This window comes from Agrobacterium tumefaciens (assembly GCF_005221385.1).
Classification (GTDB): Bacteria; Pseudomonadota; Alphaproteobacteria; order Rhizobiales; family Rhizobiaceae; genus Agrobacterium; species Agrobacterium tomkonis.
In genome coordinates, this window is record NZ_CP039904.1 from 1,568,187 (window position 1) to 1,623,580 (window position 55,394).

Consider the following 55,394-nt stretch of genomic DNA (forward strand, 5'->3'; position numbering starts at 1 on the left):
GCATATCGAGAGCGGTGAACTCGTCGAGATCATGCCTGCCTATCAGGCCGAACCGATGCCGATGACGCTGCTTTATCCGCACCGCCGGCATCTGTCGCGGCGATTGCAGGTCTTTGCGGACTGGCTGGAAGCTCTGTTGCGGCAACGGCTTCTTTAGCCTGCCGGCACCATATTATTTGCGCGAGATTGTGCTGAAACAGTTGATTGATTTCCATCAGGAAGACGATAGTCGTTATAGCCGTGCGGGCGAAAATAATGAACACACAGGCAGGCGATGCGGAGGAGCTTGGGGATGGTGTCGAAACGGCAGGGCAGGCGTGTCACGATCACGGATGTTGCCGAACGGGCAGGGGTCGGCACGGCAAGCGTCGACCGGGTCCTCAATGATCGCGGCAATGTCAGCGAGGCGGTCAGCAAACGGGTCCTCCAGGCGGCGAAGGAACTTGGCCTGCGCCGCATGTTGCCGCAGGCGCATCGCAGGCTTATCCGGATCGACGTCATCCTTGCCCGGCCGGAACTGCCGCTCATCGCCCGCATGGGTTTCGAGTTCCGGCGGATCGCAACCTCGCTCGACAGATCGATCGTCATTCACCGGACGGTGCTGGAGGATGAGCGGCCGGAAACCCTGGCGAAGGCGCTGGCAAAGACCGGCTGCGATGCGGTGGTTTCCTATATGCAGGATCATCCGCTCGTTCATGCGGCGGTGGAGGAGTTGAGCGCGCGGGGCATTCCCGTCGTCACCGTCATCTCCGATGTTCCCGGCTCGGCACGGATCGGTTATGCCGGAACGGATCACTATCGCGCCGGCCGCTCGGCCGGTTATTTCATCAGCAGGATGGCGCGCAAACCGGGGCCGGTCATCCTGTTGTGCAATCATCTCGGCTTCCAGTCACATGCCGACCGCGTGCGCGGTGTCACGCAGTTTCTGGCGGAAAAGGCGCCGGGCTGGCATGTGGCGCGTATCGTCGAAGGGGGCGACGACCGCGCTCGCTCGGAGCTTCATCTGCGCGAGGCCTTTCATGCCGAACCCGATACTGTCGCCGTCTATAATGTGGGGGCGGCCAATATCGGCGTGGCGCGGGCCATCCGCGCCGATATTCTCCCGGATCGCCCCGTCTTTGTCGGGCACGAACTGACGCGCAATACCGCCGCTTTTCTGCGGGAAGGACTGATGTCGCTCACGATCGACCAAAGCCCGGAACTGCAGGTGCGGCTGGCGGTGAACATCCTGCTTCGCCATTTCGAATTCTTCGATGCCGGGCAGGGATCCTTTCCGCCTGAAACGGAGGTGCCTGTCGTCCTTTACGGGCCGGAAAACCTCCCGAATCCGCTGCCTTTCTGAGAAGCCGCACGGCTGATGGTTTTCCATCAGCATGGCATTTGCCGGGCATGAAGCGCCGGGGCATGTTTGCCGCGTCGGAGGGCTTGGTCGGCCGATCAAAGGCGGGCGTCCCTCCAGGGAGGATACATTATGAACGACACCATCGCCCCCGTTCGGTGGGGCATACTCGGCGCTGCGCGTATTGCGGACGGTGCCATCATTCCGGGTCTGGTCAAAAGCACCACCTGCGAGCCGCTCGCCATCGGCGCGCGCAGCCTGGAACGGGCAAGAACCATGGCGGACCGGCACGGCATTCAGCGTGCCTATGGCAGCTATGAAGAGGTGCTTGCCGATCCGGATGTTGAGGCGGTCTATATCGCCCTGCCGAACCATCTGCATGTGGAATGGACTCGCAAGGCGGCAGATGCCGGCAAACATGTTCTGTGTGAAAAACCGGCAGCCATGACGGCTGCGGAACTCGATCAGCTCAGGGATATCGATCCGGCGTTGAAGATTTCCGAGGCCTTCATGGTTCGCCAGCAGCCCCGCTGGATCAGGCTACGGCAAATCTTTCAGGCGGAGGATTATGGCAGACCGCTTTCCTTCTCCTCGCTCCTGTCCTTCATGATGACCAATGAGGCGGATTTCCGCCAGAAACCGGAATTCGGCGGCGGGGCCTATTACGATCTTGGCTGCTACACCGCCATGGCGGCGCGTTATGTCTTTGGCTCCGAACCGAAACGCGCTTTCGCCGCCGCCACCCATAATGCTGGCGGCATCGACATGTTCACCTCGGTCATCCTCGATTTTGGCGACGGCAGACACGCGACTTTCATGGTTTCGATGGCGCAGGCCTCCTCGCAATCGATCCAGATCGTCTGCGAAAGGGCCTTCATATCGTTGCCGCAGGCCTATGTGCCCTCACGCGTCAGCCCCAACATCATCGCCATCGACACCTCGGCCGATCATGCGAATTCGGACATCCACACGCTCGAATTTCCGCCACTCGACCAATACGAGGAAGAGGTGACGAATTTTTCCCGGGCAATTCGCGGCGAGGCGGTGCCCTATTTCGACATGCGGGATGCGCGAGCCAATGCGGCCGTGGCCGACGCGGTTTTCGCCTCGGCAAAAAGCGGCGCATGGGTTGATGTGAAAGGATATTGAAATGACGATCAAACTTGCCCTCATTGGCGCAGGACGTATCGCAAAGGTGCATGCGCAGGCGATTGCCGGCAGTGCCGATGCCGAACTTGCAGCAGTTTCGGACGCTCTGCCGGCCGCAGCGGAAGCTCTGGCGCGGGCCTCGGGCGCGAGGGCGGCGGATGTGGATGCCATTGCGGCGGATCAATCCATCGACGCCGTGCTGATCTGCACGCCGACCGACACCCATGCCGACCTTATTGAAAAATTCGCGAAAGCCGGCAAGCACGTCTTTTGCGAAAAGCCTGTCGATCTCGATCTTGCCCGGGCCGAAGAGGTGGTCTCGATTGCCAGGGCGGCGGGTGTGACGCTGATGCTCGGCTTCAACCGCCGTTACGACCCGAATTTTGCCGGTGTGCGCGCCGCGATTGATGCCGGGCGCATTGGCGATGTTGAAATGGTGACGATCACTTCGCGTGATCCGGGTGCACCGGATTTGTCCTATGCTGCGCGTTCGGGCGGCATTTTCCGCGACATGACGATCCATGATCTCGACATGGCTCGCTTCCTGCTCGGCGAAGAGCCGGTTGTGGTGTCGGCCCATGCTTCGGTTCTCGTGAAACCGGAGCTGAAGGGCATAGGCGATTTCGACAGCGCCACCGTCATTCTCGAAACGGCGTCGGGCCGCCAGGCGGTCATTACCAATTCGCGCCGCGCCACCTATGGTTATGACCAGCGGGTGGAAGTGCACGGTTCGCTTGGTGTTGCCCGTGCGGAAAACCACCATGAGAACACGGTCGTCATCGGCAATGCGGATGGTTATCGTAGCGCGCCCCTGCAGAACTTCTTCATGACGCGTTACACCGCGTCTTATGCCGGTGAAATTGCCGAGTTTATCGCGGCCCTCAAGCAAGGCAGGCAACCGGCCACCACCGGTGAAGACGGCGTGGTGGCCCTCAAACTTGCCAATGCCTGCGTTCAATCGGTGGAAACCGGAAAGCGCGTTACCGTTTAAGGCAAAACGCAGCAATTGCATGACGCGTCCCGACCCGGCGCGCCGTGCTTCAGATTTGCAGGCCGGAGGAGCGCCGGATAATCAGTTCCGGCGCTATGACGAGGTTGCGGATCGGTGCTGATGGGTCGGCGAGCCGCGTTGTCAGCGTTTCGACGGCAGCGGCAACCATGTCCGGCACCTTCTGGCGGATGGTGGTGAGTGAAATCGGTTCGGAGGCGGCCATGGGTATGTCGTCGAAGCCGACGACCGCCACCTCATCCGGCACCCGGAAGCCGTGCCCGGCAAGCCGGCTGATGACGCCAAGCGCAATAAGGTCGTTGGCCGCAAAGATTGCGGTCGGGCGGTCCTTTCGGGCCATCAGCGCATCGGTTGCCGCGCTGCCGGCGTCAACGTCATACCGGCCCTCGGCGATGATGGGTTTCAGGCCCTGCCGTTGCATCGTGTCGCGATAGGCGTTTGCGCGGCTGTTGGCGCCGGCGCCGCTGCCGCCGGTAATATGGGCGATGGCGCGATGACCGAGCCCCAGCAGGAACTCCGTTGCCAGCCGGGCGCCTAGCGCATCATCCGAGCTTACGCTTTCCACCGTCTCCGTTGCCAGATTGCGGCCGATATAAACCGTCGGTAGCAGCTTCGAAACGGCAGCGATCTCTTCACGCTCCCCCGGTGCGCCGATGAGGACGAGGCCGGCAATGCGCTGGTCGATGAAGGCGCGCAGCGTGGCGGCCGTGCCGGAAACGGCCAGCATGGCGAAATAACCGGCATCCCGCAAAGCTTTATCGCATTCGCGCGCCAGCATTGCCTCGTAAGGGTTGAGCACATCGCCGACAACAAGGCCTATCGTGCGGCTCTGGCGGCTTGCCAGCGTCTGGGCGGCAAGGTTCGGCGTATAATTGAGGCTGGCGGCAGTGGCGAGGATATGCGCTTTCGTGTCGCCACGGACTCCGGGGTCGTTTCGCAGCGCGCGCGATGCCTGCGAGCGTGAAACACCCGCCGCCTTGGCGACATCTTCAAGCGTTACTCCGGGACGGGCGGGAAAGTTGCTCATGCTTTCCTATAAAGAAGGCTGATGGAAACTGGCAAGCGCCGGCGCTTTAATTTCGCGGTGCGACCCCAGCAGGCGTCATTTGACGCCTGCTGATTGTTCTATGCAGAAGCGCAGGGTGGTTGCCGATGTGGCGACGGCTTCGAGCGGCGGCATGGAGTAGTCCTCGTTCTCGATGCTGATGACGTCATCATAACCGGCCTTGCGCAACGCCCTGATAATATCGAGCCAGCCATGCACGGCGGTGCCGTGGCCGAGCGAGACGAAATTCCATGAGCGGCCTTCGACTGGCATCACATGTTTCGTGTCGAGCAGGCCATCGATCCGCGCGCGCAGTTCGATGCGTGAATCCTTGCCATGGACATGGTAGATACACTCACCCAGCGCCTCGATGGCGGAGATCGGATCGCCGCCCATCCAGATCAGGTGGCTGGGGTCGAAATTGACACCGACGGTCGGCCCGACTGCGTCGCGCAGGCGGAAGAAACTCTCGCTATTATAAACGCACTGGCGTCCGTGCTGCTCGACGCAGATCTTCAGGCCCTTTTCGGCCGCGGCTGCTGCGAATTTTCTCCAGAAGGGCAGAACCCTTTCGCTCCATTGCCATTCCAGCATTTCCATGGCCTCGAGCGGCCAGGAAGAGGTGATCCAGTTCGGGTTCCGGTCCTCTGCCCCGCCGGCGGGAAGGCCGGACATCATGACGATCCGTTCGACGCCGAGCAGGGCGGCCAGCTCCAGCGTGTCATAGGCAAGTTTGCCGTCGTCGATCCCGATCTTTCCCGGATGCAGCGGATTGCCCGAGCAATTGAGCGCCGATATTTGGAGGTTACGTTCCTTCAGCATGCCCTTCAGGCGATCTCGCGAGGCCGTATGGGCAAGCAGATCAGCGATATCCACATGCGGTGCGCTCGACCAGCCGCCAAGCCCGAATTCGACATGGGTAAGGCCAAGCTCCGCGATCTGGTCGAGGCAGGCGGCAAGCGGCAGCGCGCCGAAGCCGTCGGTATTGAGACCAATTTTCATCATTTGCTCCTTTGGCATCAGACGGAGATGTGTCTGACCTTAACGGGCTGGTTGGTATCCGCGCTTTGCTGGATCGCATCGAGGATTTCGCTGGCGCGCAGCCCATCGAGGATGGAGCCATTCGTCATCGGCCCGCCCTTGGCGATGGCGTCGAGGAATTCATGGATCATGAAACCGAAGACCTCGGCATAACCGATGGCGACGCCGTCATGCGGCACCGGCAGCAGCGCGGCGAAAGGCAGGGCCGGATGGTTGGCGACGATGGTGAAGGGCGACTGGCCTGAACCGTCGAAACGGGCGATCTCGTAATGCGCCGGCGTACGGGAGTTGTAGCGAACCGTACCTTTCGTGCCGGTGATCGCAACGGTCAGGCTGTTGCCCATGCCCACGGCAACGCGGCTGGCAAGAAAAGTGCCTTGGCAACCATTTTCGAAGCGTAGCAGGGCGGACATGACATCGTCATTGTCGACCAGTCGGCTTTCCGTGCTCAACGCTACATGGTTGTGGCCGATGCTGGCGCCGGCCGGCAGGAAACGCTGCTTGATGGAAATGGTCGCGATTGCACCGGCGATCTCTTCGACTTCACCGCACAGGAAACGGGCTAAGTCGACGGCATGGGTGCCGATGTCGAGTAGTGCGCCCGGTCCGGCCCGGTCGCGCTCGTAACGCCAGCTATGGGGCAGCTGCGCATCGGCGGCATATTCGCTTTCATACTGGACGAGCGCGTTGACCGGTTCGCCGATCTCGCCGTTCTGGATCAATTGCCGGATTGCCGCGATGGCGGGAATGCGGCGATAGTTGAAGACGGTTGCGGAAACGGTGGGGGTCGCTCTCGAGGCCTCATAGATGCGGGCCGCCGTTTCCGCATCAAGCGCCAGCGGCTTTTCGCAGATGACGTGTTTGCCGGCCGCGAGTGCGGCCAGCGTGACTTCCGCATGCAGGAAATTCGGCAGGCAGATGCTGACAATGCCGATTTCCGGATCTGCAAGCACGTCTTTCCAGTCCGAAGCGATGGTTTCGAAACCCCAGTTTGCCGCCATCGAGGCGGCAAGCTCACCATTGGCGTCGCAGATGGTCTTCAGGCGCAGGCCGGGGAGCCGGCCCGAGATCCGATCGATATTGACCTTGTAGCCGAAGGCATGCGCAGCGCCGATCATGCCGGCGCCGATGACCGCGATTGCCGATCCTGTCATATGTTCCTCCCAGAGACGGATATGTAATCTGCAATTTTGATATGAGAGCGCTCCCATATTGTCAATATCGCTGTGAGTTCCATCGAGGATGGGCTGGTTGTCGTTAGATTGTCCGGATTCTGCAGGGTTTTGATATCCAGCGCCAAGGTCGCTATTTTGTTTTGGAATATGGATGCTCGAGAAATAATTGTGATGGGATTCAATCAAGCGCTGCGGTGCAGGCCCTTCGCCAAGATTATCGAGGTTGACAGACTGAGAGCGCTCCCATTATTGCTGGCGGCGAGGGTTGAGGAGCCCTTGGTCAACATGGCGCCGCACGCCGGCGTATTGAGGAGGAACCGATGAAATCCCTACTGTCCGCACTGCTTTTGTCGTCCGCGCTTTTTACGACGGCGAATGCCGCCAATATCGGCGTTGCAATGTCGAGTTTCGATGACAACTTCCTGACGATCCTGCGGCTTGCCATGCAGAGTTCGGCCGAAGGCAAGCCGGATATTCAGCTGCAATTCGAGGATGCCCAGACCGATATCGGCAGGCAGCTTGATCAGGTTAATAATTTCGTCGCCCAGGGGCTGGATGCGATCATCGTCAACCCGGTGGATGCCTCCGCGACCCAGCCGATCACGGCTGCTGCTGCGGCCGCCGGCATTCCGCTGATTTATGTGAACCGTCAGCCGGTCGAAAAACTGCCGGAAAGCGGCGTCAGCTTCGTTGGCAGCGATGAATATCAGGCCGGCACCCTGCAGATGACCGAAGTGTGCCGGTTGCTCGGCGGCAAGGGCAAGGTCAATATCATCATGGGCGATCTTGCCTATGAGGCTGCCCGCGTTCGCACCAAGGCGGCCGAGGATGTGCTGAAGAAACCGGAATGCGCCGGCATCACGGTTGCCGACAAGCAGGCCGGCAAGTGGACCCGTATTTCCGGTGCAGACCTCGTCACCAACTGGCTGAGCGCCGGCCTCGACGTCAACGCGATCATCGCCAATAATGACGAGATGGCGCTCGGCGCGATACAGGCGCTGAAGGGTGTAAAAAAGCCGCTTGGCGCCGGCGAAGGCAAGATCGTGGTCGGCGGCATAGATGCGACGCAGGATGCGATGAAGGCCATGAAGGCGGACGAGCTTGCCGTCACCGTGTTTCAGGATGCGGCGGGGCAGGGTAAGGGCGCATTGGAAACCGCCCTCAAGATGATCGCCAAGGAGCCGGTCGAGCAGAATGTCTGGATTCCGTTCGAACTGGTCACCCCCGCAAATCTGGCCACCTACGACAGCCGCAACTGACGCTCTGGCAGAATAGATGCATGGCGGCGGGCGCGCCGCCATGCGGTGCCGTTTTGGTCAGATGTAGTGCAGCTGACGTTCGGCGACGCTAAGAGTGACATGTTGGCCGGGTGGCGGGTAAAGCGCATCCTGAGCGCTTGCATGTTCGACCTTGAGCGCCACGCCGGATGCATCAAGTTGATAACGGACCGTGGGGCCGACGATGCTGATGTCTTTCACCTCGGCGGTGAAAGCCACGCCATTCCCGTCTGCCGCGTTGCCGATCGTGAAGGCATGTGGCGGGATGATGCAGGTCCGTTCGAAGTGGTTGCCGGTGATGCGTGACATGTCTTCGGCGGTGATGATATTGGCGTCACCGATAAAACCGGCCACGAACAGGTCGGCCGGCCGATAATAGAGCTCCTGCGGCGACGCTGTCTGGGCGATGCGGCCGGCATTCATCACCGATATGCGGTCGCCCAGCGACAGGGCCTCGTCCTGATCATGGGTGACGAAGATGCTGGTGAGGCCGCTTTCGCGCTGGATGCGTTTCAACTCATCGCGCAGGCGCTTGCGGATCTGGGCATCGAGTGCGGAAAGCGGTTCGTCCAGCAGAAGCAGCTTGGGTTCGAGCACCAGCGCGCGGGCAAGTGCCACACGCTGTTTCTGGCCGCCGGAGAGCTGATGCGGCCGCCGGTCGGCGCGATCGCTGAGGGAAACGGTTTCGAGCGCGGAGGAGACTTTGTCGTCGATGGTCTTTTTCGCGAGCCGGCGCTGTTCCAGACCGAAAGCGAGGTTCTGCCGCACCGTCATATTGGGAAAAAGCGCATAATGCTGGAACACCATGCCGATACCACGATCCTTCGGCGGCAAGGTGTCGATGCGCCGGCCATCCAGTGTGATCGAGCCGGATGAGGGCGAAACGAGCCCGGCAATGGAGCGCAGCAATGTCGTCTTGCCGCAGCCGGACGGCCCCAGCAGAACATGCATCTCACCCGTGTCGATGCCAAGCTCGATAGCGTCGAGAACGGTGGCGTTGCCATAAATGGCGCTGATATTATGGATCGCGAGATGGGTCATGATGCACGCTCCGTTTCCCGGACCATCCGAAAGGCAATCAGGGTAAAGGCAAGAATGAGCAGGAAATAGAGAATGACGATGACGCTGGTGATGCGGCCGCTGAGGCTGCGCTGGGCGAACATGTACATTTGCAGGGTTTCGAAATTGCCGCCGACCAGCATCTTGGCGTAGACGAATTCGCTGAACAGCGTCGCGAAATTCAGCACGATGGCGACTGCGATGGACGGCAGGATGCTGGGCAGGACGACGCGCCGTAAAATGGCGAGGTCGCTGGCGCCGATCAGCCGGCCGGCATCCAGAAGCTCGTTGATGTCGAGGTTGCGCAGGCCATTCTTCACGGCGATGTAAAACATCGAAAAGCAGAGCGGCACATAGGTCAGCACCAGTACCAGCGGCGAACCGCCGATCTGCAGCGGCGGGGCGGAAAATATCCTGAGATAACCGACCACGAGAATGATGCCGGGTGCGGCATAGGGCAATATCACCAGACGTGCGAACCAGCGGTCAAGTGCTGGCCAGTAGATGTGGGCGGAAACGACGGCCGGGACGATGATGATCGTCGCGATCGTCAGGGCGGCTGCGGCAACCAGCGTGGAACGCAACAGTGCCGCATGGAAACGTGGGTCCGACAGGATGGTGACGAAATTATCCCCCGTCAGCCCGGCCGGCAGCAGGGTTCCGGACCAGTCGGTCGCCACCGCATTCATCATCGTCGCCAGCAGCGGCGATATCATGATGAGCGCCATCAGCCACAGAAACAGGCTTGTGCCTTTGAAACCATGCCTTGTCATCGGTGCTTTTCTCCCGCCAATATCTGGCTTGCGGTGATGGGCACGAGAAGCACGACCAGAAGGCATATGGCGATGGCATTGGCGAGATTGGGATCGGAGAAAATGTCGCCGGATACCAGTTCGCTGATGCGGATGGTGACGACATTGATGCTCGTGCCTGTCAGAGCGAAGGTGGTCGCGAAAGTGCCCATGGCATTGGCGAAGAGCAGAATGGCGATCGCCACCAGTTGCCGGGCGACGGTGGGCAGGCCGACCCTTAGCCAGAACCGCAGCTTGCCGACGCCGATCAGCGCTGCCGCCTCTTCGATGTCCTGTCCAACGGCGGCAAGTGCCGGCGTAATAAGCAGCGTGGCCAGCGCCACCTGAAAATAACAATAGGCGATGATGAGCCCGGTAAATGAATAGACGTTGAAATCGTCGATCAGCCCCAGTTCCTTCAGCAAAAGCGTGAACATGCCGTTCAGCCCGAAAAGGAAGATGAGCGCCATGGCGAGCGGCACGCCGGCGAAGTTGGCGCCAATATTGGCGAAGGCCATGACGGTGCGGCGGGCGGCGCTAGACCTTGCGCGGAGTGCTACCGCCACCAGAAAGCCGAAAACGAGGCCCGTTGCCGTGCTGATGAGCGAGATGACCGTCGTAGTCGCAAAGGACTGGAGGTAAAAGGCATCCGTGAGAATGGTCCGGTAATTCGCAAGCGACAGCGCACCGGCGGCGAAAAAGCTGTCACTGATGACGCTCGCCAGCGGCCAGATGACGAGAATGGCGATCACGCCCAGAAACGGCGCTGCCAGCAGCCGCATTTTGCGGTTCTGCACGCTCATGCGGACAACAGCCCTGGCGGTACCGGCAGGCCATGATCGAGAATGGCGAGAAGCGCGCAGAGCAGCCCGGCAATATCCGTCTGCGCCAGCTTTGCATCCGCAGCCGGCGTAAAGGCCTCACCGAATGTATAGAACGGCACCAGAGCCTCGGTCTCATGCGGCCCGCCGTGATTGCCGTCATCGCTCATGCCGTGATCGCTGGTAACGATGATGCTGTAACCCGCAGCGTGCCAGGCCGGCAGATAACGCGCCAGCAGGTCACCGGCGTTACGGGCGGTATTGCGATATTCTCGCGAGCTGCCGCCATGCCTGTGGCCTTCATTGTCGATATTCATCGGGTGGATCAGCAGGAAATCCGGGCTGTGCCGGCGCAGCAGAACATCCGCATCGGCAAAGACATGGTCGTCCGGATAATGATCGGCCCAATAAAACGAGCCGTGATGAATGCCGCCATCGAAATTCTCGATATGGCGGAATTCCGGGCAGAAGGGAGCCTGATTGTAAAGTTCGAAATACCAGTGATAGGCGGAGGCAGCGGTGGTGCGGCCGGCAGCAGTTGCCAGCGAGAAGACATTGGGAAAACGGGAGCGGCGAACAACGCCGTTGCTGGTGACACCATGAACCACCGGCGGCAGCCCGGTCATCAGCGTTTCGTAAAGCGGCCGCGAAATCGACGGCAATTCGCTGCGCACGGCGTGGATACCGGCCTTTCCGGCCGTAACCAGCCCTTCCATATATCCGAGGCAATCCCTTGCTGTCGCATATCGGAGGCCATCCAGCAGGATGAAGATCGTCTTGTGCATCACTTTCGTCTCGTCTGTTTGTGGTTCGGTTTGCCCGAGCACTTTTTAGCACGTTCCGCGGGCTCGTTGCCCGCGGAACAGTCATTTGGTTTTCAGGCCGTTGCCTGATTACATCTTCGGGGCGACGCTGGCGCGCCAGAGGTTGACCAGCTTGCCGGCGGCCTGGGTCCAGACGGCGGCATTGATCGGGCGGGCCTTGGCATATTGTTCCGACGGCAGCAGGCGTTCCTTCGCCTCGGCCGGCAGAGTGATGCGGTCAACGCGGATCGGACGGGCGTAACCATTGGCCAGGTTGATCTGGCCGGCATCGCTGAGGATATATTCGCGTGCCAGCTTGGCGGCGTTGGGTTGCTTGGAGAATTTGTTGATGATGGTGGCGTAACCGCTGGTCACCGAACCATCAGAAGGAATGACGACCTTGAACTTCTCGCGGCCAACCACGTCGCGGTAGTTGAGGGCGTTGAAGTCCCACATCGGCGCGACCTGTATTTCGCCCTTTTCCATCGTGGCGGGGTTTGCACCATTGGCCAGCAGGCGGCCTTTTTCCGCAAGCTTGGCGAAGAGATCGACGCCCGGCTGGAGGTTTTCCTCACCGCCGCCCATGGCGATGGCGGCGGCCAATACGGCGGCGTTGTCCTGTGCGCCGGAACCGACATTGCCGAGCGAGACCTTGTAGTCGCCCTTCAGCAGATCGGCCCAGGACGCGGGTGGGTTCTTGACATCGGCGGAGATCAGGAAGGCGATGGTACCGGTGTAACCGATGACCCAATGGCCGTCCTTGTCCTTGGCCCAGTCGGGGATCTGGTCCCAGGTCGTGGTCTTGTAAGGCTGGGTGACACCGCGGGCGACAGCAATCGGGCCGAATTCGAGACCGACATCGCCGATATCTGCCGTCGCATTGGCGCCTTCATTGGCGAACTTGGCGATCTCCTCGCCGCTGCTCATGTCCGTATCGGCGTGTTTCAGGCCGTATTTTTCGGTCAGCTGGTTCCAGGTGTCCTTCCAGTTCGCCCAGCCGTCCGGCATGCCGACGCTGTAGATGGCGCCTTCTTTGCGGGCGGCCGCTTCGAGGGCCGGAACGTCCTGCGCCTGAGCGGTGAGGGGAAGGGAAAAAACGGTGAGAAGGGAGAGGGAGAGAATGGAATTTTTCACGGGGCTTGCTCCTTGGTCTAGACCAGTTGCATGCTCATTATCGGTTCGCTATGACAGGCCAATGACGTTTTCGGCGCGGACATAACGCGCCCGTTATTTTTTGACGGCCATGGAATGAGGGCGGCGATGCCAGCCAGAGAAACGATAGGCAGCAACCGCGATATCGAAGCTGGCCGGCGCGGCGGGCTGGAGCGGCAATTGCGCCGGGCCATTGCTGCAGGCGAGGTGGTGAAGGATGGTCGGCTTTTTTCCGAGCGGCAATTGATTGCGAAATATGCCACCACGCGCATCACCCTGCGCGAGGCGCTTTTCCATCTCGAGATCGACGGGCTGATCTTTCGCGAAAGCCGGCGCGGCTGGTTCGTTTCCGGACCACGCCTTGTCTACAGCCCGCTGCACCGCTCCCACTTCCATCGCATGGCCGCCGAACAGGGACGCTCTGCCGAAACCCTTCTGGTGGAAGCGGAGGCCACAGCGCTGCCCGAGGAGCTTGCGCCCCTCATGCGCTGTGCGCCGGGAACGCCGTTCTGGCGCATCCGCAGAAAGCGCAGCATCGACGGACGGCTGGTGCTTTTTGTCGAGCACTATCTTTCCATGGAGATTTTCCCCGATATCGTGCAGCACGACCTCACCAAGTCACTGACTACGATTTACCAGGACAGTTACGCCGTCACCTATGGTCCGGCCTATTTCGAAATTAATCCGGTCGCGTTGCGGGGATATCCGGCTCATCATCTCGGTTGCAGCGAAGGGGCTTACGGCCTGAAAATCACGCGCGTCAATCAGGACCAGCATGGCCGCATCATCGATTGTGATCTCGAATATTGGCGCCATGACGCCATATCGGTACGGGTCGAGACCGGCCAGCCGGATCAGCCTGCTGGTTGAAGCTCCGGCGGTTGGAATATCTTCAGGATTGCGGCAGCAGCACGCCGACGGCGAATTCCTCATCCGTCGCTATGTGGCCGATCTGCGTCTTGCGATATTCACTGGGGCTGAAACCGCGCTCGGCCCGCAAGGTGCGAGAAAGATGCGGCGCGTCGCAAAACCCGGTGGCAAGCGCGATCTGGGTGACCGTGTCTTCGGTCTTGCGAAGCAGGGACAGGGCGCGGTCCAGCCGCAGTTCGAGATAGACCTTTGATGGCGTTGCCTTCAGGTCGCTGAGAAAACGCCGTTCGAGGCTGCGGCGACCGAGGCCAAGGTCGCGGGCAAGTTCAAGCACGGTTCTCGGCACTTCAATATTCTGCTGCATGCGCAGGATCGCCTTTTTGACCAGCGGGTCCGTGGCTCTGCGTGCGCTCTGCTGGCCGGGTTGGGGTTTTTCGCCGCTCAACGCGCTGTCGATCATCATGATGTTGAGGCTCTTGATGGCGGCGGACTGACCGACATGACGCTCCACCAGGAAGGCCGCCAGATGCGCGGAGCCGTGGCCGCCCGAACAGGTCAGCCGGTCGCGGTCGATGACGAAAATCTGGTCGGAGACCATCTGCACCGTGTCGAAACGGTCGAGAAAATCCTGATGGTGGAACCAGCTCACACAGCAGCGATAACCATCGAGCAGACCCGCCTCGTGCAGAATGAAAACGCCGGTGCAGAGCCCGATAATGGGAGTGCCGGTCGCCGCACGCTGTTTGAGGAACCGCAGCGCTTCCGGCGGCAGGGCGCTGTGATCGCTGATCAACCCACCGGCAACGACGATATAGTCGTAATGCCCGGCGTCGATCAGCCGCGTATCGGGCTGCACCTTCACACCGCAGCTCGATTGAACGCTGCCCATGGTCGCCGACAGCACCGACCATTCGCAGAGAATTGGCCGCGAGCGGTCGGCCTCGTCGGCGGCAAGGCGCAGCACATCGACGAAATTCGCAAAGGCCGACAGCGTGAATCGATCGGCAAGCAGGAAAGCGACGCTGAGGCGTTTCTTGGCGCGGTGAGAGGTCATGGCGCAAATATTCATGCAAAGAGACGCGATTGTCCAGCCGTCGCAACGCAAATCTTCATAGCTTTTGCGACACGAGATTTTCCAACCATCGGGTCCGCTCATGACGCGTTTTAATGCTTTCAATCTTTTGAAGAACGCCCTGACCGGCCATAAGAACTGGGATGAGCAATGGCCCGACAGCCAGCCGAAGGCCGAATATGACGTGGTCATCGTCGGCGCCGGCGGCCATGGTCTGGGGGCTGCCTATTATCTCGCCAGCCAACACGGCATCACCAATGTCGCCGTTATCGACAAGGGCTGGCTCGGCGGCGGCAATACCGGCCGCAACACGACCATCATCCGCTCCAACTATCTCTATGATGAAAGCGCCCGTCTTTACGATCACGCCGTCGACCTGTGGGAGAACTTGAGCCAGGAACTGAACTACAACGTCATGTATTCAAAGCGCGGCGTGCTGATGCTCGCCCATAACGTTCACGACGTGCAGAGTTTCAAGCGCCATATCCATTCCAACCGCTTGAACGGCGTCGACAATCGCTGGCTCACGACTGAGGAATGCAAGGAATATTGCCCGCCGCTCAGCATTTCCCCCAATGCCCGTTATCCGGTCATGGGTGGTGCGTTGCAGGAACGGGCCGGCACGGCGCGCCATGATGCGGTCGCCTGGGGGTATGCGCGCGGTGCCGCCGCCCGCGGTGTCGATATCATCCAGAACTGCCCTGTTACCGCTATTCGCCGCAATGCCGATGGTTCCGTCGCCGGTGTCGAGACGGCGCGAGGCTTCATCAAGGCGAAAAAGGTTGCGGTTTCCGCCGCCGGCCACACATCCGTCGTCATGGATACCGCAGGCGTTCGCCTGCCGCTGGAAAGCTATCCGCTGCAGGCGCTGGTGTCGGAGCCGATCAAGCCGATTTTCCCCTGCGTAGTCATGTCCAACGCGGTTCATGCCTATATCAGCCAGTCCGACAAGGGCGAGCTGGTGATCGGTTCGGGTACGGACCAGTACACCTCCTATTCGCAGCGCGGTGGCCTGCCGCTGATCGAACATACGATTGCGGCGATCGTCGAAATCTTCCCGATCTTCAACCGCATGCGGATGTTGCGCAAATGGGGTGGCATCGTCGATGTCACGCCGGATCGTTCGGCCATTCTCGGCAAGACGCCGGTCGCAGGGCTTTACGTCAATTGCGGTTGGGGCACGGGCGGTTTCAAGGCGACGCCGGGCGCTGCCCACACCTTTGCCTGGACTATCGCCAAAAACGAACCGCACCCGATCAACGCGCCGTTTACGCTGGAACGTTTCCGTTCCGGCCGCCTGATCGACGAGGCCGCCGCCGCCGCCGTGGCGCATTAATTTCACGCATTTTCCGGACGTAAAACCGCTTCGCACTTTTACTGGAAATGCTCCGAGGACAAGACCATGCTTTTGATCCGCTGCCCCTATTGCAACGAAACATTGCCTGAAGCCGAATTCACCTATGCCGGACAGGCCCATGTTGTCCGTGCCGCCGATCCCTCGTCGCAGACGGATGAACAGTGGGAAGAATTCCTGTTCATCCGCGAAAACGTGAAAGGTCCGCATTTCGAGCGCTGGCGGCACCTGCATGGCTGCGGGCGCTTCTTCAACGCCGTGCGCGACACGGTCAGCGACCGGTTCCTCACGACCTATCGGGCGGGCGAGCCGCGTCCGGAGCTTTCTTCCCTGACCCGCGCAGCAACCAGTTCCGAGGTGTCGAAATGAATTCCTATCGCGTTTCCGGCCGTGGCCGTGTGGATGCCGCCCGCTCGGTAAGCTTTACCTTTGACGGCAAGACCTATCGCGGCGTGAAGGGCGATACGGTCGCCTCGGCACTTCTGGCCAATGGCGTGCATCTTATGGGCCGCTCGTTCAAATACCACCGCCCGCGCGGCCCGGTGGCGGCGGGTTCCGAGGAGCCGAATGCGCTGATCGGCACCCGCCGTGGCACCGGTCAGTTCGAGCCGAACACCCGCGCCACCGTGCAGGAAATCTGGAACGGGCTGCAAACCACCTCCCAGAACAAATATCCGAGCCTGAAATTCGATATCGGCGCGGTCAACGACATGGCCTATATGCTGTTTTCGGCGGGCTTCTACTACAAGACCTTCATGTGGCCGAAGAGCTTCTGGAACAGGGTCTATGAACCCTTCATCCGCGCGGCGGCTGGTCTCGGCGTTTCGCCGACGGAGGAAGACCCGGACACCTATGCCTCGCGCAACCTGCATTGCGACGTGCTGATCGTCGGTGCCGGTCCTGCCGGCCTCGCTGCGGCGCGGGCGGCGGCGGTCGATGGCCTTAAGGTTGTGCTGGTCGATGAAAATGCAGAAGCCGGCGGCACGCTTTTGTCAGAACCGCAGGCGAATATCGACGGCAAGCCCGCCTGGACCTGGCTGGCGGATGAATTGAAGGCGCTGAAGGAGCGCGGAGTCAGGATCATGACCCGCACGACGGCCATTGCCTATTACCACCAGAACATGATCGGTCTCTGCGAAAAGCTGACTGATCATCTCGAAACCGTGCCGAAGGATACGCCGCGCGAGCGCCTGTGGCGGGTCAGGGCACGTCAGGTGGTGCTGGCGCAGGGCGCGCTGGAAAAGCCGCTGGTCTTCCACGGCAACGACCGTCCGGGCGTGATGCTGGCGGGCGCCGCCCAGACCTATCTCAACCGCTATGGCGTCAAGGTCGGTAAAAGCCCGGTGGTGGTGACAAGCCATGACAGCGCCTGGTATGCGGCCTTCGATCTTCACGGCGCGGGTGCACGTGTTCAGGCCATTATCGATACCCGCGCGACGGTGCGTGAAGAGCTTGTCAACGAGGCGCGCGCGCTCGGCATTCCGGTGAAGCTATCACATACAGTGACGGCGACCTCCGGGCGGCTGCGGGTCAAGTCGGTCCGAGTCAACCCGGTCAAGGGCTCCTCGGTCGGCGCGGGACAGGAGATCACCTGTGATGCGGTGCTGATGTCCGGCGGCTGGACGCCGTCGCTGCATCTGTTTTCCCATACGCAGGGCAAGCTCGCCTGGGATGACGAGCGGACCACCTTCCTGCCTGCCCTCACCAATGAGGATTGCGTGATTGCCGGGGCCGGCCGCGGACTGTGGGGCATCGAGGCGGCGCTGAAGGACGGCGCGGAGCGGGGGCGTGAAGTCGCCGAAGCGCTCGGCAAGGCCGCCAATGCTTCCAGCCATGCGGTGGAACATGACCGCACTGGCAATGGTGTGTCGCACACGGAACTGCCGAGCGACCGCGATGCCGGGAAGGCCAAGGCCTTCGTCGATTACCAGAACGATGTGACCGCCAAGGATCTGCGACTTGCCGTGCGCGAAGGCATGCGCTCCATCGAGCATGTCAAGCGCTACACCACCAACGGCATGGCGACCGATCAGGGCAAGATGTCGAACATTAACGGCCTGAACATTGCGGCGGAAGCGCTTGGCAAACCCCAGCCGCAGGTGGGGCTGACCACCTTCCGCCCGCCCTATACGCCAACGACCTTCGGAGCCTTCGCCGGTTATCACCGTGGCGCGCATTTTGAAGTAACGCGCAAGACGCAGATCGATGGCTGGGCTGAGGCGCATGGCGCGGTTTACGAGCCGGTCGGGCAATGGCGTCGCGCCTGGTATTTCCCCAAACCGGGCGAAGATATGGACGCGGCGGTCGGCCGCGAATGCCGGGCGGTGCGTCAGAGCGTGGGCATTTTCGATGCTTCGACACTCGGCAAGATCGAAGTGGTCGGTCCTGATGCGGTCGAGTTCATGAACCGCATGTATACCAATCCGTGGTCGAAGCTCGCCCCCGGCCGTTGCCGTTACGGCCTGCTGCTTGGCGATGACGGCTTCATCCGTGATGACGGCGTCATCGGTCGCATGACCGAAGATCGTTTCCACGTCACCACCACGACAGGCGGTGCCGCCCGGGTGCTGAACATGATGGAGGATTACCTCCAGACGGAGTGGCCCGATCTCAATGTCTGGCTGACCTCGACGACAGAACAATGGTCCACCATCGCACTGAACGGCCCGAATGCGGCAAAGCTGCTCGCGCCGCTGGTGGAAGGTATCGAACTGACGGAAGAGGCTTTCCCGCATATGTCCTGCGTGGAATGCACGGTCGCCGGCATGCCGGCGCGGCTGTTCCGGGTCAGCTTCACCGGCGAGATCGGCTTTGAGGTCAATGTGCCGGCCCCGCTTGGCCGCAAGCTCTGGGAAATCCTGTGGGAGGCCGGCCAGCAATATGGCATCACCGCTTATGGCACTGAAACCATGCATGTTCTGCGCGCCGAAAAGGGTTACATCATCGTCGGACAGGATACCGACGGCACCGTGACGCCCTATGATGCGGCGATGGGCTGGGCCGTGGGAAAGGCAAAGCCAGATTTCGTCGGCAAGCGCGGTCTTGCCCGCCCCGATCTCGTCGCCAAGGGCCGCCGACACCTCGTTGGCCTTCTCACCGAAGACCGTTCGAAGCTGGAAGAGGGGGCGCAGATCGTCTTCGATCCGAAACAGCCGCTTCCGATGAAGATGGTGGGGCATGTGACCTCCTCCTATCATTCGGATGCGGTCGGTCAGCCGATTGCGCTGGCGCTGGTCGAGGGTGGTCATGAGCGGATGGGCGAGACCGTCTATATCCCGATGCTGGACCGTACCATTGCCGCGAAAATCACCGGGATGGGGTTTGTCGATCCCGAAAACACCCGCCTGAAAATCTGATCCGGAGATGACAATGAACATGCATGTTTCCTCCCCCATTTCCGGCACCTTGGCCGAAAGCAAGGCGGCGCGGGTCAGCATCCTGCCTGTGCAGGCGCGGCTGTCGCTGCGCGCGCGTGGTGATGTCGCGTCACTCGGCGCAGCACTTGGCCTCACCCTGCCAGAGCGGATCGGCGCCCGCGTCTCCGCCGGCGAAAGGCAGGCCCTCCGCCTTGGTCCCGATGAATGGACGATCCTTGCCCCTGCCAGTGAAGTCGGCGAGTTGGTTGCGGCCTGCGCCGGCGTTTATGCCAGCCATCCGCACAGCCTTGTCGATATTTCCGGTCGGGAAGTGACGCTGCTGATCGAGGGGCCGCGAGCCGCTGAACTTCTGACGCTCGGCTGCGCCCGCGATATCGACACGATTGCGGTGGGCGAGGCACGCAGGACGATTTTCGACGGCGTGACCGTGGTGCTGTGGCGCGATGCGGAGGACCGTTTCCGGATGGATATCTGGAACAGTTTCGTGCCGCATCTTGGCCATTTGCTTGAAACCGGCTGCAGGGAACTTGCCGCTGAAATCGCCTGAACTCGCCACGGTTTCAAAACTGTCCGAGTACTGATCCATCAAGGGGGAGCAGGATTTTGACCATCTATGTCATGAAAGTCTCGTGCCCGGCGCGCAGCGGCATCGTTGCCGCCGTATCCGGATATCTCGCGCGGTCCGGCTGCAACATCAACGACAGTTCGCAATTCACCGATCAGGAGACAGGCCGTTTTTTCATGCGGCTGAGCTTCGTCTCGGAACAGGGGCTGGAGCGTGACGCCCTCTTTGAAGGCTTCGCTCCTGTCGCTACCGATTTCGACATGGACTACGATTTCCATGATCTCTCCCGCAAAACCAAGGTGGTGATCATGGTGTCGCGCTTTGGCCATTGCCTCAACGATCTCTTGTATCGCTCCCGCATCGGTGCCCTGCCGGTGAAGATCGTTGCGGTGATCTCCAATCATCTCGATTACCAGAAGCAGGTGGTGAACGAGGATATTCCCTTCCACCACATCCGCGTCACGCCGCAGACGAAACCGGAGGCTGAAGCGGAAATCCTGCAGGTGGTGCAGGATACCGGTGCTGAACTCGTGGTTCTGGCGCGTTACATGCAGGTACTGTCGGACCGGCTCTGTCAGGAAATGTCGGGCCGCATCATCAACATCCATCATTCCTTCCTGCCATCGTTCAAGGGCGCCAACCCTTACAGGCAGGCCTATGAGCGTGGTGTGCGGCTGATCGGCGCGACTGCCCATTACGTCACCGCCGATCTCGATGAGGGGCCGATCATCGAGCAGGATACGATCCGCGTGACCCATGCCCAGAGCGGTCTCGATTACGTCTCGCTTGGCCGCGATGTTGAAAGCCAGGTGCTTGCCCGCGCCATCCACGCCCATATTCACCACCGGGTCTTCCTGAACGGCAACAGGACAGTGGTGTTTCCCGCCTCGCCGGGGGAATATGTGTCAGAGCGCATGGGGTAAGTGCACCAGAGCGTGAGAGCGGGAACTCTATTCTTCGGGTGGCGGCTGCATTTCGCCACCCTGTTCCTGCTCCGGCGGTCTCGCGGACCGGGCGGCGGCGGGATAGGCGCCTGTCATGCTGGCGAACTGAATGTCGTTTTCAGCAAATGCATCCTTCAACATCGAATAGGCCTTGCGCCGCACCACTGAGGATTGCCCGCCGGCGCGCAGCATCATGCCGAAGCCGAGCGTCATGCCATATTCGCCAAAGTGCTCGACACCCTTCAGCTTGACGGTCTCGATGAGGAACGGCCCGAATTCCGGATCCTCTTTCAGCGCCTTGCCGATCTCCTTGGTGATGGCCTTGACCTTGGCGATATCGGTATCGAAAGCGACGGTGACCATGAATTTGTCGATCGACCAGTCACGGCTCATGTTTTCGACCGCGCCGAGCGACCCGAACGGCACGGTGAAGATGGGCCCACGATGGTGGCGCAGTTTGACCGAGCGGATGCTGAAGGATTCCACCGTGCCGCGATAAGAACCGCTCTGAATATATTCGCCGACGCGGAAGGCGTCGTCGATCATGTAAAACACGCCACTGATGATATCTTTCACCAGCGTCTGCGAGCCGAAACCGATGGCGATGCCGAAAATGCCGGCGCTCGCCAGCAGCGGCCCGATATTGACGCCGAGTTCCGAAAGCGCCGTCATGATGGCGACTGCGGCGATAATAATGCCGAGCATGTTGCGCAGGATCGGCAGAATGGTCAAAAGCCGGTCGTCCTGCGGCTGGCCGCCGGAGTGGCCGCTCATTGCGTCGCCGGCAGGGGCGCTCAGTTCCAGCCGCCGGGCGATCATCGACTTGATGGCGATCCATATGAGATCGGCAAGCAGCAGGATGAGCGCGCCGTGCAGGATACCGACGACGATGGAGGTGAGCAGCGCGCCGTCGGGCAGGGAATCCGGATGGGCGCGGACAAGGAAGATCAGCCATACGATGGCCGCTCCCACGATGGCGAGCCGCACGCCGCGCTCGGCCAGAACGGGGCGAAGGTCGCTTTCGCCGTAACCGCCAATATCGGTTGCGAGTTTCCGTGCGGCGATGCCGAGCGTCGAGGCAAGGCCCGGCAGGACCAGCGCATAAAACCCGATCCAGAACAGCACGCCTGCGCCGGCAAGGCGCAATCCGAAGAGGATGATAAGGCAGAAGATCAGCGCGACATCGATCGCCCGCGTCCGTTCAGAACCCGGATCACCGCCGGGCCGCCGCCATATCCAGAGGCTGGCGAGCAGAAAGAGGAAACCGACCATGCCGGTGGACAATAGACCGAGCGTATCGCGCGGGACACCCAGATTTTCGAGTGTCCTGAGCAACGCCCAGAAAAACCCGGCAAGCGTTGCAAGCCATGTCCAGCGGACGATCCAGAAATCGCGCCGCGGGCTGGCTTCGCGGCCAATCACCTGCCGCAACAGGCCGGAAACGGCAAAAAGCACCGGCAGGAGAATGCTCATCACGAGCCAGGGCAGCAGAACGGCGCTCAGCAGGGGCGGCCACTGGATGCTGAGGAACATGGCGGTTGCGACAAGGCCGTATCCGAAAAGGGGCAGAAGCCGCCCTGAGACGACGGCTGAGGCATATTTGCCGATATCCCCGCCGTTTTTGCGGGATGCGTGCATGACGATGATACGGTTTGTGACAATGCCGCCCGCAAGGCCTGCCCCGAACAGGACCAGGACATGCTGCAAAAAGATAAAGGGACCGTAGGCGTGGACCGCATCGCCAAGCCTTTGCCATGCGGAAGCGATCTGCGAGAACATGACGGGCAGGTCGCCGATGATGCGGGCAAAATGCTCCCGCCGCTTGCTTGCCCATTGGTCGAGATCGCTCAACTGACTTTGTGACGCCGTCTGCGGCTGCGGCTCCGCGCCAGTTGTCGCAAGTTTCTGTGCAAGCAGGGCGCGAACGTCGTCCTGCCCGAGAAGTTGCAGCAACTGGTCGACCTTCTGCTCCGTCGTTTGTGCGGGGGAAGGTGCTTTTACCGGCGGCGGCTCCTGTGCGGAAAGACCGGTTGTTCCAAGCACGAAAAGTGCGATGACGACCGCTGCAATCCACCTGAAAAGGGAGGGAAGGGTTGTCATTCGGTTCTCCCGCACCAGCCGGGAAGATGTCGTGCATCGTGCGAACGCGCCAGTTCCACTGCCTCGGCCATCGTCTCATCGAAGGAATGCCGCAGGTCTTTGCTGCTTACCCGGCGGCGGAAAAAATCCGCCCAGAGAAATTCGGTAAAAGGCGCTTCGATCTTGGCGAAACCCCCGGCATCGCGAACCGCGCCGGCCAGAGAGCGGAAAGGGTCGTCTTGAAGGTCAGTGATCTGCTTCGGCAGCTCGTCGACTGGGCGGCGCGCACCTTCGACATCGAAGGGATAAACCAGGTTGCGATGATCCATCACCGACCAGAATTCCTGCCTGCCGAGATGAGAAAGATCGGCCACGATGCTGGTCAGCACATGTTTCACGCCCTCGTCATGTAACGCCAGAGCAAGGTGGTGATGGTCGACCAGATAGAGACGCTGTTTATAGCCAATGACGACGGGCACCATGTGGTGGCCGAGAAAATCTGGCCCTTTTTTCTCCCGGATGGCGGCCCATTGTTTGCGTTTGTTTTCCACCTCGCGAAGGCCAACCGTCATCTGCGTCGGCCTGAGCGAGGTGATTTCAACCGGGCTGAGGTGGGGTTCAAGAGGCTGTGGCATGGTTGTTCTCCCGACCCATGGCCGTGGTTACGGCATCATCGACGCTGAAACTGCTGCGCGCCACCAGATCGCTCCCGCCGCCGGCGAGCAGCAGATCCCGTACATGGTCGTGCACGCGGGCATAATAAACCGTGGTGCCGCCGTGCTGCATCGCTGCATCGAATTCCAGCAGCGCATCGAGCGCGGTGGAATCCAGTTCGAAACTTTCCTCTAGGCTGATGATCGCGACATGCAGTTCCGGCCTCGCGGCGATGCGTTTGGTGACGGCGGCAAGGATCGGTTCGGCATTGCCGAAAAAGAGTGGCTGCGCCGGCCGCAGGATAATCATGCCCGATATGTCCTGCGCATCGGGATGGCGTTCCATATCGACGAAATCGTGGCTGTCGCCAAGCCTTCCGAGATGCATCACATGCGGCAGGGAAAGCCGGCGGACGAAGACGGCGAAGGAAAGCGCGACGGCAACGAGCATTCCGTTCAGAACGCCGAATGCCAGCACGCCGGCGGCGGCGGCAAGTGCCAGCCAGGCATCGTTGCCAAGCCGCCACAGGCGGATGATCGGCGTCGGATCAAGCGCGTGCAGCAGGGCTACGGCGATGATGGCGGCGAGCACGGCCTGCGGAATGAAGGCGAACCAGGCGGAAGCGAGCAGGCTGAAGATGGCAAGGCCGATTGCGGCGATAGCCGAGGCGAGGCGGCTCTGCGGCCCGACCGCTTCGCTTGCCGCACCGGCGGAAAAACCGGCACCGACCGGCATTCCCTGCACGACGGCGCTGGCGATATTGGCAAGCCCGAAGGCCCGCAATTCGCGATTGGAATCGACATTCTCACCGTGGCGCAGCGAAAAGCTGCGGATCGTACCCCAGGATTCCGCAAAGAGAATGAGCACCAGCGGCGGCGCAAAGCGGGCGACATGCGCGACATCATCGAACGATACCGAAAGCGGGCCGGCCCATATTCCGGCAAGATCGATGGTGCCTACAATGGCGACGCCGCGGCTTTGCAGATCAAGCAGCATCGAGACGGCAATACCCGCCACGATCACGACAAGGCTGCCGGGAAGGATCGGGCGTTTACGCAGGAGCAGCAGTACGGCAAGCGCCGCGAGGCCGACGGCGATGCTTTCGAGGCTCCAGTCTCGCGGATGGGAGACTATCTGCAACAGGATTGCCAGCGGTTCGCCCGTTTGCTCCTTGATTCCAAAAAGGCTCGGCAGTTGCTTGATCGTGATCAGAATGGCGAGGCCGAAAGCAAAACCGCGCAGCACCGGGCGCGAAATCACGCTCGACAGCGCGCCGAGCCGCGTGGCCGCCGCCACGAGAAACAGGATGCCCACCAGTGCGACCGAAATGGCGACAAGCAGCATCTTCTGCGCCGGCGTGACGGAAAGCGTCGCGAGCATCGCGGCCAATATTGCTGCGGAAGAGGATGTGGGCGAGACGACGGCAAACCGGCTCTGGCCGAAAACGGCATAAACAATGCAGCCCATGATGGCCGCAAGAATGGCGTGCTGGGCTGGAACGCCGGCAATTCCCGAATAGGCGATCGCTTCCGGCAGCATCAGGCCGGCGATCGACAACCCTGCAATTACATCACGCCTGTCGAATGTCACGGACATTGGGTTGCGACCGTATCGACGCCGATGGAGGCGATAAAACTTTCACCCGCTAAGATCACGATTCTCCACCTTGTATCCGCGATGAGATGAAGGTTTCACCCAATGCGGATACAAGTCAAAGTTTAAATCGCGCGCCTGAAATATTTCGGTCTTTCCGGGTTTGGCCATCACCGCCCTTCGTTCGGCGGATGATGCGGACGTGCCTGTTTCAGGCGGGTAACTGTCCCCCCGGAATGGCGGTGTCAGCCGCCATATTGGTCGTCCGTCACCTTCTCCATCCAGTCCACCACCTTGCCGTCCTTGACTTCCTGAAGTGCGATATGGGTCATGGCGACATTGGGAGCCGCGCCGTGCCAGTGCCTTTCGCCGGGTGCGAACCAGACGATATCGCCGGGACGGATTTCTTCCACCGGACCACCCTCGCGCTGCACGTGGCCAAAGCCGGAGACGACGATCAGTGTCTGGCCCAATGGATGGGTGTGCCAGGCGGTACGGGCGCCGGGCTCAAAGGTGACCTGTGCACCCTGAACCCGCTCCGCATCGAAGGGATTGAACAGCGGATCAATGCGGACCGTGCCGGTGAACCAGTCCTCGGGTCCCTTGGCGGATGCCCGGGTTCCTGCGCGCAATATTTCCATGGTCATTCTCCTGATTGGAATCGTGTGGTGATTTGAGGCGGGAATTCCCCTGTTGTCCACAGGGGCGTTCAAACCTGGTCGGGCGAAGAGGCTGCAGACATTTTTGAAGCCGCCGGCTTCGATCATTTTGAAGGGTTATCGCACTCTTTTGCGCGTATTTTGCGACACTGTCAGCATTGATTTTGCCTTCCTTCCAGACGCCGCGAGAAAAATCGCGCTCGGGATTGACTCGATTATGAAAACGGTTACATTCGCTCATGTAAACGGTTTCATTAGTTAAAAACCGTGCTTGGAGGAGCAAATTTCATGTTTAGACATTTGATGGCTGCCGCCGCTTTGGTGCTGGCGGCCGGCACGTCGGCGTACGCCCAGGAGCAGAGCTTCAAGATCGGTCTTTCCAACTCGTTCGTCGGCAGCGAATGGCGCACGCAGATGATCGAGGAAGCTCAGGCTGCCGCAAAGGCATGGGGCGAAAAGGGCGTCAAGGTCGAAGTCGTCGTTCAGAGCGGCAATGTCGATGTGCAGGGGCAGATCGGCCATATCCGCAATTTCATGAACCAGGGCGTTGATGCGATCCTCATCAATCCCGGCAGCCCGACGGCCTTCGATCCGATCTTCGCGCAGGCCAAGGCGCGCAATATTCTCGTCATCGCAACCGACGCCGAAGTGTCCTCGAAGGATGCGCTCTATGTCGGCATCGACCAGAAGGCATGGGCGGCGCAATCCGCGCAATGGCTTGCGGATGCGCTGAAGGGCAAGGGAAGCGTCGTCGCCATCAACGGCATCGCCGGCAACCCCGCCAACGAAGCCCGCGTCGCCGGTTATCGCGAAGTGTTCAAGAAATACCCTGACATCAAGGTGCTGAACGAAGCCAATGCGAGCTGGGATCAGGCGCAGGGCCAGCAGGCCATGCAGAACCTGCTTGCCACCTATCCCGATATCAGCGGCGTCTGGGTGCAGGACGGCATGGCAGACGGCGCATGGCGCGCAATCGAAGCCGCCGGCAAGACCAAGGACATTGCAGCGACCGGTGAAATCCGCAAGGACTTCATGACCCGCTGGGAAAAGGAAAAGTTCAACTCAGGCGCTTCGGTCAATCCTCCCGGCGTCATGGCCAGCGCGCTCAACGTCGCTGTCCTGAAGTTGCAGGGCAAGGAATTCAAGGACGGTGTTTTCGGCGGCACCTATGGTAACGCCATCTATATTCCGATCCCCTTCGTCAGCAACGATAACCTCGCGGACAACATCAAGTCCGCCGAAGGCAAGCCGGGCTACTGGTCCGTCACGGCAACAGTGACGCCGGAGCAGGCTGGCGAGTTCTTTAAATAAGACCGGCTTCGGGCTGGCGGTCCTTTGCCAGCCCGAATTTCGCAATTCGAGTGCGGGTTTCAGGTGTGAACCACTGGTTCTTTTCCGCGTCCGCCAGTGATGAAGCATAATGACAAGCACAATTCGGGGACATGCGATGGCGAACGCTCTGGAAGCGGCCGGCATAACGAAGAATTTTGGCGCCGTGCGCGCGCTTTCCGACGGGAGGCTGACAGTTGGTCGCGGTGAAATTCACGCATTGCTGGGCGCCAATGGCTGCGGCAAGAGCACGCTCTGCAAGATCGTTGCGGGTGCGGTGGCTCCAACCAGCGGCACCATCAGGTTCAACGGCGAAAACGTGCGCTTCAAAAGCCCGCGGGACGCCGAAAATGCCGGTATTGCGTTGTTTTATCAGGAACTCAGCCTTATTCCGCAGCTTTCCGTCGCCGACAATATTTTCCTCGGGCGCGAGCCGAAACGCGGCGTCTTTGTCGACGGCAAGGCGCTGAAGGCCGAAGCAGCCAGGTTGATTGCGCTGTTTGACGGGGTTGCAGGCAAAGGGCTGGAGCCGGATGCGATTGTCGGCAACCTGCCGCCCGATCAGCGCCAGCTCGTCGAAATCCTCAAGGTCTTCGCCCAGAATGCCAGCCTGATGATCATGGACGAGGCGACGGCGGCGCTCGATGGCCGCCAGTCCCAGCGCTTTTTCGAGATACTCCGGGCCAAGAAGGCCGACGGCGTCTCCACCATCATGATTTCCCACCGTCTCGACGAGGTTTTCGCCGTCTGCGACCGCATCACAGTGATGCGCAACGGCGCGACGATTTCCGAACTCGATACCGCAGCCACCACGCGCGAAGCCGTCGTGCATGACATGGTCGGCGATGTTCGGGCCGCTCCTGCCCGTCAGAACGGGCGTTCTGCTGTTACACCGAGCCTGAAGCTTACGGATGTGGCGGGTGAGGGCGTTCGCGGTGTCACTCTCGAAGCTTATCCGGGCGAAATCGTCGGTCTGGCCGGCCTGCAGGGTCAGGGCCAGTCGGCCTTGCTGAAGGGTCTTTTCGGTGCCAACCCATTTGCAGCCGGACAAATCCGGTTTGAGGGCCATGAAATCACCATCGGCAAACCTTCGCAGGCGGTTCATAGCGGCTTTGCCTATGTCTCTGGCGACCGTGGCCGTGACGCGTCCCTTCAGGGTCGGTCGATCTTCGAAAATCTCGTCGCGGCGCTGATGGTGCGCGAAAAGATGCGGTTGGTCCGTCCCACAACACTGAAGCCGCGGGTGCAGAAGGTCGCGGATGACATGAAGACGAAGTTTGCCGGTCTGGATATGCCGATAGGCACGCTTTCGGGCGGCAACCAGCAGAAAATCTTCATCTCCCGCTGGCTCGCCACCGCACCGAAACTGCTGCTGCTCGACGACCCGACCAAGGGCATCGATCTCGGGGCAAAGGCCGATCTCTTCGCCCTGATGCGGCAGCAGGCTGACGCGGGCGCGACCATTCTTCTTTATTCCTCTGAAGATGCGGAAATCCTCGAATATGCCGACCGCATTCTTGTGTTCAACGGTGGACGCATTTCTGCGGAGCTGACCGGAGCCGACATGACATCCGTAAACATGACCCGCGCCGCCTATGGAGATGCCGCATGAGCGCCTCCGGTTTTTTGCGCAGGCAGCCATGGGTCATCACCCTCGTCGTTCTGGCGCTTCTCATCGCCGTGAATACGTTCCTGCAACCGTCCTTTGTTCAGCCCTCCGTGCTGCAATCGAACCTGACGACGTTTCTGCCGCTGATCCTGGTTGCCATCGGCCAGACCTATGTCATTCTGGCGGGAGATATCGATCTGTCGGTCGGCAGCATCGTGGCGCTTGCCAATGTCGTCACCGTCAGCGTCATCGCCGCACTTGGCGGCACGACGGGCGCAGTCTTCGCCGGCATGGCGGCGGGTGCGGCTGTCGGGCTGCTCTGCGGACTGGTCAATGGCCTCTTCATATCCGGCCTGCGCTTCCAGCCAATCGTCACCACCTTCGCAACCGGCATCATCTTCGCCGGGCTGGCGATCTGGGTTTTGCCGCAGGCCGGACTTCCGGTGCCGGAAGCCTATTGGCAGACCTATTCCGGCAGCTTCATCGGCTTGCCCTTCGTGCTGTGGGTGCTGATTGGGGGCATCGCCTTCACCCTCATCGTGTCGCGTATTCCGTTTCATACGCACCTGTTGGCCGTTGGCGGCAATCGCACCGGCGCCTTCCAGACGGGCCTGCGCCTCTCCGGCATCCGCATTGGCGCCTACATGATCTCCGGCCTGTTCTCGGCGCTGGCGGCGCTGTGCCTGACGGGGGAGACCGCCTCGGGCGACCCGCTGCTAGGCGCAAGTCTGGCGCTCTCCTCCATTTCGGCCGTGGTTTTGGGCGGCACCGCACTTTCGGGCGGCTTCGGCAGCTCGACAGGGTCGATCGCCGGCGCGCTGGTGCTCGGCATGATCGGCAATGTGATTTTCTTTGCGGGCCTGCCTTTCGAGTACCAGACACTGGTGCAGGGTTTGATCGTGCTGACGGCGCTGGCCGGCGGTGTTCTGGTGACGAGGCGTTGATATGACCAATCCCGGCTTGCAACTCAAATCTATCGTCACCGATCCCCTGACCATCGCCATTGGTGCATCGGTCTTCCTGCTTCTGGTCGGCGAGTTGCTGTCCCCCGGCTTCGCGCAAGGGTCGCAGATCGTGCGGCTGCTGACGATTGCCGCCATTCTCGGCATCGTCGCCGCGGGACAGAACCTCGTCATCCTAGGCGGACGCGAAGGCATCGATCTTTCCGTCGGCGCGATGATCTCGCTTGGCGCGGTCCTTGCTGGCAACATGATGAACGGCCAGAATGCGGGCATTCCGCTCGCCATTTTCGTTGCAGGCGGCATTCCCTTCCTGATCGGTCTCATCAACGGTCTCGGCATCACCTTCGTGCGCATTCCGCCACTGGTCATGACGCTTGGCATGACGGCGGTGATCCAGGGCGGGTTGGTCGTTTATTCGCAGGGCGTTCCCTCCGGTGCTGCCGCACCGCTGCTGGCGGGCTTCATCAACCGCCCGCTCATTTTCGGCATCCCCGGCGTGCTTTTCGTCTGGCTGGGCATTGCCACGATCATGCTGTTCGTGCTGCGCCGCACGGCCTTTGGCTTCGCCATCTATGCCATCGGCTCGAACGAGCGGGCGGCGACGCTCACCGGTTTGCCCGTGTCGCTGATCCGAACGCTGCTTTATGGCCTCTCCGGCCTGTTTGCCGGGCTGACCGGGGTGTGTGTGATCGGTTACACCGGCACCTCCTTCATCTCCGTTGGTGACCAATATGTGCTTCCGTCGATCATCGCAGTCGTCATCGGCGGCACTTCGCTTGCCGGCGGTGCGGGCGGATATGTCGGAACCATGGCCGGGGCGGTTGCGCTCACCATTCTGCAAAGCGTACTGATAACGCTCAACCTCGATGTATGGGCACGGCAGATCATATTCGGTGTCACGTTGCTAGCGCTGATGCTGCTTTATGGCCGCCAAAAGCAGTTGCGTGTGTGACAGATGAGCAAAGACCAAGGTTCGAATATCAGGGAAGTGGCAGCTCTCGCGGGCGTTTCGATCGCGACCGTATCGCGGGCGCTGCAGCAACCCGACAAGGTTCGCCCGGAAACTCGAAAAAAGGTTTTCGATGCCGTCCGGCAGGCGAACTTCGTTCCCAATGCGCAGGCCGCGAGCTTCCGGCGTCAATCCAACAACACCGTCATCCTTCTCGTTCGCGATATCGGCAACCCGTTTTATCTCGAAATCTACAAGGGTGTTGAGGAAGCGGCGGGCGAAGCGGGCTTCAAGGTGCTGATGGGCGATGCCCGCAACGACGAGAACCGCGTGGCGACCCACATCGATATGGTGCGCCAGAAACATGCCGACGGCCTGATCCTGATGACCGGACAGTTTCCCGCCGAGCTTCTCGAACAGGGCGACGCGCTGCCGCCGATCGTGATCGCGTCGGAAACGGTGCCTGGCCTCGCGCTGCCCACCGTCAAGGTGGACAACCGTGCCGCCTCGATGAACGCCATGCGCCACCTCATCGAGGCGGGGCATCAAAGGATCGTGCATCTGGCCGGTCCGGTTCCGGAAAGTTTGGCGCAGGAGCGTTTCGATGGTTATCGCGCGGCACTTGCCGAGGCGGGCATCGCTTATGCCGACGAACTTGTCGTGACGGGCGATTACAGCATCGAAGCCGGCCGTCAGGCGATTGGCAGCCTTCTCGAAGGCGGCATTGCCTTCACTGCGATCTTCGCATCGAGCGACCAGATGGCGATTGGCGCGATCAGTGAATTACGTGCGCGTGGCGTTTCGGTTCCGGCCGATGTCTCCGTCATCGGCTTCGACGATATCATTTTTGCCAATGCTTTCGAACCGCCGCTGACGACGGTGCGCCAGCCCCGCCAGGAAATGGGCCGCAGGGCCATGGCGCTGATGGTGGATCGCCTGAACGGAAAACGCACGGCTGAAACCATCGTGCTGGATACGGAACTGGTGGTGCGCGGCTCGGTCGCGCCCTGCCGCCCGCCGCATCGGTAGCGGCAAGACTGTGAATGCAAGGAGTGTAAGGACATGAAGACGATCAAAGGCCCGGCGATTTTCCTCGCGCAATTTGTCGGGGACAAGGCCCCCTTCGACACGCTCGACAATCTCGGCCAATGGGCGGCTTCCCTCGGTTACAAGGGCATCCAGGTGCCGACCGATCCCAAGCTCTTCGATCTTGAGAAAGCCGCTGCGTCCAAGGCCTATTGCGACGACATCAAGGGCCGGCTTTCCGAGATGGGTATCGAGATCACCGAGCTTTCGACCCATATTCAGGGCCAGCTCATCGCCGTTCACCCGGCCTATGACGAAATGTTCGACGGTTTTGCACCTGCCGAACTGCGTGGCAAACCCAGGGCGAGGCAGGAATGGGCGGTCAACCAGCTGAAATATGCGGCGAAAGCCTCGCAGCATCTTGGCCTCAAAAGCCACGCGACTTTCTCCGGGGCGCTAGCCTGGCCCTTCGTTTACCCTTGGCCGCAGCGCCCGGCGGGTCTTGTCGAACTGGCCTTTGCGGAGCTGGGTAAACGCTGGACACCTATTCTCGATGCCTTCGAGGAGAATGGCGTCGATCTCTGCTACGAGCTGCATCCGGGTGAGGACCTGCATGACGGCGTGACTTTCGAGCGCTTTCTTGACGTCACCGGCAATCATTCACGCGCCAATATCCTCTACGATCCCTCCCACTTTGTCCTTCAGGCGATGGATTATCTCGATTTCATCGACATTTACCACGAGCGCATCCGCGCCTTTCACGTCAAGGATGCCGAGTTCAATCCGACCGGCCGTTCCGGCGTTTATGGCAGCTATCAAAGCTGGGTCGACCGGCCGGGGCGGTTTCGTTCGCTGGGCGACGGGCATGTCGATTTCGGCGCGGTGTTTTCCAAGCTCACCCAATATGACTTCGACGGCTGGGCGGTGCTGGAGTGGGAATGCGCGCTGAAGCATCCGGAAGACGGCGCGCGTGAAGGCGCCGGCTTCATTGAAAACCACATCATCCGCGTGACCGAGCGGGCCTTCGACGATTTCGCCAAAAGCGGTGTCGATGATGCCGCCAACCGCCGCCTTCTCGGTCTCTGAAAGGAACATCATGTCCTCCGCAACAGCAAAATTTAACAGCCGCCGCATCCGTCTCGGCATGGTCGGTGGTGGTCAGGGCGCCTTTATTGGTGCCGTGCATCGCATCGCGGCCCGGCTGGATGACCGCTACGAACTGGTGGCCGGCGCGCTTTCTTCCGATGCTGCGCGTGCTGCCGCTTCGGCAACCCTGCTCGGCATTGCGCTTGAGCGTTCCTATGCCTCGTTCGAGGAAATGGCGGCGGCCGAGGCTGGACGCGAGGACGGTATCGAGGCGGTCGCCATCGTCACGCCGAACCATCTGCATTTCGCCCCGTCCAAGGCCTTTCTTGAAGCCGGTATCCACGTCATCTGCGACAAGCCGGTTACCGCGACGCTGGAGGAAGCGAAGGCACTGGCCGAGATCGTCAGGGCATCCGACAGCCTGTTCGTCCTGACGCATAATTACACCGGCTATGCGATGCTTCGGCAGATGCGCGAGATGATCGCTGATGGATCCATCGGCAAGCTGCGCCACGTTCAGGCCGAATATGCGCAGGACTGGCTGACCGAAGCGGTTGAAAAGACCGGTGCCAAGGGCGCGGAATGGCGCACCGACCCCAGCCGCTCTGGCGCGGGCGGGGCAATCGGCGATATCGGCACCCATGCCTTCAACGCTGCCGCCTTCGTTACGGGCGAAATCCCCGCGAGCCTTTATGCCGATCTGACCTCTTTCGTTCCGGGCCGGCAGTTGGATGACAGCGCCAATATTCTGCTGCGCTATGCAAGCGGCGCGAAAGGCATGCTCTGGGCGAGCCAGATCGCGGTCGGCAATGAAAATGCGCTGTCGCTCAGGGTCTATGGCGACAAGGGCGGGCTTGAATGGCACCACAGGGTGCCAGACGAGCTGTGGTTTACGCCTTACGGGGAGCCGAAGCGTTTGATCACCCGCAATGGTGCGGGTGCCGGTGCGGCCGCCAACCGTGTCAGCCGCGTGCCGTCAGGGCACCCGGAAGGATATCTCGAGGGTTTTGCGACGATTTACCGCGAAGCCGCAGACGCAATCATCGCAAAAAGGGAGGGAAAGACAGCTGCCGGGGAGGTGATTTACCCCGGCATAGAGGACGGCCTTGCGGGTCTCGCATTCATCGATGCGGCCGTTCGGTCCAGCCGGACCTCGTCCTGGGTCGGGATCGACATCTAGACCACTGGATATCGGGGACTGACGACGCAGGGCACAGGAGGTGGTGCCCGGCATAACCCGGCCAGAAGGCCGGGAAAGGCGTGGGCACACGTGTCGTCACATTGATCAAACGGAAAGGGAGTTACGCGTTTGAAAACGTTCAAGTCAAAATTCGCAAGCATGGCAGCCGTTGTCGCATTGGCGGCCGGCATCGCAAACCCGGTTCTGGCGCAAGACAGCAAGACGCTGCCGATTGCCGCGCAGATGTACACATTGCGTAATGCGGGAACACTTGAGGAGCAGCTTGCCATCCTCAACCGCGCGGGCGTTTCGGCCGTGGAAACGGTGGATATGCAGAAGGTCAGCGCCAGCGAACTGAACGCGCTGCTGGAAAAGCACAAGATCAAGGTCATTTCCTCGCATGTGCCGATCGACAAGCTGCGCGGCAACCTCGATGAGGTCATCACCGAGCAGAAAGCCGTCGGCAATCCGGTCGTCACCGTGCCGTTCCTGAAGCCCGAAGACCGGCCGAAGGATGCCGCAGGCTGGACCGCCTTCGGCAAGGAACTTGGCGGCTATGCCGACAAGCTTTCCGCAGCGGGCCTTTCCATGGCCTATCACAATCATGATTTTGAAATGGTCAAGTTCGACGGCAAGACGGCGCTTGAGCTGCTGCTTGATGCGGCCGGCCCCAAGCTGCAGAGCGAACTCGATGTCGCCTGGGTGGCGCGCAGCGGCAATGATCCCGCCCAGTTTCTCGGCACATTGAAGGGCAAGGTTTTTGCCATCCACGCCAAGGACAATGCACCGGCCGGCACGGCGGAAAACGAGCGCGGCTTTGCCACACTCGGCACCGGCGTTCTCGACTGGAAGGCAATTCTGCCGGCGGCCAAGCAGGCCGGCGTCAAGTGGTTCATCCTTGAACACGACCTTCCGCTCGATGCCGAAGCTGTCGTGACCAAGGGCAACGCGTTCCTCAACGAACGCCTGCCGACCCTTCAGTAATCACTGCCAGTAAAACCAGAACCGCTCCCCGGCGGCCGGTTTCGCCGGGGCGCATGAGGTTCGACAGACGCATGACCAGTTTCCGCCGCACCGCGACGGGAAGCGTTTCGTCTCGTCGTTGTTTTTCCAAGTACACATCGGAGGAGTTATCATGGCAGACAATCATTATGATGCGATTGTTGTCGGCTCGGGTATCAGTGGAGGCTGGGCCGCAAAGGAACTCACGCAAAAGGGCCTGAAGGTCCTGATGCTGGAGCGCGGCCGTAACATCGAGCACGTCACCGACTATCAGAATGCCGACAAGGAAGCCTGGGATTATCCCCACCGCAACCGCGCCACGCAGGAGATGAAGGCGAAATACCCCGTTCTCAGCCGCGATTACCTGCTGGAAGAGGCGACGCTCGGCATGTGGGCCGATGAGCAGGAAACGCCCTATGTCGAGGAAAAACGTTTCGACTGGTTCCGTGGTTATCATGTCGGCGGCCGCTCGCTGCTCTGGGGCCGCCAGACCTATCGCTGGTCGCAGACCGATTTCGAGGCCAATGCGAAAGACGGCATCGCCGTCGACTGGCCGATCCGCTATGAAGACGTCTCTCCCTGGTATGACTATGTCGAACGTTTTGCCGGCATTTCCGGCAGCCGCGAGGGGCTGGATATTCTCCCCGATGGCGAATTCCTGCCGCCCATTCCGCTCAATTTCGTGGAACAGGACGTGGCCAGCCGGCTGAAGAAGGCTTTCAAGGGCACGCGCCATCTCATCAATTCGCGCTGCGCCAACATTACGCAGGAACTTCCGGATCAGGAACGCACGCGCTGTCAGTTCCGCAACAAGTGTCGGCTGGGCTGTCCCTTCGGCGGCTATTTCAGCACGCAGGCTTCGACCCTGCCTGCGGCGGTCGCTACCGGCAATCTCACCCTTCGGCCTTTCTCCATCGTCAAGGAAATCCTCTACGACAAGGACACGAAGAAGGCGCGCGGTGTTGAGATCATCGATGCAGAAACCAACCTGACCTATGAATACACCGCCGACATCATCTTCCTCAACGCCTCGACGCTGAACTCGACCTGGGTGCTGATGAATTCGGCCACCGATGTCTGGGAAGGCGGCCTCGGCAGCAGCTCCGGTGAACTCGGCCATAACGTGATGGACCACCATTTCCGCATGGGCGCCACCGGCCAGGTGGAAGGCTTCGAGGACTTCTACTTCAAGGGTCGCCGCCCGGCGGGCTTCTACATTCCGCGTTTCCGCAACACCGACGACGACAAGCGCAAATACCTGCGCGGTTTCGGTTATCAGGGCTCCGCCAGCCGTTCGCGCTGGGAGCGGGAGATCGCCGAACTCAATATCGGTGCCGATTACAAGGAGGCGCTGACCGAGCCGGGCGGCTGGACCATCGGCATGACCGCCTTCGGCGAAATGCTGCCCTATCACGACAACCGCGTGAAGCTGGATCATGAGAAAAAGGACAAATGGGGCCTGCCGGTCCTGTCCATGAATGTCGAGATGAAGCAGAACGAACTCGACATGCGCGAAGACATGGTCAATGACGCCGTCGAGATGTTCGAGGCGGTCGGCATCAAGAATGTCAAACCCTCGCGGGGCAGTTACGCTCCCGGCATGGGCATTCACGAAATGGGAACGGCCCGTATGGGGCGCGACCCGAAAACCTCCGTCCTCAACGGCAACAACCAGGTCTGGGATGCACCCAACGTCTTTGTCACTGACGGCGCCTGCATGACCTCGGCCTCCTGCGTCAACCCGTCTCTGACCTATATGGCGCTGACGGCGCGTGCAGCTGATTTTGCCGTCTCCGAACTGAAGAAGGGGAACCTGTGATGAACAGACGCGAACTGCTGAAACTGATAGCCATCGCCACCGGCCTTCCACTGATCGGCGCGGATGTGTTGACTGCTGCGGAGAATGCCGCAAAGCCAGCCGGCGGCAGCCATGTGTTCAGCCCGGAGGATATCCGGTTTCTGGATGAGGTGGCGGAAACCATCATTCCCCGCACCTCCACGCCGGGTGCGAAGGATGCCGCTGTCGGCGCATTCATGGCGGTTTACGCGGCAGATTGTTATACCGACGAGCAGCGGGCACTTTTCCTTTCGGCGATCCCCGAAATCGAAAAGCGCAGTCAGGCCGAACACAAAAAGGCTTTTGCAGATTTGACGCCAGAACAGCGGCAGGCGTTGCTTGCCACGCTGGACAAGCAGGCGAAGGCGGAACAGACGCCGGCAAAACCGCACGCCTTCACGCTGGTCAAACAGCTGACGCTGCTCGGTTTCTTCACCTCGAAGATCGGCGCAACGGAAGTTCTCGTTTATGACGAAATTCCCGGCGGTTTCGAAGACCGCGTTCCCTACAAGAAGGGCACGCCCGCGTGGGGCACGACCTGAACAGAGCAACCTCCGGCCCGTCCGCTTTTACGGGCGGGCCGTATTTATGCGGCAAGACAAGGATGACACGATGCGCAATACAATAATCATCGCGGCGGCAATGCTGACCGCTAGCGCCATTCCCGCGCTCTCGGAGGGCGATGCTGCCAAGGGAGAGGCAGTCTTCAAGCGCTGTTCCGCCTGCCACGCCATTGGCGAGGGCGCGAAAAACCGGGTTGGCCCGCAGCTTAACGGCATCATTGGCCGCGCAGCGGGCGGCGTGCCCGACTATAATTATTCGAGCGCGATGAAAAAAGCGGGCGAGGACGGTCTCGTCTGGACACCGGAAGAATTGCGGGATTTCCTCAGCGCGCCGAAAAAGAAAATACCCGGAAACAAGATGGCGCTGGCCGGCATCAGCAAGCCGGAGGATCTGGACAATCTCATCGCCTATATCGAAAGCGCGGCTTCGAAGCCGGTTGAGTGAGGGCGGCGGGACTACCCGCTCGAGGCGCGGCTCTTGGCGAAGGCCAGACGCATGGCGGCAGGCCCCTGCGCGCTATACCTGGCTGGCTTCGCCTTCCGCCAGCTGGGCAAGGCCCGGCAGATTGCAGACGAGAAGCTTCTGCCGTCCTCCCTGCACCAACCCCTTGGTTTCCCAGCTGCTGAGAATGCGCGAGACCGTGTGCAGCGTCGTGCCGGTCATCTCGGCGATATCCTGCCGCGAGATCGGGAAATCGATACGGATGCCGTCTTCCTCCTTGCGTCCGGCCTGCTGCGAAAGGCGCAGCACGGCATGAGCCACCCGGCGCTCCACTTCCTGCGTCGACATTTCGCGGATGCGCGTATGGGCTTCCTCGAGACGCTGGCCGATGGTCTGCATGGCGGAGACGGCAAGATGCGGGTTCTGTTCGACGAATTGCGGCCAGAGGTCCGTTTGCCACGACAGGATCACGCTTTCGGCAGCCGTGGTGGCTGTGCCGGGATAATCGGACCGTTGCAGTGCTCTTGCGAAACCGAAGAGATCACCGGGATGCACCATGCGCACGATGATCTGCTGGCCATCATGGGTCACCTGGGTCACCTTCAGGCGGCCGTGGATGAGCAGGAAGAAATGCGTGGCCGATTGGCCCTGCTCGAAAATGGCTTCGCCCGGCGGCACCAGCCGGGATGTGGCGTGGGTCAGCAGTCCGTCCAGCTCATCGTCGGCCATCTTGGCAAACAAGGCCAGCGACCGGATGACGCTTCGGTCAATCTTCACTTGCACCCTCTCCGGTGATCGGACGATCCTCAAGGTGATTGCATCGGCAATCGAGGAACGGCCTTTTCTGTATTGTCAGCATACAGCACTATCACCGGCGGCAGAAGATCAAATGATATGAATCAAGCACTTGTTTTAATTGATGATTGTCAAGAAAACAGGGTAGTGGCGCGAAGCTTTTCGAGAAGCGGCGCGTACCAGCGTGTGTCTCTCACGAGCCTGAACCCGAGATTATCAGGCGGCACGCCGACGGCGCATCCGCCGCTTTTCGGGTTTTTGACGAAGGCGCTCATCGCCGCCCGGTGTTTTCCCGAGGCGACGGGGATGCCGCAGGAGGCGACGCTATCGATCGCCTCACCATTCTTGCCGAGCGTCACACGGTGGCTGCAGCTCGAGGTCCATTCCCAGACATTGCCACCGAAATCGGCTAGGCCATATTCGTTTTCGCCGAAGCTGCCATAGGATTGTGGAACGGGATTGCCAGAGGCCTTGCGACTGGTCTGCCGCTCATAATCGGCCAGCCAGCGTAAAGCCGGGTTTTCACTGTCCGCGGCGACACCGAGTGTCTCGTCCGAGAAAAGCGACCCGGCGGCAAAGGCGAGTTCAGCGTCGCTCGGCAGGCGCCAGACAGCGCCTGTCCGCTCACTTAGCCACTTTGCATAGGCGCGGGCGTCGTCCTGGCTGATGCCGGTTGCCGGTATTTCGCCGCCGACCGGAGCCGCAAAGCCGGGTTCCGGCTTCTGGCAGCCGCCTTCCGCCACGCAGCGCGCATAATCCGCGCTCGACACCTGATATTTCATGATCGTCAGATTTTGCCGCATCGCCACGTCGACCATCGGTCCATCGACGGCATAACCATTGCGGAAATATTCGCCCTCCGCCCGGTATGTGAAATGTCCGGCGGGCACGGTGACGACATGCGGTGCCGTCATGGCCGCGCGGTCATCAGCGCCGCTGCGGATGATCCCGGACTGGAAACCGATGGCCGTTGCCAGCAGCGTTGCAATCGAGAACGGCAAAAGAAGCGAGACGGCATTTGGGAAGTGGCTGTTGCCGGGAATGCCCATGGGAACCTGCCTGCGTCGAGAAGACGCCAAAGTTCGGGCCTGCCTTCAGGCCGCGGAGAGCAGAAGGGGGGAGCGCGCCGCGACCGTTGTCGGCGGCGCGCTTCCGTCTGTGTCAGATGCTCGAGGGGGCGAGCACCGCCTGCATCAGGGTGTTGTTCCATTCACCCGTCACCTTGAAGTGGGCTGCCGCACCCAGTTCGAAAGCTTCGATGAGGTTGTGGTTGACATAAGCGTAGATGCCGGGCTGTTCGAAGGTATAGAAGGCCGCGCCCGCCGTACCGCCGGGAATGAACCAGGTTTCCTGGTCGAGATCCGGCGGGTTGCGGAACTTGCCCGTCGCCCAGACATAATCGCCATGGCCACCGATGAGGTGCGGACGGGTATCGCGGTTCGCCTGCGAATGGACGATCAGCACCTTCTCGCCAACGGCCGCCTGAAGGGCATGTTCCCCCGTCAGGGCGCCGACTGCGCCGTTGAAGACGATATGGGTCGGCGTCAGCTTGCGCATCACCTCCAGCGTGTCGGCCATGCCGTCGCCGGCGCTTTCATATTTCTTGAAATTGCCGTTCTCGTCGCGCGGGATGTAGAAGTCCTGCTCGCCGACATAATAGACCTTGTCATAAACAAGCTCCTTGCCGTGGCCGTCCGTCAGGCCCTCACGCGGCAGCACCATGATCGCGCCATTCATGCCCGAGGTAACATGCCACGGCACCATGCCGGGAGGTGCGCAGTGATAGACGAAGACGCCGGCCTTGGTGGCCTTGAAGCGCAGGATCGCCTTTTCACCGGGGTTGACGATGGTGAGCCCGCCGCCGCCGAGCGCGCCGGTGGCCGAGTGGAAATCGATATTGTGCTGCAGCTCGTTGGTATCGGGGTTGATGAGGGTCAGCTCGACATAGTCGTCCTGATGCACCACCATCAACGGGCCGGGAACCGAGCCGTTGAAGGTCATGGCGTGGACCTCGGTGCCCTTGTCGTCGAGTATCATCTTCTGCTCTTTGATCGTGAGCGTGAACTCGACGATCTTCGGTCCGCCTTCGGCTTTCTGCGTGTGGGCGTGCACGAAGGGCGGTTTGACGAGGTCAACCTTTACGCGAGGTAGCGCTGCAATCTCCGCGCTCGTCAATGGCTTTGCCGCGGCCTTCTTTTCCTCTGCCGCGCCCGCTGCCGATGGCATGATGACGGGAGCTATAGCCCCTGCAAATGCTGCGCCTGCGAGAATATTACGCCGTGTGATGTGGAAGGTTTCCGTCATCATTTTTCTCCTATCCCTCTTGGGGCAGAGCATGTTTCGCTCTGTCACAGCATTTGTAGCGGAGGGACGGAAATACAATTTGAGATGGAGCAAACTTCGCTTCCGGCACCCTGCGACATTTTGGCAGGCGGCTGAAGGCTGCTGCGGAGGCGTCACACCGCCTCTTTGCCTGTTCGCAAAGAAGCCGGACGGGCTTGGGTCTAGACATATGTCAAGACCAAACCAGGAGCATTATAATGAGTGGCAGCGAAACCGTTCTCACCGAAGGGCGCAGCCGGCCAAAGGGCGGCATTCCAAGAGGGCTGGCGCGCACCGGCCCGGTTATCTTTTCTTACGGCTTCCGGCCGTTTTTCCTCGGTGGCGCCATCTGGGCCATCGTGGCGATGGTGTTGTGGATCGCAGCCCTTTCCGGCTTCATCGACATTGGCGGGGACTATAGTGCGCCGAACTGGCATGCCCATGAGATGCTGTTCGGTTTCGCTTCGGCGGTGCTGGCCGGTTTTCTTTTGACGGCTGTGCCGAACTGGACGGGGCGACTGCCGGTATCGGGCAAACCGCTGGTCTGGCTGTTTGCGCTCTGGTGTGCTGGCCGGCTTTTCCTGCTTGTGCCGGACACGGTGGGCGTGGTCACCGCCGCAGCCGTGGACGGGCTTTTCCTGCCGGGGCTTCTCACGATCTGCGCGCGTGAGGTCATTGCCGGGCGCAAATGGAAAGACCTGAAGGTGCTGGGCGGGCTGCTGGCGCTTTCCATCGCCAATATCATTTTCCATGTGGCGGCGATCGAAGGCGACCTCAGCCAGATCGCGACCCGCCTCGCGGTCTCGGCCTATACCGTGCTTGTCATTATCGTCGGCGGCCGCATCGTGCCGAGTTTCACCCGCAACTGGCTGAACCGGTTCGGCCGCACGGATTTTCCCGTGCCCTATAACGGCTTCGATACAGCCGCTATCCTGACCGGTATCGCGGCGCTGGCCGTCTGGACAATAGAACCCGAGAGCATCGTGGCAGTGCCAACGGCGCTTCTGGCCGCGTTCATGCATGCGGTGCGCCTGATCCGCTGGCGTGGCTGGACGACATGGCCGGAGCAGGTGCTGGTGGTGCTGCATGTAGCCTATGCCTTCATTCCCGTCGGTTTCATCACCATTGCGCTGGCGGCGCTTGACGTGATGGACACGCGCTCCGTCCTGCATGTCTTCACCGTCGGCGTTATCGGCTGCATGATGCTTGCGGTGATGACGAGAGCGAGCCTTGGCCATACTGGACGCAAGCTCGCGGCCAGCAGGGTCACTATTGCCGCTTATGTGGCGCTGATCGCCTGTGCGCTCTTGAGACCTGCGGCCGAGTTCTTCCCCGGCGCGATGATGCATCTTTATGCCTGCTCGGCGTTTCTCTGGGTCGTGGGCTTCGGTCTTTTCTGCATCGAATACGGACCTATCCTGATGCGCGAGCGCAAACCGCTGAAAGCCTAGAAGGCTTGCGTGCGATACTGCCAAAAATGAAACGCCCCGGAGGTAATTTCCGGGGCGTTTCGGTTTCGGGGATTTGATATCTGGCTTAATGCGCGCCGGCGCCGGCGCGGATGAAGATGCGAAACGCCGTGCGCGCCTCGTCGAAATTGCCGGCCCATTGATGACCCCGGGCCAGAAGCTCCGGGTAAAGAAAGGTCGGCTCCTGCGGCATCAGCACGAAGATCACGGCGCCCGGCGGAAGACGGTCGAGCGCTGTAAGCGTACGGCTCGCCTGGCCTTTGGCCGTCTCGTCGCTGAGGTCGAGATAGATGACCGGGTCCGGCCATATCTGCGGCTCCTCGGCATTGCCCGCAAGCGCCGGCGAAACGGAAATCTGTTCGGTTTCAGTGGATTGCGGCGTGAACAGCACTTCCCAGTCGCCACCGCCGATTTCCCTGACCTGATGGTCGAAACCGCGCTCGGCCATCACCTTGAACAGCGGAACGGGGCGGAAGGTGGCGTATAAGCGCAGCGCCTCACCGGGAGCAAGCCCGGCCACGGCTTCCATGATGGCCGGAAAAGGCTCGCCGCCGCTCAGTAAAAGCGGCCGGACATCGAGTTCCCTGATCATTTCCGTCATTGCATCACCTCATCTGTCGGCTGGCGGCGGCATGGGCCGTCCGCCAGAGGTCTTTTCACCACATCGCCGGGGCAGGGGTCAATGTTCGGATCCGCAGCAGCATTCGCAGCCGGACATATCGTCCTCGGAACCTTCGGCCTGTTCTTCCAGCCGGCCGATATCGAGACGCCAGACTTCAGGGCCCTGTTCGAGATATTCCCAGCCGAACTGGCCGGGGAAATTGGTGGCCAGCTGGTAAAGCAGCGGACGGGGATCGTGATCACTGGTGATCTGCAGCGATTGCCCCTCGGTCAACGCGCCGAGCGCACCGAAAATGCGCGGATGGCGCTCGCGATGCGGAATGATGCGCACATCGATATTGGTTGCGGATTGGGCTTCGGACATAGGCTGGCTCCATGGCCGCGAATACTGAAATGTCCGGCAGTGCGGCCGGCCGGCGGACTGGAAAAACCTATCCGCCGTGCCGTTGGGAGACATTGTCGCCGCGCAAACAAACCTGAGATTCGTCAGGTGCGTCTGCGCGACATGCTTCAGCCCGCAAGGCTGCGATAGATCGCCGGCAGCGCCGCTGGCAGCTTGGCGATCCTGCTGACGATGGCATAACCGTTCTGGCCGAACATGGCCGGAATATAGGATTGCGCCTTGCTGTCGACCGTTACGCCGAAGACGCTGACGCCCGAACGTCGCGCCTCGGAAACCGCACGACGGCTATCCTCTATGGCGAAGCGGCCCTCATAATGATCGACATCGTTCGGCTTACCATCCGTCAGCAACAGAAGCAGCTTGCGGCGCTCCGGCCTCTCATGCAGCTTGGCGCTGGCGTGGCGGATGGCGGGGCCGATGCGGGTGTAGAAACCGGGCTTCAGCGCCGCGATGCGACGCTCGACAGTGTGGCCCATCGGCTCATCGAAATCCTTCACCGTCTCCACCCGCACCCAGGAACGGCGGCGGGAGGTGAAGGTCAGGATGGAGTGACTGTCGCCGCAGGCGGAAAGCCCGTGGGCAAGCACCAGCAGGGCTTCCTTCTCCACATCGAGCACCCGGCGATTGTCGAACCAGGCATCGGTCGATAGCGACACGTCGACAAGAATAGTCACGGCAAGATCATGCGCCTGCGGGCGGCTTGCCATATGAATGCGGTCGCTGCCCTGTCCTCCGGCGGCGATATCGCTTCTGGCGCGAACCACGGCGTCAAGATCGAGATCATTGCCGTCAAGCTGGGCGCGCAGCATTTCGTGGCGTGGCCGCAGCACCTCGAATTGCCGCCTGACCCGGCGGATAAGGCTTTTGGTATCCGGGTCGGGTTCCGGTGCCGTTTCGGCGTCCTTCGCCGGACCGGCGATGACCCGGCAATGGTCGGCGAGATAGGTACCGCTGCGATAATCCCATTCGGGATAGGTCAGCTCCGCTGTCAGCGGGGTATGTTTCAGTGCTTCAGGAGGCAGGTCGAGATCGAAGCGGAAGCGGGCGGAAGGCCGTCCCTTTCTTTCACCCAGCGTCATATCGTCAAGCTCGTCGGCCGCACTGCCGTCGGCATCGTCGCTATCGTCACCCGGACGGTCGACATTGACCATCTCGGCCATGGCGAGGATTTTTTCGAAACGGTTGAGGATGAAGGGGCTGCGTTCGGTCTGGCGGTTCTCGGCCTTTTCGCGCACGGCGATATGGCGGGCCGCTTCCGCGCCCTGCGGCGCGGCGCCCGCTGCCGGCTGGTCTTCGCTCTGCCTGGCCTCGGATGTTTCGCGCAGCAGCGTGTCCGGCCACAGCGGCACCGGCAACATCGGCAGGTAGCGCGGGGGCGCCTTGACCGGAAAGCCGGCGGGTGGCGCATGGCCGTCGATCCCTGCCGCATCGGCCAGCATGGAAAGCACCCGTTGCTCCACCTGCTGTTCCGCCTGTGGCAACGGCCGCTTCTGCCGCACCGCGAGCATGGCGGCGCATAGCCGGCGATAGCGGGTCTTCAAGCCGGGAAAAGCACGGGTTACGGTGTCGGCAAGTTCTGCGGCGCGGTCGAGCCGGGCAAGATCGTTGCGCAGCGGATCGGCAGCTACGACCGGTTCAAGCGGCATCAGCGCCATGGCGGCAGCGAGCCAGAGATAAAGATCGCGGTTGAGGCGGCGGTCGGGAAACAGATCCAGCACCGGCGGCAGCATCAGCGTGGCGTGATCGCGCCCGGGCTGGGCAAGCTTTTCTTCGCCGAGACCCATGCGCTGGCGAAGCCTCAGCCGGTGTGTGGAGGTGCGGGCGCGGGCAGGGGCGATCTGCACCGCATGTTCACCGCCAAAACCCCGGAAACAGATGGCCAGTACGGCCTGCATATCTTCCAGTTTCACGGCATGATCCGGGAAGCGCAACCATGTGCCGGTTTCGCCGATCAGCCTGTGCCAGGCGCGGCCGACGGTTTCTTCCAGTTCCAGAAAGTCCAGCATGGTTTATCCTCATGGCATCGGACCGGACTGCGCGGGGCCGCGCAATCCGGTGTGGATATCAAAGCGCCTATCGAATGATCGCATCCGCGACTTCATGCAGCGCGGCTTTCACATCAGGCTCGTCGGTCAGCGGTTCGATCATGGTTGCGCGCACGGCCTGGCGGGCGGGAAGGCCGGTATCGATGAGGCTGGCGCAATAAACGAGCAGCCGGGTGGAAACGCCTTCTTCCAGATCGTGGCCCTTCAGGCCGCGCAGCCGGTGGGCAAGATCGACAAGCGGCTCGACATCGCGCGCATCCAGCCCGCTTTCATGGGAGACGACGGCGATTTCCTGTTCCTTGGGCAGAAAGTCGAATTCGATGGCGACGAAGCGCTGGCGGGTGCTGGGTTTCAGGCTCTTTAAAAGGTTCTGATAGCCGGGATTGTAGGACACGACGAGCATGAAGCCCGAGGGTGCTTCCAGCACTTCGCCGGTGCGCTCCAGCGGCAGGATGCGGCGGTCGTCGGTGAGCGGATGCAGCACAACCGCCACATCCTTGCGCGCCTCGACGATCTCGTCGAGGTAACATATGCCGCCCTGGCGCACGGATCGCGTCAGCGGGCCGTCCATCCACATGGTTTCGCCGCCTTTCAGCAGGTAACGACCGGTCAGGTCGGCGGCGGCAAGATCGTCGTGGCACGAAACGGTGGAAAGCGGCAGGCCGAGTTTCGCCGCCATATGGCTGACGAAACGGGTCTTGCCGCAACCGGTCGGGCCTTTCAGCAGAAGCGGCAATTGCCGCACCCAGGCGCTTTCAAACAGTGTGCATTCATTGCCGAGCGGTCTGTAAAAAGGCGCGTCCGGTTGCGGCTGCGGCGCGGGACGGAAAATCGTGTTCATGGTCATCTCCATGGTTGGTGGCAATGAACCGGCTCTCCGGGGGAAAAGGAGAGCCGGTTCGTTTCTCATTCGGCGGGCTGCACGAGGCGGGCAACGTCGCCCTGTTTCTGCTTGCCCGGTACCAGGATTGCCCAGATGAACATGACCGCCGAAATGAGAACCGCGAAACCGGAACCGAGACGGATCCAGTAGAAGATCGCCAGCTGGTCCTGCACATCCATGAAGCTTTCGCCCATGACCCGCTGCAGCTGGATCTGCACCACGCCGGCGAATGTCAGCGCAAAGGTCATGACCGACATGGCCGTGCACATGACCCAGAAGCTCGTCATCGAAAGCCACTGGTTGTAAGGCGCACGCTTCTTCATTTCCGGGATGGCATAGGCCATCATAGCAAGGTTCAGCATCACATAGGCGCCGAAGAAGGCGAGATGCCCGTGGGCGGCGGTAAGCTGCGTGCCGTGGGTGTAATAGTTCACCGACGACAGCGTGTGCAGGAAACCCCAGACGCCGGCGCCGAAGAAGGCCATGACCGAGCAGCCGATCGACCATAACAGCGCAGCGCGGTTCTCATGTTTGCGGCCGGCCTTCCAGGTCATGACGAAGGTGAAGATGACCATGGTGAAGAAGGGGGCCACTTCCAGCGTGGAGAACAGCGAACCGATCCACTGCCAGTAACCCGGCGCGCCGATCCAGTAATAATGGTGGCCGGTGCCGAGAATGCCCGAGAAGAGGGCGAGGCCGACGATGACATAGAGCCATTTTTCCACCACTTCGCGGTCGATGCCATTGAGTTTGATCATCAGGAAGGCGAGGATCGACGCCATGATCAATTCCCACACGCCTTCCACCCACAGATGGATCACGTACCACCAGTACATCTTGTCGAGCGCGAGGTTCATGGGGTTGTAGAAGGCGAAGAGGAAGAAGATCGCCAGACCCCAGAGACCGAAGAGCAGGATGTTGATGACGGTGGTCTTGCGGCCCTTCAGCGCTGTCATGGTGATATTGAACAGGAACATCAGCACCACAAGGACGATGCCGACCTTGATGGCGAAGGGCTGTTCGAGGAATTCGCGGCCTTCATGGATGCGGAACATATAGCCGACCACGGCAACCGCGGCGGCCACCAGGAAGATCCAGAACTGCGCGATGGCGAGCTTGGGGCTGTAAAGCTCGGTTTCCGTCTCTTCCGGCAGAAGATAGAAGGTCGAGCCCATGAAGCCCATCAGCAGCCACACGACCAGCGCATTGGTGTGGATCATACGCACGATGTTGAAGGGCAGAAGCTCGGAAAGCGTATTGGGCAGCACGTAGATCGTCGCGGCGACGACGCCGAACAGGATCTGCGCCACGAACAGCCCGATTGCGCCGTAAAAATACAGCATGGCGACTTTTTGCGTCTGGTATTTCATCTTGTCATCTCCTTGCCGTCAACCTCAACCCGCATCGTTCGGCGGCCAGTTCTGCGTCTTGATCCGGCTCGTCCATTCGAGGAAGTCGACGAGATCATCGAGTTCCTGTTCGGTGAGATTGAATTGAGGCATCTGGCGCCGGCCTTCGATGCCGGTGGGCTGGGCGGCCATCCACGCCTTGATGGAATCGCGGGCCGTTTCCTTGTCTTCCACGCCGCCATAACGCTTCCAGACATTGCCGAGTTCGGGCGCGAAATAGGCACCTTCGCCGAGCAGCGTGTGACAGTTGATGCAGGAGTTTTTCTCCCACACGTGCTTGCCGCGCGCGACGCTTTCCGTCAGCGTGCTTTCATCCGTCGAGGTGGTGCGCATGTAATAATGACTATGGGCCGTCAGCCCGACGAATATGGCGAAGAAGAAGATGGAGCCGCCGTAAAAGACGTTTCGCGCTCCTGTTTTGGTCAGGCGTTCTGCCATGCCAATGGTCCTTTCCATCCGGAAGACCGCTTATGCGGACTGGCTTGATCGAACCCTCTTGCCGGGATTTGCCAGCAGGCTGGCGGAATGCGGTGGGGTCTGAAGCCTTTCTAGCCGCTGGCCGCCGGCGTTCTTTGCCATTTGGCAAACAAGCGGCGAGGTGGTGTGATCCGCCTTTTCAGAGCGACAAAATGCCCTGCAGGAACACCCGCAAAAGGGCTGCGGCGGCAAAGATGGCGGGCCATGCCAGAAGCGCTGTGCGTAGCAGGCCGCGCTCTTCGCGAAAGCCGAGAAAGTCGTCGATGACGCGTCTGGATTTCATAAGTGCGAAAAGCAGCATCAGGCAGGCGGCGGCAACCGGCGGCAGAAGCGCCGCCTTCCATGATGTGACGACGGCCGTGCCGGCGAGAACGAGAATGGCAAGCACTGCAAAACTTCTTGCAAGCTGGTGGGAGGTGCGTTGGATCATGATTGTCAAACCAGATAAATAACGGGAAAGATGACGATCCAGACCAGATCGATGACATGCCACAGCGTCGTCACAAGCGTGACGTTCTCGTTTTTCGGGAAGACTGCGATGATGAACAGCAGCACGGCCACGAAGATGACATGCAGCAGGTGGAAGCCGGTGAGCAGGAAATAAAGCTCGAAGAACGAGCCATAGGCGGGATCGGACGCGAAGGCGATTTCGGTGGAATATTCATAGAGTTTTACGCCGACGAAAGCGAAGCCCAGCAGGCCGGCAAGCACAAGTGCCCGCCTTTTGCCCGGCAGCGCGGTGTGGCGGCTGGCCGCAACGGCCGCCTGCCAGCCGCTCGCCAGCAAAATCAGCGTATTGAGACCGGCAAGCTGCGGCTGCAGATGTTGGCGGCCGGCGGCAAATCCCTCAGCATCGAGGGCGAAAGCGATGATGAACGCCCCGGTGAGCGCGCCGAAGGCGGCAAGTTCGCTCCAGACCAGAATCCACAGGAGCAGGTTTCCGCTTTCCTCTTCCGTATTTGTCGCCATGGCCTTGTCCGTAATTGTAAAACAGCAAGCCACGCTTAGGCGTCCTCAAACCCCGCTTCTTTGCGGTCGGTCAAAGAAGGGAGCGCACAAAGCCCTATTGTCATGACAAAGCGCAACTCTGGAAAATGGAGCTTCCCATGAACGACGCACAGGTCGGGCTGATTGTCGCAACCCCTGTTATCATTGGCTTTGCGGTGCTGTTGTACCGTATGGGAGTGGTGCAGCGCATGGGCGCGGTTTCCGCCGTGCTTGCCTCCGTGGCCATTGCGTCGGTGCTGTTCCTGAACCAGTGAGAAGACAGTCGCATGCTTGAACTTGTCGCCGCTCTTTCGCTTTTCGTGGCGCTGCATTCCATTCCCGCCATACCTGCCGTGCGCGGCCGGCTGATCGCGGCCATCGGCAGGCCCGCTTATTTCGGGGCTTATTCCGTCGTCTCGCTTCTGACGTTGGGCTGGGTATTTTATGCCGCGCTGTCGGTCGATTATATTCCGCTCTGGGATGTCGTGCCCTGGCAGGCGCATGTCACCTTTGTGGCAGCGCCGATTGGCCTGTTTTTCGTGCTGGCCGGCCTCCTCAGCGTCAATCCGCTCTCCATTTCCGTGCGGCAGGGGCAAGAGCCCGGTGCGATCGTGCGCATCACCCGCCATCCGGTGCTCGTCGGTTTCCTGTTCTGGTCGCTCGGCCATGTCGTGCCGAATGGCGACCTGCGTTCCGTCATCCTGTTCGGCGGCTTTGCGCTGTTTTCGCTTGGTGGGATGGCGATGACGGAAAAACGCGCGCGGAAAAGACTGGGGAATGCGTGGAACGTGGTGGCTGCCGGAAGCGCTACGGTTCCCTTCGCGGCGATCCTTTCCGGCAAAAACCGCATCGCCGTGGATGGGCCGATGTTGCTTGCCGCGGCGCTGACAGGGTTGACGGTCTGGTGGCTGCTGGCCGGCGGCCATGTCATGCTCTTCGGCGCGGACCCCATGGCATATCTCTGATCGCTTAGGGCGCCTTCACCATATGCGGTTGCCATATCGGTGCCTGCGGCGCGGAAGCGATGCCGAGCTGATCGATGGCGCGGGCGGCGAGTTGGTCGACAATATCGTCGACGCTTTGCGGCCTGTTGTAAAAGGCCGGCACCGGCGGCATGACGATCGCGCCAGCCTCCGTGACCGTGCACATGTTGCGCAGATGGATGAGATGCAGCGGCGTCTCGCGCGTCATCAGCACGAGTTTCCGCCGTTCCTTCAGATGCACATCGGCGGCGCGGGTAAGGAGATTGTCCGAAAGCCCGGTTGCGATGGCCGCAAGGGTACGCATGGAGCAGGGGGCGACGATCATGCCGGCCGTTGGGAAAGAGCCGCTGGCAATCGCCGCGCCGATATCATCGACAGCATGATTGACGCTGGCGAGCGAAAACATCCGTCCCATGGCTTCCGCACCTTCCTCATGCAGCACGGTGCGTCTGGCAGATTGCGACAGGACGAGATGGATTTCGACACTTTTTATCGCCGCGAGTCGTTCGACGATGCGCAGCGCAATGCCGGCACCCGATGCGCCGGTGACGCCGACCACAACGCGGCAAGGGGTCATGGCCATTCTCCAAGGCCGAGGTCACGCCACATCAGATCCACCTTGGCGACGACGTCTGGCGTCATGGAGAGCACACGGCCCCATTCGCGCTCCGTCTCCGGCGAAAGCTTGCGGGTGGCGTCCAGCCCCATCTTGCCGCCAAGGCCGGCTTTCGGTGAGGCGAAGTCGAGATAATCGATCGGCGTATCATCGATGATCGTTGTATCGCGCGAGGCATCGAAACGGGTGGAGAGCGCCCAGATGACATCCGCCCAGTTGCGCACATCAATATCGGGATCGACCAGAATGATGAGCTTCACATAGCTGAACTGCGGTAACATCGACCACAAGCCCATCATCACCCGCTTTGCCTGGCCGGGATAACGCTTGTCGATGGAGGCGACCATGACGCGGTAGGAACAGGCCTCCGGCGGCATCCACAGCTCCACGATTTCCGCAAACTGCTTTTTCACGAGCGGCAGGAAAATCTCGAGCATGGCTTCGCCGAGAACCGAGGGCTCATCCGGCGGCCGGCCGGTATAGGTGGAAAGATAGATCGGGTCGCGGCGCATGGTGATGGCCGACAGCGTCATGACCGGAAAGGATTCGACCGAATTATAATAGCCGGTATGATCGCCATAGGGCCCTTCGAGCGCCGTTTCCGTTGCTGAGACGGTGCCTTCCAGCACGATCTCGGCATTGGCGGGTACCGGCATCGGCACGGTCAAGGCTCTGGCGATGCGGCTTTTCGAGCCGCGCAGCAGGCCGGAAAAACCAAGCTCGCTGATATGTTCGGGAAGCGGCATGACGGCGGAAAGAATAGTGGCGGGATCAGCGCCGATGGCGACGGTGACGGGCATATCCAGCCCGCGCGCCTGCCACTGGCGGTGGTGATGCGCGCCGCCGCGATGCGCCAACCAGCGCATGATCACCCTGTCGGGCGCAAGCACCTGCATGCGATAGATGCCGACATTGATATCGTCGGGGTCATCAGGCGAACGGGTGATGACCAGCGGCCAGGTGATGAGCGGGGCCGGCTCGCCCGGCCAGCACCATTGCACCGGCAGGCGGGCAAGATCGATGGCATCACCTGTCAGTACCTTTTCCTGCACCGGCGCGCGCGAGACGTTGCGTGGCCGCATGGAAAGGGCTGCTCGCAGCAGGGGCAGCTTACCCCATGCCTCGGCCATGGATTTGGGCGGGCGCGGCTCGCGCAATTCGGCGAGCTTTTGTCCAAGCGCGGGCAGGCCGCCCGCTTCCAGCCCCAGACCCCATTCGATCCGCTGCCGCGTGCCGAAGAGATTGGCAAGCAGCGGCATGTCCCGCACCTTGCCCTCATGGTCGACGGGTTGCTCGAACAGCAACGCCGGCCCACCATCGGCGAGCACGCGGCGGTGGATTTCGGTGATTTCGTGCACCAGCGAGACCGGCTGGCGGATTCGCCGCAGTTGCCCGCGTTCTTCCAGCAGCCGGACGAAACCGCGCAGATCGGCTGCGCGGGTGGGCTTCACCTCTGTCTTTGTGTCTGTCGGTTCGTCTCTCATGCCGTCTGTTTGCAGGCGGTAGTGCGGCATGTCCTTGCGCTGCCGCAAATGCGGCTTCAGTGCGAACGAAGATAGTCGGCGAGAACGAGGGCGTGGTTGTGTTCGGTATCATGGGCGGCATAAAGCAGTGTGACGCGGCCATTCGCCATCAGCTCCTTCATGCGCGCCACGGCATCGGGATTGGCCGCCAGCTCCTCATGATAGTGTTGGGTGAATTCCGCAAAGCGCGACGGCATGTGCGAGAAATTCTTGCGCAATTCGTTGCTGGGAGCGATTTCCTTCATCCACAGGGAAAGTTGTGCGGTTTCCTTGCGCATGCCACGTGGCCACAGCCGATCCACCAGAATGCGTGCGCCGTCATCATCGCTGGCGGCATCGTAAATCCGTTTGATCCTTACATCGGACATTGGCGGCCTCCTTCGCTTCGCAAGTGAATGATTTATAGCGGCTTTTGTGACGCCGCACCCGAAAATCTCTCTGTCTTTGCGTTCGCTCAAACCTGTGCTGGCGCGCTGCGGTTAGGTTTCTGCCCACAACTGACCTGACAGGACCATCCATGAGACCTTTGCCCGCCGCCATCGCCCGCCCCATGAATTTTCTGCCCCTTGCCGTGGTGCAGCGAGCGACGGCGGCGATGCTGGCGCAGATCATGAAACGGCACCCTGATCTGTTTGCACGGCTCGGTGAGCATAGCGGCAAACGCTATGCTTTTCTGCCCGTCGATCTGCCCTTCGCCTTCATGGTCGAACCGGCTTATCCCGCCATCACCGTCAGCCGCAAGGGCCGTCTGCCGAGGGTGGATGCGGCGGTCGAAGGGCCGCTTTTCATGCTGCTTGCGCTGATGGAGGGGCGGCAGGATGCCGATGCGCTGTTCTTTTCGCGTGACCTGAGCGTGACGGGCGACATGGAGGCGATGCTGGCGCTGCGCAATGCGCTTGACGATAGCGGCATCGATCTGCCGCGTGACCTCGGTGCATTTGCCGGGCCTTTCGCGCCGGTGGTAACGGGGCTTGCGAACCGCCTGCGCGGCCATGTTCTATCCGAAACACGGGGAGGTGAGGCATGGAACTGATCTGTCCTGCCGGAACGCCCGCCGCCTTCCGCGAGGCCGTGGATGCCGGGGCAGACGCCGTCTATTGCGGCTTTCGCGATGAAACCAATGCCCGCAATTTTCCCGGCCTCAATTTTTCCCGCGAAGAGCTTGCCGAGGCCATCGCTTATGCGAAGAAGCGCGGCGTCCAGACCTTCGTGGCGCTTAACACCTTCATGCGTGCCGGCAGTGAGGATATCTGGTATCGCGGCGCGGCCGATGCCGTGAAGGCGGGGGCGGATGCGCTTATCCTTGCCGATTTCGGCCTGATGGCGCATGTGGCGGAAAACCATCCGCAGCAGCGCATCCACGTCTCAGTACAGGCCTCCGCCTCCAATGCCGATGCGGTAAATTTCCTCGTTGATGCCTTCGGCGCGAAACGTGTGGTGTTGCCGCGCACGCTGACCATTCCCGACATCGCCCGGCTGGCGCGGCAAATCCGCTGTGAAATCGAAATCTTCGTGTTCGGCGGGCTCTGCGTCATGGCGGAGGGGCGCTGCTCACTGTCCTCCTATGCGACAGGCAAATCACCCAACATGAACGGCGTCTGCTCGCCGGCAAGCCATGTGCGTTACCGGCAGGATGGGCGGGAGCTGGTGTCGGAACTCGGCGATTACACCATCAACCGCTTTCCCGCCGGGGAAGCGGCGGGTTACCCCACGCTATGCAAGGGCCGTTTCGAGATTGCCGATGACAGGTCCTATGCCTTCGAGGATCCGGTCTCGCTTGATGTGATGGACCAGATCGATGCCTTGCGCGAAGCGGGGGTCAGCGCGCTGAAGATCGAAGGCCGCCAGCGCGGCAAGGCCTATGTGGCGGAAGTGGTTTCCACCCTGCACCGGGCGCTGGCCGCCAGCGCCGAAGAACGGGGACGGCTGCTGTCGCGCCTGCGGCTCTTAAGCGAAGGCCAGCGCACCACTGTCGGTGCTTATGAGAAACGCTGGAGATGATGGCGATGGCAAAAAACGCAAAAGCCACATTGGCGCTCGGCCCGGTCCTTTATCTCTGGCAGGGCGAGAAATGGCGCGATTTCTATTTCCGTATCGCCGATGAAGCGCCCGTCAGCCATGTCTATCTCGGTGAAACCGTCTGCTCCAAACGGTTTCATTTCACCGAGCCGCATCTGGCCGAAGTGATAGAGCGGCTGGAGGGTGCCGGAAAACAGGTGATCCTCTCGACACTTTCGCTGGTGACGCTGGAGCGGGAAAGCCGCCAGCTGCGCGGCCTGATCGCCGACAGCCCTTATCCCGTCGAGGCGAACGATCTTTCCGCGCTCGGCATGTTGCACGACACGCCGCATGTCGTCGGGCCGACGGTGAATGTCTATAATGCCGCAACCGCGCGGTTGCTGTCATCTCGCGGCGCGAGCGCCATATGCCTGCCGCCGGAACTGCCGATGACCTCGGTGGAGCGCATCGTGGCGGAGACGCCGGATGTGGACTTCGAAGTCTTCGCCTTCGGCCGCCTGCCGCTCGCCATTTCGGCGCGCTGCGCCCATGCCCGCGCCAAGGGCAATATCAAGGATAATTGCCAGTTCGTCTGCGGTGACGACCCGGATGGATTGCCGGTACGCACGCTTGACCGGCAGTCGTTTCTGGCGCTGAACGGCGTACAGACGGTGTCGCACACCTGCCAGTCGCTGCTTGGCGAATTGCAGGATCTGGCCGCTGCCGGTATTTCCCGCTTCCGGCTGTCGCCGCAGGATTGCGACATGGTGGCCGTGGCGCAAATCCATGGCGATGTTCTGGCCGGCAGGCAGGCTGCGGAAGATGGCCTTGCACGTCTCGGGGAAATCTATCCGGACGTGCCTTTTTCCAATGGTTTTCACCACGGGCAGGAAGGGGCGGCCTGGATCGCCCGTGCTCGCAACACGGCGCATGGGGTAAATGCATGACGACGGACGGGCAAGAGCCACCATCACTGTCTGCGGCAGCGCCGGGCGGGGCGGATATCGCCGCTGCGATCCATCTGGTACGCAACATCGTTTTGGAAAGCGC

The 55,394-nt window shown here is 61.0% G+C and carries 56 protein-coding genes (2 of these 56 cut by a window edge); 29 read left to right on the plus strand and 27 right to left on the minus strand.

All coding sequences use genetic code 11. The features are described from left to right. The 4 genes from CFBP6623_RS22420 to iolG form a co-directional block, all read left to right on the plus strand. Window positions 1-157 carry the end of a LysR family transcriptional regulator gene (locus tag CFBP6623_RS22420; protein ID WP_046800993.1) on the plus strand. The gene continues 743 nt to the left of window position 1, outside the view, so the window shows 157 of its 900 coding nt (coding positions 744-900); the start codon falls outside the window, past its left edge; the stop codon is at window positions 155-157. 135 nt (window positions 158-292) lie between these two features. Next, entirely contained in the window at window positions 293-1,342 is a 1,050-nt protein-coding gene (locus tag CFBP6623_RS22425) for a LacI family DNA-binding transcriptional regulator (protein ID WP_052760251.1), read from the plus strand. A 129-nt stretch (window positions 1,343-1,471) separates the two neighbouring features. Next, window positions 1,472-2,488 (plus strand): Gfo/Idh/MocA family protein, encoded by a 1,017-nt coding sequence (locus tag CFBP6623_RS22430; RefSeq protein WP_046800992.1) that lies wholly within the window; start codon window positions 1,472-1,474, stop codon window positions 2,486-2,488. Window position 2,489: 1 nt separating this feature from the next. Further along, a complete protein-coding gene (gene iolG / locus CFBP6623_RS22435; protein ID WP_080842923.1) occupies window positions 2,490-3,479 on the plus strand; it encodes an inositol 2-dehydrogenase in 990 nt (329 codons plus the stop codon). 49 nt (window positions 3,480-3,528) lie between these two features. Here the strand turns inward: iolG and CFBP6623_RS22440 are convergent, their stop codons facing one another. The 3 genes from CFBP6623_RS22440 to CFBP6623_RS22450 form a co-directional block, all read right to left on the minus strand. After that, on the minus strand, window positions 3,529-4,524 hold the full coding sequence (locus CFBP6623_RS22440; protein WP_046800990.1) for a LacI family DNA-binding transcriptional regulator: 996 nt from the start codon (window positions 4,522-4,524) through the stop codon (window positions 3,529-3,531). A gap of 75 nt (window positions 4,525-4,599) precedes the next feature. Further along, entirely contained in the window at window positions 4,600-5,544 is a 945-nt protein-coding gene (locus tag CFBP6623_RS22445) for a sugar phosphate isomerase/epimerase family protein (protein ID WP_046801115.1), read from the minus strand. Window positions 5,545-5,561: 17 nt separating this feature from the next. Further along, window positions 5,562-6,737: a Gfo/Idh/MocA family protein gene (locus CFBP6623_RS22450; RefSeq protein WP_046800989.1), complete on the minus strand. Its 1,176-nt coding sequence runs from the start codon at window positions 6,735-6,737 to the stop codon at window positions 5,562-5,564. A gap of 341 nt (window positions 6,738-7,078) precedes the next feature. Here CFBP6623_RS22450 and CFBP6623_RS22455 point away from each other — a divergent pair, with 341 nt between their 5' ends. After that, a complete protein-coding gene (locus tag CFBP6623_RS22455) occupies window positions 7,079-8,017 on the plus strand; it encodes a sugar ABC transporter substrate-binding protein (protein WP_052819209.1) in 939 nt (312 codons plus the stop codon). Between the two features lie 57 nt (window positions 8,018-8,074). Here CFBP6623_RS22455 and CFBP6623_RS22460 read toward each other — a convergent pair whose 3' ends face one another. The 5 genes from CFBP6623_RS22460 to CFBP6623_RS22480 form a co-directional block, all read right to left on the minus strand. Beyond that, window positions 8,075-9,076, minus strand: a complete 1,002-nt coding sequence (locus CFBP6623_RS22460; protein WP_046800986.1) for an ABC transporter ATP-binding protein — start codon at window positions 9,074-9,076, stop codon at window positions 8,075-8,077. Next, window positions 9,073-9,867 carry an ABC transporter permease gene (locus tag CFBP6623_RS22465; protein WP_046800985.1) on the minus strand — a complete coding sequence of 265 codons (795 nt, stop codon included), beginning with the start codon at window positions 9,865-9,867 and terminating at the stop codon, window positions 9,073-9,075. The genes CFBP6623_RS22460 and CFBP6623_RS22465 overlap by 4 nt, the downstream gene beginning before the upstream one ends. Further along, on the minus strand, window positions 9,864-10,688 hold the full coding sequence (locus tag CFBP6623_RS22470; RefSeq protein WP_046800984.1) for an ABC transporter permease: 825 nt from the start codon (window positions 10,686-10,688) through the stop codon (window positions 9,864-9,866). Before CFBP6623_RS22470 ends, CFBP6623_RS22465 begins: the two co-directional genes overlap by 4 nt. Then, window positions 10,685-11,491: an alkaline phosphatase family protein gene (locus tag CFBP6623_RS22475; RefSeq protein WP_080842924.1), complete on the minus strand. Its 807-nt coding sequence runs from the start codon at window positions 11,489-11,491 to the stop codon at window positions 10,685-10,687. Before CFBP6623_RS22475 ends, CFBP6623_RS22470 begins: the two co-directional genes overlap by 4 nt. A gap of 108 nt (window positions 11,492-11,599) precedes the next feature. After that, the gene (locus CFBP6623_RS22480) at window positions 11,600-12,643 is read right to left on the minus strand and encodes an ABC transporter substrate-binding protein (protein ID WP_046800982.1); all 1,044 of its coding nucleotides are present in this window, start codon (window positions 12,641-12,643) and stop codon (window positions 11,600-11,602) included. A gap of 126 nt (window positions 12,644-12,769) precedes the next feature. On the opposite strand from CFBP6623_RS22480, the gene CFBP6623_RS22485 reads away from it, so the two are divergent. Then, window positions 12,770-13,531 (plus strand): UTRA domain-containing protein, encoded by a 762-nt coding sequence (locus CFBP6623_RS22485; RefSeq protein ID WP_052760250.1) that lies wholly within the window; start codon window positions 12,770-12,772, stop codon window positions 13,529-13,531. A 22-nt stretch (window positions 13,532-13,553) separates the two neighbouring features. Here CFBP6623_RS22485 and CFBP6623_RS22490 read toward each other — a convergent pair whose 3' ends face one another. Next, entirely contained in the window at window positions 13,554-14,600 is a 1,047-nt protein-coding gene (locus tag CFBP6623_RS22490; RefSeq protein ID WP_046800981.1) for a GlxA family transcriptional regulator, read from the minus strand. Window positions 14,601-14,685: 85 nt separating this feature from the next. On the opposite strand from CFBP6623_RS22490, the gene CFBP6623_RS22495 reads away from it, so the two are divergent. The 5 genes from CFBP6623_RS22495 (at window position 14,686) to purU (ending at window position 20,822) form a co-directional block, all read left to right on the plus strand. Further along, window positions 14,686-15,939 (plus strand): sarcosine oxidase subunit beta family protein, encoded by a 1,254-nt coding sequence (locus CFBP6623_RS22495; protein WP_046800980.1) that lies wholly within the window; start codon window positions 14,686-14,688, stop codon window positions 15,937-15,939. 66 nt (window positions 15,940-16,005) lie between these two features. Further along, the gene (locus CFBP6623_RS22500) at window positions 16,006-16,326 is read left to right on the plus strand and encodes a sarcosine oxidase subunit delta (RefSeq protein WP_046800979.1); all 321 of its coding nucleotides are present in this window, start codon (window positions 16,006-16,008) and stop codon (window positions 16,324-16,326) included. Then, window positions 16,323-19,313 (plus strand): sarcosine oxidase subunit alpha, encoded by a 2,991-nt coding sequence (locus tag CFBP6623_RS22505; protein ID WP_046800978.1) that lies wholly within the window; start codon window positions 16,323-16,325, stop codon window positions 19,311-19,313. Before CFBP6623_RS22500 ends, CFBP6623_RS22505 begins: the two co-directional genes overlap by 4 nt. Before the next feature lie 13 nt (window positions 19,314-19,326). Then, the gene (gene soxG, locus CFBP6623_RS22510) at window positions 19,327-19,881 is read left to right on the plus strand and encodes a sarcosine oxidase subunit gamma family protein (protein WP_046800977.1); all 555 of its coding nucleotides are present in this window, start codon (window positions 19,327-19,329) and stop codon (window positions 19,879-19,881) included. Between the two features lie 56 nt (window positions 19,882-19,937). Further along, window positions 19,938-20,822, plus strand: a complete 885-nt coding sequence (gene purU, locus CFBP6623_RS22515) for a formyltetrahydrofolate deformylase (RefSeq protein ID WP_137002577.1) — start codon at window positions 19,938-19,940, stop codon at window positions 20,820-20,822. A gap of 27 nt (window positions 20,823-20,849) precedes the next feature. Here purU and CFBP6623_RS22520 read toward each other — a convergent pair whose 3' ends face one another. The 4 genes from CFBP6623_RS22520 to CFBP6623_RS22535 all read right to left on the minus strand — a co-directional run bounded on the left by CFBP6623_RS22520 (window position 20,850) and on the right by CFBP6623_RS22535 (window position 25,810). After that, window positions 20,850-22,943 carry a mechanosensitive ion channel domain-containing protein gene (locus tag CFBP6623_RS22520; RefSeq protein ID WP_046800976.1) on the minus strand — a complete coding sequence of 698 codons (2,094 nt, stop codon included), beginning with the start codon at window positions 22,941-22,943 and terminating at the stop codon, window positions 20,850-20,852. After that, window positions 22,940-23,557: a ParB-like protein gene (locus tag CFBP6623_RS22525; RefSeq protein ID WP_046800975.1), complete on the minus strand. Its 618-nt coding sequence runs from the start codon at window positions 23,555-23,557 to the stop codon at window positions 22,940-22,942. The genes CFBP6623_RS22520 and CFBP6623_RS22525 overlap by 4 nt, the downstream gene beginning before the upstream one ends. Continuing rightward, a complete protein-coding gene (locus CFBP6623_RS22530; protein WP_046800974.1) occupies window positions 23,541-25,172 on the minus strand; it encodes a SulP family inorganic anion transporter in 1,632 nt (543 codons plus the stop codon). The genes CFBP6623_RS22525 and CFBP6623_RS22530 overlap by 17 nt, the downstream gene beginning before the upstream one ends. A 242-nt stretch (window positions 25,173-25,414) precedes the next feature. Then, window positions 25,415-25,810, minus strand: coding sequence for a (R)-mandelonitrile lyase (locus tag CFBP6623_RS22535; RefSeq protein ID WP_046800973.1), 396 nt, complete (start codon window positions 25,808-25,810; stop codon window positions 25,415-25,417). Window positions 25,811-26,116: 306 nt separating this feature from the next. On the opposite strand from CFBP6623_RS22535, the gene CFBP6623_RS22540 reads away from it, so the two are divergent. The 11 genes from CFBP6623_RS22540 (at window position 26,117) to CFBP6623_RS22590 (ending at window position 37,816) form a co-directional block, all read left to right on the plus strand. Then, a complete protein-coding gene (locus CFBP6623_RS22540; protein WP_046800971.1) occupies window positions 26,117-27,139 on the plus strand; it encodes a substrate-binding domain-containing protein in 1,023 nt (340 codons plus the stop codon). Window positions 27,140-27,275: 136 nt separating this feature from the next. Continuing rightward, window positions 27,276-28,769, plus strand: coding sequence for a sugar ABC transporter ATP-binding protein (locus CFBP6623_RS22545; protein WP_080842926.1), 1,494 nt, complete (start codon window positions 27,276-27,278; stop codon window positions 28,767-28,769). After that, on the plus strand, window positions 28,766-29,710 hold the full coding sequence (locus tag CFBP6623_RS22550) for an ABC transporter permease (protein ID WP_046800969.1): 945 nt from the start codon (window positions 28,766-28,768) through the stop codon (window positions 29,708-29,710). Before CFBP6623_RS22545 ends, CFBP6623_RS22550 begins: the two co-directional genes overlap by 4 nt. Window position 29,711: 1 nt before the next feature. Next, window positions 29,712-30,680 (plus strand): ABC transporter permease, encoded by a 969-nt coding sequence (locus tag CFBP6623_RS22555; protein WP_080842927.1) that lies wholly within the window; start codon window positions 29,712-29,714, stop codon window positions 30,678-30,680. Window positions 30,681-30,683: 3 nt separating this feature from the next. Then, on the plus strand, window positions 30,684-31,706 hold the full coding sequence (locus CFBP6623_RS22560; protein WP_062654456.1) for a LacI family DNA-binding transcriptional regulator: 1,023 nt from the start codon (window positions 30,684-30,686) through the stop codon (window positions 31,704-31,706). Between the two features lie 33 nt (window positions 31,707-31,739). Continuing rightward, window positions 31,740-32,789, plus strand: coding sequence for a sugar phosphate isomerase/epimerase family protein (locus CFBP6623_RS22565; RefSeq protein ID WP_046800966.1), 1,050 nt, complete (start codon window positions 31,740-31,742; stop codon window positions 32,787-32,789). A gap of 10 nt (window positions 32,790-32,799) precedes the next feature. Then, window positions 32,800-33,969, plus strand: coding sequence for a Gfo/Idh/MocA family protein (locus CFBP6623_RS22570; protein ID WP_046801112.1), 1,170 nt, complete (start codon window positions 32,800-32,802; stop codon window positions 33,967-33,969). A gap of 129 nt (window positions 33,970-34,098) precedes the next feature. Then, a complete protein-coding gene (locus CFBP6623_RS22575; RefSeq protein WP_046800965.1) occupies window positions 34,099-34,953 on the plus strand; it encodes a sugar phosphate isomerase/epimerase family protein in 855 nt (284 codons plus the stop codon). Window positions 34,954-35,104: 151 nt separating this feature from the next. Further along, entirely contained in the window at window positions 35,105-36,790 is a 1,686-nt protein-coding gene (locus tag CFBP6623_RS22580; RefSeq protein WP_046800964.1) for a GMC oxidoreductase, read from the plus strand. Then, a complete protein-coding gene (locus CFBP6623_RS22585; protein ID WP_046800963.1) occupies window positions 36,790-37,350 on the plus strand; it encodes a gluconate 2-dehydrogenase subunit 3 family protein in 561 nt (186 codons plus the stop codon). The genes CFBP6623_RS22580 and CFBP6623_RS22585 overlap by 1 nt, the downstream gene beginning before the upstream one ends. Window positions 37,351-37,420: 70 nt before the next feature. Further along, a complete protein-coding gene (locus tag CFBP6623_RS22590) occupies window positions 37,421-37,816 on the plus strand; it encodes a c-type cytochrome (protein WP_046801111.1) in 396 nt (131 codons plus the stop codon). A 72-nt stretch (window positions 37,817-37,888) separates the two neighbouring features. Here CFBP6623_RS22590 and CFBP6623_RS22595 read toward each other — a convergent pair whose 3' ends face one another. The 3 genes from CFBP6623_RS22595 to nirK form a co-directional block, all read right to left on the minus strand. Further along, the gene (locus CFBP6623_RS22595) at window positions 37,889-38,590 is read right to left on the minus strand and encodes a Crp/Fnr family transcriptional regulator (RefSeq protein ID WP_046800962.1); all 702 of its coding nucleotides are present in this window, start codon (window positions 38,588-38,590) and stop codon (window positions 37,889-37,891) included. A 149-nt stretch (window positions 38,591-38,739) separates the two neighbouring features. Then, entirely contained in the window at window positions 38,740-39,657 is a 918-nt protein-coding gene (locus CFBP6623_RS22600) for an SUMF1/EgtB/PvdO family nonheme iron enzyme (RefSeq protein WP_046800961.1), read from the minus strand. A 112-nt stretch (window positions 39,658-39,769) separates the two neighbouring features. Then, entirely contained in the window at window positions 39,770-40,912 is a 1,143-nt protein-coding gene (nirK, locus tag CFBP6623_RS22605; protein ID WP_080842928.1) for a copper-containing nitrite reductase, read from the minus strand. Window positions 40,913-41,148: 236 nt separating this feature from the next. Between nirK and CFBP6623_RS22610 the strand changes: the two genes are divergently transcribed. Beyond that, the gene (locus CFBP6623_RS22610; RefSeq protein ID WP_046800960.1) at window positions 41,149-42,381 is read left to right on the plus strand and encodes an NnrS family protein; all 1,233 of its coding nucleotides are present in this window, start codon (window positions 41,149-41,151) and stop codon (window positions 42,379-42,381) included. An 85-nt stretch (window positions 42,382-42,466) separates the two neighbouring features. Here the strand turns inward: CFBP6623_RS22610 and CFBP6623_RS22615 are convergent, their stop codons facing one another. The 8 genes from CFBP6623_RS22615 to CFBP6623_RS22650 all read right to left on the minus strand — a co-directional run bounded on the left by CFBP6623_RS22615 (window position 42,467) and on the right by CFBP6623_RS22650 (window position 49,206). Further along, window positions 42,467-43,000, minus strand: a complete 534-nt coding sequence (locus CFBP6623_RS22615; protein WP_080842929.1) for a DUF2249 domain-containing protein — start codon at window positions 42,998-43,000, stop codon at window positions 42,467-42,469. Between the two features lie 78 nt (window positions 43,001-43,078). Then, a complete protein-coding gene (locus CFBP6623_RS22620) occupies window positions 43,079-43,384 on the minus strand; it encodes a DUF2249 domain-containing protein (RefSeq protein WP_046800958.1) in 306 nt (101 codons plus the stop codon). 146 nt (window positions 43,385-43,530) lie between these two features. After that, the gene (locus CFBP6623_RS22625) at window positions 43,531-45,429 is read right to left on the minus strand and encodes a nitric oxide reductase activation protein NorD (protein ID WP_046800957.1); all 1,899 of its coding nucleotides are present in this window, start codon (window positions 45,427-45,429) and stop codon (window positions 43,531-43,533) included. A gap of 67 nt (window positions 45,430-45,496) precedes the next feature. Continuing rightward, complete coding sequence (locus CFBP6623_RS22630; protein WP_062654459.1) at window positions 45,497-46,309, minus strand: CbbQ/NirQ/NorQ/GpvN family protein; 813 nt, start codon at window positions 46,307-46,309, stop codon at window positions 45,497-45,499. Between the two features lie 65 nt (window positions 46,310-46,374). Continuing rightward, window positions 46,375-47,721, minus strand: coding sequence for a nitric-oxide reductase large subunit (locus tag CFBP6623_RS22635; protein WP_046800956.1), 1,347 nt, complete (start codon window positions 47,719-47,721; stop codon window positions 46,375-46,377). Between the two features lie 24 nt (window positions 47,722-47,745). Further along, the gene (locus CFBP6623_RS22640; protein WP_046800955.1) at window positions 47,746-48,198 is read right to left on the minus strand and encodes a c-type cytochrome; all 453 of its coding nucleotides are present in this window, start codon (window positions 48,196-48,198) and stop codon (window positions 47,746-47,748) included. A 178-nt stretch (window positions 48,199-48,376) separates the two neighbouring features. After that, window positions 48,377-48,667 carry a hypothetical protein gene (locus CFBP6623_RS22645; RefSeq protein ID WP_046800954.1) on the minus strand — a complete coding sequence of 97 codons (291 nt, stop codon included), beginning with the start codon at window positions 48,665-48,667 and terminating at the stop codon, window positions 48,377-48,379. A gap of 5 nt (window positions 48,668-48,672) precedes the next feature. Next, on the minus strand, window positions 48,673-49,206 hold the full coding sequence (locus CFBP6623_RS22650; protein WP_046800953.1) for a cytochrome c oxidase subunit 3: 534 nt from the start codon (window positions 49,204-49,206) through the stop codon (window positions 48,673-48,675). Between the two features lie 137 nt (window positions 49,207-49,343). On the opposite strand from CFBP6623_RS22650, the gene CFBP6623_RS22655 reads away from it, so the two are divergent. Both CFBP6623_RS22655 and CFBP6623_RS22660 read left to right on the plus strand, forming a co-directional pair. Then, a complete protein-coding gene (locus CFBP6623_RS22655; RefSeq protein WP_167379189.1) occupies window positions 49,344-49,499 on the plus strand; it encodes a hypothetical protein in 156 nt (51 codons plus the stop codon). 12 nt (window positions 49,500-49,511) lie between these two features. Next, window positions 49,512-50,189, plus strand: coding sequence for an NnrU family protein (locus CFBP6623_RS22660; protein ID WP_046800952.1), 678 nt, complete (start codon window positions 49,512-49,514; stop codon window positions 50,187-50,189). Window positions 50,190-50,193: 4 nt separating this feature from the next. On the opposite strand, the gene CFBP6623_RS22665 is transcribed toward CFBP6623_RS22660, so the two are convergent. Genes CFBP6623_RS22665 through CFBP6623_RS22675 form a run of 3 tightly spaced genes read right to left on the minus strand, consistent with a single transcriptional unit; the run spans window position 50,194 to window position 52,714 of the window. Then, entirely contained in the window at window positions 50,194-50,784 is a 591-nt protein-coding gene (locus CFBP6623_RS22665) for a UbiX family flavin prenyltransferase (protein ID WP_046800951.1), read from the minus strand. Continuing rightward, on the minus strand, window positions 50,781-52,307 hold the full coding sequence (locus CFBP6623_RS22670) for a UbiD family decarboxylase (RefSeq protein ID WP_046801108.1): 1,527 nt from the start codon (window positions 52,305-52,307) through the stop codon (window positions 50,781-50,783). Before CFBP6623_RS22670 ends, CFBP6623_RS22665 begins: the two co-directional genes overlap by 4 nt. 56 nt (window positions 52,308-52,363) lie before the next feature. Next, entirely contained in the window at window positions 52,364-52,714 is a 351-nt protein-coding gene (locus tag CFBP6623_RS22675; protein ID WP_046800950.1) for a DUF488 domain-containing protein, read from the minus strand. A 149-nt stretch (window positions 52,715-52,863) separates the two neighbouring features. Between CFBP6623_RS22675 and ubiT the strand changes: the two genes are divergently transcribed. The 4 genes in view from ubiT to CFBP6623_RS22695 are tightly spaced (at most 5 nt apart) and all read left to right on the plus strand, a layout consistent with a single transcriptional unit that may run on beyond the window. Continuing rightward, window positions 52,864-53,379: a ubiquinone anaerobic biosynthesis accessory factor UbiT gene (gene ubiT / locus CFBP6623_RS22680; protein WP_046800949.1), complete on the plus strand. Its 516-nt coding sequence runs from the start codon at window positions 52,864-52,866 to the stop codon at window positions 53,377-53,379. After that, on the plus strand, window positions 53,370-54,347 hold the full coding sequence (ubiU, locus tag CFBP6623_RS22685) for a ubiquinone anaerobic biosynthesis protein UbiU (RefSeq protein ID WP_046800948.1): 978 nt from the start codon (window positions 53,370-53,372) through the stop codon (window positions 54,345-54,347). Before ubiT ends, ubiU begins: the two co-directional genes overlap by 10 nt. Window positions 54,348-54,352: 5 nt before the next feature. Next, window positions 54,353-55,291, plus strand: coding sequence for a ubiquinone anaerobic biosynthesis protein UbiV (gene ubiV / locus CFBP6623_RS22690; protein ID WP_046801107.1), 939 nt, complete (start codon window positions 54,353-54,355; stop codon window positions 55,289-55,291). Then, on the plus strand, window positions 55,288-55,394 hold the beginning of the coding sequence (locus CFBP6623_RS22695; protein ID WP_046800947.1) for a hypothetical protein. Its footprint extends 277 nt past the window's final position; the window shows 107 of its 384 coding nt (coding positions 1-107); it begins with the start codon at window positions 55,288-55,290; its stop codon lies beyond the right edge, outside the window. Before ubiV ends, CFBP6623_RS22695 begins: the two co-directional genes overlap by 4 nt.

What these genes read in the sequence shown, in the direction of transcription:
- CFBP6623_RS22620 (WP_046800958.1), bottom strand. Translation starts at nt 43,384, where the DNA reads ATGTCCGAAGCCCAATCCGCAACCAATATCGATGTGCGCATCATTCCG.
- soxG (WP_046800977.1), top strand. Translation starts at nt 19,327, where the DNA reads ATGAACATGCATGTTTCCTCCCCCATTTCCGGCACCTTGGCCGAAAGC.
- CFBP6623_RS22625 (WP_046800957.1), bottom strand. Translation starts at nt 45,429, where the DNA reads ATGCTGGACTTTCTGGAACTGGAAGAAACCGTCGGCCGCGCCTGGCAC.
- CFBP6623_RS22635 (WP_046800956.1), bottom strand. Translation starts at nt 47,721, where the DNA reads ATGAAATACCAGACGCAAAAAGTCGCCATGCTGTATTTTTACGGCGCA.
- CFBP6623_RS22425 (WP_052760251.1), top strand. Translation starts at nt 293, where the DNA reads ATGGTGTCGAAACGGCAGGGCAGGCGTGTCACGATCACGGATGTTGCC.
- CFBP6623_RS22555 (WP_080842927.1), top strand. Translation starts at nt 29,712, where the DNA reads ATGACCAATCCCGGCTTGCAACTCAAATCTATCGTCACCGATCCCCTG.
- CFBP6623_RS22645 (WP_046800954.1), bottom strand. Translation starts at nt 48,667, where the DNA reads ATGATCCAACGCACCTCCCACCAGCTTGCAAGAAGTTTTGCAGTGCTT.
- CFBP6623_RS22615 (WP_080842929.1), bottom strand. Translation starts at nt 43,000, where the DNA reads ATGACGGAAATGATCAGGGAACTCGATGTCCGGCCGCTTTTACTGAGC.
- ubiT (WP_046800949.1), top strand. Translation starts at nt 52,864, where the DNA reads ATGAGACCTTTGCCCGCCGCCATCGCCCGCCCCATGAATTTTCTGCCC.
- CFBP6623_RS22675 (WP_046800950.1), bottom strand. Translation starts at nt 52,714, where the DNA reads ATGTCCGATGTAAGGATCAAACGGATTTACGATGCCGCCAGCGATGAT.
- ubiU (WP_046800948.1), top strand. Translation starts at nt 53,370, where the DNA reads ATGGAACTGATCTGTCCTGCCGGAACGCCCGCCGCCTTCCGCGAGGCC.
- CFBP6623_RS22660 (WP_046800952.1), top strand. Translation starts at nt 49,512, where the DNA reads ATGCTTGAACTTGTCGCCGCTCTTTCGCTTTTCGTGGCGCTGCATTCC.
- CFBP6623_RS22520 (WP_046800976.1), bottom strand. Translation starts at nt 22,943, where the DNA reads ATGACAACCCTTCCCTCCCTTTTCAGGTGGATTGCAGCGGTCGTCATC.
- CFBP6623_RS22585 (WP_046800963.1), top strand. Translation starts at nt 36,790, where the DNA reads ATGAACAGACGCGAACTGCTGAAACTGATAGCCATCGCCACCGGCCTT.
- CFBP6623_RS22570 (WP_046801112.1), top strand. Translation starts at nt 32,800, where the DNA reads ATGTCCTCCGCAACAGCAAAATTTAACAGCCGCCGCATCCGTCTCGGC.
- CFBP6623_RS22505 (WP_046800978.1), top strand. Translation starts at nt 16,323, where the DNA reads ATGAATTCCTATCGCGTTTCCGGCCGTGGCCGTGTGGATGCCGCCCGC.
- CFBP6623_RS22640 (WP_046800955.1), bottom strand. Translation starts at nt 48,198, where the DNA reads ATGGCAGAACGCCTGACCAAAACAGGAGCGCGAAACGTCTTTTACGGC.
- CFBP6623_RS22440 (WP_046800990.1), bottom strand. Translation starts at nt 4,524, where the DNA reads ATGAGCAACTTTCCCGCCCGTCCCGGAGTAACGCTTGAAGATGTCGCC.
- CFBP6623_RS22670 (WP_046801108.1), bottom strand. Translation starts at nt 52,307, where the DNA reads ATGAGAGACGAACCGACAGACACAAAGACAGAGGTGAAGCCCACCCGC.
- nirK (WP_080842928.1), bottom strand. Translation starts at nt 40,912, where the DNA reads ATGACGGAAACCTTCCACATCACACGGCGTAATATTCTCGCAGGCGCA.
- CFBP6623_RS22610 (WP_046800960.1), top strand. Translation starts at nt 41,149, where the DNA reads ATGAGTGGCAGCGAAACCGTTCTCACCGAAGGGCGCAGCCGGCCAAAG.
- CFBP6623_RS22540 (WP_046800971.1), top strand. Translation starts at nt 26,117, where the DNA reads ATGTTTAGACATTTGATGGCTGCCGCCGCTTTGGTGCTGGCGGCCGGC.
- CFBP6623_RS22545 (WP_080842926.1), top strand. Translation starts at nt 27,276, where the DNA reads ATGGCGAACGCTCTGGAAGCGGCCGGCATAACGAAGAATTTTGGCGCC.
- CFBP6623_RS22590 (WP_046801111.1), top strand. Translation starts at nt 37,421, where the DNA reads ATGCGCAATACAATAATCATCGCGGCGGCAATGCTGACCGCTAGCGCC.
- CFBP6623_RS22450 (WP_046800989.1), bottom strand. Translation starts at nt 6,737, where the DNA reads ATGACAGGATCGGCAATCGCGGTCATCGGCGCCGGCATGATCGGCGCT.
- CFBP6623_RS22655 (WP_167379189.1), top strand. Translation starts at nt 49,344, where the DNA reads ATGAACGACGCACAGGTCGGGCTGATTGTCGCAACCCCTGTTATCATT.
- CFBP6623_RS22460 (WP_046800986.1), bottom strand. Translation starts at nt 9,076, where the DNA reads ATGACCCATCTCGCGATCCATAATATCAGCGCCATTTATGGCAACGCC.
- CFBP6623_RS22465 (WP_046800985.1), bottom strand. Translation starts at nt 9,867, where the DNA reads ATGACAAGGCATGGTTTCAAAGGCACAAGCCTGTTTCTGTGGCTGATG.
- CFBP6623_RS22470 (WP_046800984.1), bottom strand. Translation starts at nt 10,688, where the DNA reads ATGAGCGTGCAGAACCGCAAAATGCGGCTGCTGGCAGCGCCGTTTCTG.
- CFBP6623_RS22445 (WP_046801115.1), bottom strand. Translation starts at nt 5,544, where the DNA reads ATGAAAATTGGTCTCAATACCGACGGCTTCGGCGCGCTGCCGCTTGCC.
- CFBP6623_RS22535 (WP_046800973.1), bottom strand. Translation starts at nt 25,810, where the DNA reads ATGGAAATATTGCGCGCAGGAACCCGGGCATCCGCCAAGGGACCCGAG.
- CFBP6623_RS22525 (WP_046800975.1), bottom strand. Translation starts at nt 23,557, where the DNA reads ATGCCACAGCCTCTTGAACCCCACCTCAGCCCGGTTGAAATCACCTCG.
- CFBP6623_RS22665 (WP_046800951.1), bottom strand. Translation starts at nt 50,784, where the DNA reads ATGACCCCTTGCCGCGTTGTGGTCGGCGTCACCGGCGCATCGGGTGCC.
- CFBP6623_RS22500 (WP_046800979.1), top strand. Translation starts at nt 16,006, where the DNA reads ATGCTTTTGATCCGCTGCCCCTATTGCAACGAAACATTGCCTGAAGCC.
- CFBP6623_RS22580 (WP_046800964.1), top strand. Translation starts at nt 35,105, where the DNA reads ATGGCAGACAATCATTATGATGCGATTGTTGTCGGCTCGGGTATCAGT.
- ubiV (WP_046801107.1), top strand. Translation starts at nt 54,353, where the DNA reads ATGGCAAAAAACGCAAAAGCCACATTGGCGCTCGGCCCGGTCCTTTAT.
- CFBP6623_RS22600 (WP_046800961.1), bottom strand. Translation starts at nt 39,657, where the DNA reads ATGGGCATTCCCGGCAACAGCCACTTCCCAAATGCCGTCTCGCTTCTT.
- CFBP6623_RS22550 (WP_046800969.1), top strand. Translation starts at nt 28,766, where the DNA reads ATGAGCGCCTCCGGTTTTTTGCGCAGGCAGCCATGGGTCATCACCCTC.
- CFBP6623_RS22530 (WP_046800974.1), bottom strand. Translation starts at nt 25,172, where the DNA reads ATGTCCGTGACATTCGACAGGCGTGATGTAATTGCAGGGTTGTCGATC.
- CFBP6623_RS22490 (WP_046800981.1), bottom strand. Translation starts at nt 14,600, where the DNA reads ATGAATATTTGCGCCATGACCTCTCACCGCGCCAAGAAACGCCTCAGC.
- CFBP6623_RS22560 (WP_062654456.1), top strand. Translation starts at nt 30,684, where the DNA reads ATGAGCAAAGACCAAGGTTCGAATATCAGGGAAGTGGCAGCTCTCGCG.
- CFBP6623_RS22630 (WP_062654459.1), bottom strand. Translation starts at nt 46,309, where the DNA reads ATGAACACGATTTTCCGTCCCGCGCCGCAGCCGCAACCGGACGCGCCT.
- CFBP6623_RS22455 (WP_052819209.1), top strand. Translation starts at nt 7,079, where the DNA reads ATGAAATCCCTACTGTCCGCACTGCTTTTGTCGTCCGCGCTTTTTACG.
- CFBP6623_RS22495 (WP_046800980.1), top strand. Translation starts at nt 14,686, where the DNA reads ATGACGCGTTTTAATGCTTTCAATCTTTTGAAGAACGCCCTGACCGGC.
- CFBP6623_RS22565 (WP_046800966.1), top strand. Translation starts at nt 31,740, where the DNA reads ATGAAGACGATCAAAGGCCCGGCGATTTTCCTCGCGCAATTTGTCGGG.
- CFBP6623_RS22650 (WP_046800953.1), bottom strand. Translation starts at nt 49,206, where the DNA reads ATGGCGACAAATACGGAAGAGGAAAGCGGAAACCTGCTCCTGTGGATT.
- CFBP6623_RS22485 (WP_052760250.1), top strand. Translation starts at nt 12,770, where the DNA reads ATGCCAGCCAGAGAAACGATAGGCAGCAACCGCGATATCGAAGCTGGC.
- CFBP6623_RS22430 (WP_046800992.1), top strand. Translation starts at nt 1,472, where the DNA reads ATGAACGACACCATCGCCCCCGTTCGGTGGGGCATACTCGGCGCTGCG.
- iolG (WP_080842923.1), top strand. Translation starts at nt 2,490, where the DNA reads ATGACGATCAAACTTGCCCTCATTGGCGCAGGACGTATCGCAAAGGTG.
- CFBP6623_RS22475 (WP_080842924.1), bottom strand. Translation starts at nt 11,491, where the DNA reads ATGCACAAGACGATCTTCATCCTGCTGGATGGCCTCCGATATGCGACA.